At 50.6% G+C, this 57,671-nt stretch carries 44 protein-coding genes and 1 pseudogene (2 of these 45 cut by a window edge); 21 read left to right on the plus strand and 24 right to left on the minus strand.

Annotation, left to right across the window (positions count from 1 at the left end; genetic code table 11):
* A protein-coding gene (gene rlmG, locus OGX89_RS01940; protein WP_003828544.1) for a 23S rRNA (guanine(1835)-N(2))-methyltransferase RlmG crosses the window boundary here: on the plus strand, positions 1 to 187 show its final stretch. The gene continues 950 nt to the left of window position 1, outside the view; 187 of the gene's 1,137 nt are visible here — the last part of the coding sequence; its start codon lies off the left edge, out of view; its stop codon occupies positions 185 to 187.
* A gap of 152 nt (positions 188 to 339) precedes the next feature.
* Here the strand turns inward: rlmG and OGX89_RS01945 are convergent, their stop codons facing one another.
* The 7 genes from OGX89_RS01945 to ebgR form a co-directional block, all read right to left on the minus strand.
* Positions 340 to 2,358, minus strand: a complete 2,019-nt coding sequence (locus OGX89_RS01945; RefSeq protein ID WP_126957002.1) for an oxidoreductase — start codon at positions 2,356 to 2,358, stop codon at positions 340 to 342.
* Between the two features lie 229 nt (positions 2,359 to 2,587).
* A complete protein-coding gene (ygjK, locus tag OGX89_RS01950) occupies positions 2,588 to 4,939 on the minus strand; it encodes an alpha-glucosidase (RefSeq protein WP_126957004.1) in 2,352 nt (783 codons plus the stop codon).
* A gap of 16 nt (positions 4,940 to 4,955) precedes the next feature.
* Positions 4,956 to 6,017 carry a protein YgjJ gene (gene ygjJ / locus OGX89_RS01955; protein WP_043017729.1) on the minus strand — a complete coding sequence of 354 codons (1,062 nt, stop codon included), beginning with the start codon at positions 6,015 to 6,017 and terminating at the stop codon, positions 4,956 to 4,958.
* A gap of 208 nt (positions 6,018 to 6,225) precedes the next feature.
* On the minus strand, positions 6,226 to 7,659 hold the full coding sequence (locus OGX89_RS01960) for an amino acid permease (RefSeq protein WP_286559818.1): 1,434 nt from the start codon (positions 7,657 to 7,659) through the stop codon (positions 6,226 to 6,228).
* Between the two features lie 65 nt (positions 7,660 to 7,724).
* The gene (locus OGX89_RS01965) at positions 7,725 to 8,174 is read right to left on the minus strand and encodes a beta-galactosidase subunit beta (RefSeq protein ID WP_003828536.1); all 450 of its coding nucleotides are present in this window, start codon (positions 8,172 to 8,174) and stop codon (positions 7,725 to 7,727) included.
* Entirely contained in the window at positions 8,171 to 11,263 is a 3,093-nt protein-coding gene (gene ebgA / locus OGX89_RS01970; protein WP_126957008.1) for a beta-galactosidase subunit alpha, read from the minus strand. The genes OGX89_RS01965 and ebgA overlap by 4 nt, the downstream gene beginning before the upstream one ends.
* A 207-nt stretch (positions 11,264 to 11,470) precedes the next feature.
* Positions 11,471 to 12,454: a transcriptional regulator EbgR gene (gene ebgR / locus OGX89_RS01975; protein WP_032945068.1), complete on the minus strand. Its 984-nt coding sequence runs from the start codon at positions 12,452 to 12,454 to the stop codon at positions 11,471 to 11,473.
* Between the two features lie 209 nt (positions 12,455 to 12,663).
* On the opposite strand from ebgR, the gene OGX89_RS01980 reads away from it, so the two are divergent.
* Entirely contained in the window at positions 12,664 to 12,996 is a 333-nt protein-coding gene (locus tag OGX89_RS01980; RefSeq protein WP_003828529.1) for a tRNA-binding protein, read from the plus strand.
* A 77-nt stretch (positions 12,997 to 13,073) separates the two neighbouring features.
* Here OGX89_RS01980 and ygjG read toward each other — a convergent pair whose 3' ends face one another.
* On the minus strand, positions 13,074 to 14,453 hold the full coding sequence (ygjG, locus tag OGX89_RS01985) for a putrescine aminotransferase (protein WP_057067552.1): 1,380 nt from the start codon (positions 14,451 to 14,453) through the stop codon (positions 13,074 to 13,076).
* A gap of 430 nt (positions 14,454 to 14,883) precedes the next feature.
* On the opposite strand from ygjG, the gene OGX89_RS01990 reads away from it, so the two are divergent.
* Positions 14,884 to 16,404, plus strand: a complete 1,521-nt coding sequence (locus OGX89_RS01990; protein WP_063941807.1) for a methyl-accepting chemotaxis protein — start codon at positions 14,884 to 14,886, stop codon at positions 16,402 to 16,404.
* A 53-nt stretch (positions 16,405 to 16,457) separates the two neighbouring features.
* Here the strand turns inward: OGX89_RS01990 and OGX89_RS01995 are convergent, their stop codons facing one another.
* A complete protein-coding gene (locus tag OGX89_RS01995) occupies positions 16,458 to 17,132 on the minus strand; it encodes a PadR family transcriptional regulator (protein ID WP_164562466.1) in 675 nt (224 codons plus the stop codon).
* Positions 17,133 to 17,367: 235 nt separating this feature from the next.
* On the opposite strand from OGX89_RS01995, the gene OGX89_RS02000 reads away from it, so the two are divergent.
* The gene (locus OGX89_RS02000) at positions 17,368 to 18,141 is read left to right on the plus strand and encodes a siderophore-interacting protein (RefSeq protein ID WP_126957010.1); all 774 of its coding nucleotides are present in this window, start codon (positions 17,368 to 17,370) and stop codon (positions 18,139 to 18,141) included.
* Here the strand turns inward: OGX89_RS02000 and OGX89_RS02005 are convergent, their stop codons facing one another.
* The gene (locus OGX89_RS02005; protein WP_003828520.1) at positions 18,142 to 18,990 is read right to left on the minus strand and encodes a helix-turn-helix domain-containing protein; all 849 of its coding nucleotides are present in this window, start codon (positions 18,988 to 18,990) and stop codon (positions 18,142 to 18,144) included.
* 67 nt (positions 18,991 to 19,057) lie between these two features.
* Between OGX89_RS02005 and cfa the strand changes: the two genes are divergently transcribed.
* Positions 19,058 to 20,212, plus strand: a complete 1,155-nt coding sequence (cfa, locus tag OGX89_RS02010) for a cyclopropane fatty acyl phospholipid synthase (protein ID WP_032934180.1) — start codon at positions 19,058 to 19,060, stop codon at positions 20,210 to 20,212.
* 90 nt (positions 20,213 to 20,302) lie between these two features.
* Here cfa and OGX89_RS02015 read toward each other — a convergent pair whose 3' ends face one another.
* On the minus strand, positions 20,303 to 21,961 hold the full coding sequence (locus OGX89_RS02015) for a glycerone kinase (RefSeq protein WP_126957012.1): 1,659 nt from the start codon (positions 21,959 to 21,961) through the stop codon (positions 20,303 to 20,305).
* A gap of 561 nt (positions 21,962 to 22,522) precedes the next feature.
* Between OGX89_RS02015 and OGX89_RS02020 the strand changes: the two genes are divergently transcribed.
* Together OGX89_RS02020 and dhaR are read left to right on the plus strand one after the other, a co-directional pair.
* Positions 22,523 to 23,620 carry a glycerol dehydrogenase gene (locus tag OGX89_RS02020; protein WP_003024745.1) on the plus strand — a complete coding sequence of 366 codons (1,098 nt, stop codon included), beginning with the start codon at positions 22,523 to 22,525 and terminating at the stop codon, positions 23,618 to 23,620.
* 91 nt (positions 23,621 to 23,711) lie between these two features.
* The gene (gene dhaR, locus OGX89_RS02025; RefSeq protein ID WP_003828512.1) at positions 23,712 to 25,637 is read left to right on the plus strand and encodes a dihydroxyacetone kinase operon transcriptional regulator DhaR; all 1,926 of its coding nucleotides are present in this window, start codon (positions 23,712 to 23,714) and stop codon (positions 25,635 to 25,637) included.
* Here dhaR and OGX89_RS02030 read toward each other — a convergent pair.
* From OGX89_RS02030 to OGX89_RS02045, 4 genes are read right to left on the minus strand one after another with little or no spacing between them, the layout of a single operon-like run.
* Positions 25,615 to 26,145 (minus strand): cob(I)yrinic acid a,c-diamide adenosyltransferase, encoded by a 531-nt coding sequence (locus OGX89_RS02030; protein WP_003828509.1) that lies wholly within the window; start codon positions 26,143 to 26,145, stop codon positions 25,615 to 25,617. The genes dhaR and OGX89_RS02030 overlap by 23 nt on opposite strands.
* Positions 26,146 to 26,499: a glycerol dehydratase reactivase beta/small subunit family protein gene (locus OGX89_RS02035; protein WP_003828507.1), complete on the minus strand. Its 354-nt coding sequence runs from the start codon at positions 26,497 to 26,499 to the stop codon at positions 26,146 to 26,148. It abuts the gene before it with no gap.
* Positions 26,500 to 26,515: 16 nt separating this feature from the next.
* Entirely contained in the window at positions 26,516 to 27,679 is a 1,164-nt protein-coding gene (gene dhaT / locus OGX89_RS02040) for a 1,3-propanediol dehydrogenase (RefSeq protein WP_003024734.1), read from the minus strand.
* Between the two features lie 22 nt (positions 27,680 to 27,701).
* Positions 27,702 to 28,130: a GlcG/HbpS family heme-binding protein gene (locus tag OGX89_RS02045; RefSeq protein ID WP_003828504.1), complete on the minus strand. Its 429-nt coding sequence runs from the start codon at positions 28,128 to 28,130 to the stop codon at positions 27,702 to 27,704.
* 392 nt (positions 28,131 to 28,522) lie between these two features.
* Here OGX89_RS02045 and OGX89_RS02050 point away from each other — a divergent pair, with 392 nt between their 5' ends.
* From OGX89_RS02050 to OGX89_RS23740, 7 genes and pseudogenes are all read left to right on the plus strand, one after another.
* Positions 28,523 to 30,190: a propanediol/glycerol family dehydratase large subunit gene (locus OGX89_RS02050; protein ID WP_003828502.1), complete on the plus strand. Its 1,668-nt coding sequence runs from the start codon at positions 28,523 to 28,525 to the stop codon at positions 30,188 to 30,190.
* Between the two features lie 11 nt (positions 30,191 to 30,201).
* On the plus strand, positions 30,202 to 30,786 hold the full coding sequence (locus tag OGX89_RS02055; protein WP_003828500.1) for a propanediol/glycerol family dehydratase medium subunit: 585 nt from the start codon (positions 30,202 to 30,204) through the stop codon (positions 30,784 to 30,786).
* A gap of 2 nt (positions 30,787 to 30,788) precedes the next feature.
* Positions 30,789 to 31,217, plus strand: a complete 429-nt coding sequence (locus tag OGX89_RS02060; protein ID WP_003828498.1) for a diol dehydratase small subunit — start codon at positions 30,789 to 30,791, stop codon at positions 31,215 to 31,217.
* Between the two features lie 10 nt (positions 31,218 to 31,227).
* A complete protein-coding gene (locus OGX89_RS02065; RefSeq protein WP_003828496.1) occupies positions 31,228 to 33,042 on the plus strand; it encodes a diol dehydratase reactivase subunit alpha in 1,815 nt (604 codons plus the stop codon).
* A gap of 109 nt (positions 33,043 to 33,151) precedes the next feature.
* The gene (locus OGX89_RS02070; protein ID WP_001573898.1) at positions 33,152 to 33,475 is read left to right on the plus strand and encodes a DUF1889 family protein; all 324 of its coding nucleotides are present in this window, start codon (positions 33,152 to 33,154) and stop codon (positions 33,473 to 33,475) included.
* Between the two features lie 514 nt (positions 33,476 to 33,989).
* Positions 33,990 to 35,306, plus strand: coding sequence for a tyrosine-type recombinase/integrase (locus OGX89_RS02075; protein WP_286559829.1), 1,317 nt, complete (start codon positions 33,990 to 33,992; stop codon positions 35,304 to 35,306).
* A gap of 4 nt (positions 35,307 to 35,310) precedes the next feature.
* Positions 35,311 to 35,923, plus strand: a pseudogene (locus OGX89_RS23740) (Fic/DOC family protein).
* Here OGX89_RS23740 and OGX89_RS02090 read toward each other — a convergent pair.
* Positions 35,920 to 36,078 (minus strand): hypothetical protein, encoded by a 159-nt coding sequence (locus OGX89_RS02090; protein WP_006812029.1) that lies wholly within the window; start codon positions 36,076 to 36,078, stop codon positions 35,920 to 35,922. The pseudogene OGX89_RS23740 and the gene OGX89_RS02090 overlap by 4 nt on opposite strands.
* Positions 36,079 to 36,216: 138 nt before the next feature.
* Between OGX89_RS02090 and OGX89_RS02095 the strand changes: the two genes are divergently transcribed.
* The 4 genes from OGX89_RS02095 to OGX89_RS02110 all read left to right on the plus strand — a co-directional run bounded on the left by OGX89_RS02095 (position 36,217) and on the right by OGX89_RS02110 (position 39,814).
* Positions 36,217 to 37,080 (plus strand): hypothetical protein, encoded by an 864-nt coding sequence (locus OGX89_RS02095; RefSeq protein WP_019077733.1) that lies wholly within the window; start codon positions 36,217 to 36,219, stop codon positions 37,078 to 37,080.
* A gap of 191 nt (positions 37,081 to 37,271) precedes the next feature.
* Positions 37,272 to 37,508 (plus strand): helix-turn-helix transcriptional regulator, encoded by a 237-nt coding sequence (locus OGX89_RS02100; protein ID WP_006812027.1) that lies wholly within the window; start codon positions 37,272 to 37,274, stop codon positions 37,506 to 37,508.
* 132 nt (positions 37,509 to 37,640) lie between these two features.
* Positions 37,641 to 39,050, plus strand: coding sequence for a YfjI family protein (locus tag OGX89_RS02105; protein WP_019077732.1), 1,410 nt, complete (start codon positions 37,641 to 37,643; stop codon positions 39,048 to 39,050).
* A 137-nt stretch (positions 39,051 to 39,187) separates the two neighbouring features.
* A complete protein-coding gene (locus OGX89_RS02110; protein ID WP_006812025.1) occupies positions 39,188 to 39,814 on the plus strand; it encodes an inovirus Gp2 family protein in 627 nt (208 codons plus the stop codon).
* A 114-nt stretch (positions 39,815 to 39,928) separates the two neighbouring features.
* Here the strand turns inward: OGX89_RS02110 and brxL are convergent, their stop codons facing one another.
* Genes brxL through OGX89_RS02150 form a run of 8 tightly spaced genes read right to left on the minus strand, consistent with a single transcriptional unit; the run spans position 39,929 to position 55,105 of the window.
* Positions 39,929 to 41,998, minus strand: a complete 2,070-nt coding sequence (brxL, locus tag OGX89_RS02115) for a protease Lon-related BREX system protein BrxL (RefSeq protein WP_100126886.1) — start codon at positions 41,996 to 41,998, stop codon at positions 39,929 to 39,931.
* A gap of 10 nt (positions 41,999 to 42,008) precedes the next feature.
* Complete coding sequence (pglZ, locus tag OGX89_RS02120) at positions 42,009 to 44,606, minus strand: BREX-1 system phosphatase PglZ type A (protein ID WP_100126887.1); 2,598 nt, start codon at positions 44,604 to 44,606, stop codon at positions 42,009 to 42,011.
* 2 nt (positions 44,607 to 44,608) lie between these two features.
* Positions 44,609 to 45,442 carry a DUF4435 domain-containing protein gene (locus tag OGX89_RS02125; protein ID WP_100126888.1) on the minus strand — a complete coding sequence of 278 codons (834 nt, stop codon included), beginning with the start codon at positions 45,440 to 45,442 and terminating at the stop codon, positions 44,609 to 44,611.
* The gene (locus OGX89_RS02130) at positions 45,439 to 46,530 is read right to left on the minus strand and encodes an ATP-binding protein (RefSeq protein ID WP_023157615.1); all 1,092 of its coding nucleotides are present in this window, start codon (positions 46,528 to 46,530) and stop codon (positions 45,439 to 45,441) included. The genes OGX89_RS02125 and OGX89_RS02130 overlap by 4 nt, the downstream gene beginning before the upstream one ends.
* On the minus strand, positions 46,530 to 50,213 hold the full coding sequence (pglX, locus tag OGX89_RS02135) for a BREX-1 system adenine-specific DNA-methyltransferase PglX (protein ID WP_100126889.1): 3,684 nt from the start codon (positions 50,211 to 50,213) through the stop codon (positions 46,530 to 46,532). The genes OGX89_RS02130 and pglX overlap by 1 nt, the downstream gene beginning before the upstream one ends.
* Before the next feature lie 48 nt (positions 50,214 to 50,261).
* Positions 50,262 to 53,876 carry a BREX system P-loop protein BrxC gene (gene brxC, locus OGX89_RS02140; RefSeq protein WP_100126890.1) on the minus strand — a complete coding sequence of 1,205 codons (3,615 nt, stop codon included), beginning with the start codon at positions 53,874 to 53,876 and terminating at the stop codon, positions 50,262 to 50,264.
* Positions 53,877 to 53,888: 12 nt separating this feature from the next.
* Entirely contained in the window at positions 53,889 to 54,491 is a 603-nt protein-coding gene (locus OGX89_RS02145; protein WP_032634494.1) for a DUF1788 domain-containing protein, read from the minus strand.
* A complete protein-coding gene (locus tag OGX89_RS02150; protein ID WP_100126891.1) occupies positions 54,488 to 55,105 on the minus strand; it encodes a DUF1819 family protein in 618 nt (205 codons plus the stop codon). Before OGX89_RS02150 ends, OGX89_RS02145 begins: the two co-directional genes overlap by 4 nt.
* A 424-nt stretch (positions 55,106 to 55,529) precedes the next feature.
* On the opposite strand from OGX89_RS02150, the gene OGX89_RS02155 reads away from it, so the two are divergent.
* The 3 genes from OGX89_RS02155 to OGX89_RS02165 all read left to right on the plus strand — a co-directional run.
* The gene (locus tag OGX89_RS02155) at positions 55,530 to 56,393 is read left to right on the plus strand and encodes a GTPase family protein (protein WP_100126892.1); all 864 of its coding nucleotides are present in this window, start codon (positions 55,530 to 55,532) and stop codon (positions 56,391 to 56,393) included.
* Positions 56,394 to 56,484: 91 nt separating this feature from the next.
* On the plus strand, positions 56,485 to 57,306 hold the full coding sequence (locus OGX89_RS02160; RefSeq protein ID WP_000197389.1) for a DUF932 domain-containing protein: 822 nt from the start codon (positions 56,485 to 56,487) through the stop codon (positions 57,304 to 57,306).
* A gap of 216 nt (positions 57,307 to 57,522) precedes the next feature.
* A protein-coding gene (locus OGX89_RS02165) for a DeoR family transcriptional regulator (RefSeq protein WP_006812588.1) crosses the window boundary here: on the plus strand, positions 57,523 to 57,671 show its start. It continues 553 nt past the right edge of the window; only the first 149 of its 702 coding nucleotides appear in the window; the start codon lies at positions 57,523 to 57,525; the stop codon falls past the right edge of the window.

Raw genomic sequence — 57,671 nt, forward strand, 5'->3', positions numbered from 1 at the left:
CATCGCCTGGGAGATGTTCCACCACGCCCGCCGCTGCCTGAAAATCAACGGTGAGCTGTACATTGTGGCTAACCGTCACCTCGACTACTTCCACAAGCTGAAGAAGATTTTCGGCAACTGCGAAACCATCGCCACCAATAATAAATTCGTGGTGCTGAAGGCGGTTAAAACCGGTCGTCGTCGGTAATAGCGGGTGCCGGATGCGGCTAACGCCTTATCCGGCCTACAGTATAAATCTGCCTGATTCTGTAGGCCTGATAAGCAGAGCGCCATCAGGCAAATCGGTGCAGAGTGCCGGATGGCGGCTAACACTTTATCCGGCCTACGAAAGACATGACGTTAAATTTCCAGCGCCAGTCGGGTGCCCTGCGCAATCGCGCGTCGGGCATCCAGTTCCATCGCCACATCGCAGCCGCCGATCAGATGCACCGTTTTACCTGCCGCGTGCAGCGGATCGACCAGCTCACGGCGCGGCTCTTGTCCGGCACAAATCACCACGTTATCCACGTTAAAGATCACCTGTTCACCGTTCAACACAACGTGTAACCCATCATCATCAATCTTCTGATAGCTGACTGCCGGGATCATTTTTACGCCGCGTGAGAGCAGGGTGGCGCGATGGATCCAGCCCGTCGTTTTACCTAAACCTTGTCCCGGTTTGCTGGCTTTTCGCTGCAGCATCACTATCTGGCGCGGGCTGCGGGATAAGTGCGGACCTTCCGGGCGTAAGCCGCCTGGCTGTTGCAGGCTGGTGTCGATCCCCCATTCCACGCAGAACTCCGCTATGTTCTGGCTGGTGGGTTCGCCGGGCTGACTCAGATACATTGCGGTATCAAAACCGATCCCGCCGCAGCCCACGATCGCCACGCGTTTACCCACTGGCGTTTTATCGCGCAGAACGTCGAGATAGCTCAGTACTTTTGGATGATCGATCCCCTCGATCGGCGGCATACGAGGCTCGATCCCACTGGCGAGGATCACTTCGTCGAAGGTGTGCAGATCGTGTGCGCTGACAAAGTGATTCAGCTTCAGGGTCACGCCAGTCACGTCGATCATCCGACGGTAGTAGCGCAGGGTTTCATAGAATTCTTCTTTTCCGGGGATCTGTTTGGCGATATTAAACTGCCCGCCAATCTCGCCATGTGCGTCAAACAGCGTCACGTGATGCCCGCGCGCTGCGGCATTAATGGCGAAGGCGAGGCCCGCAGGACCCGCACCGACAACCGCCAGGTTCTTTGGCACAGCTGCCGCAACAATCGGCATTTTGGTTTCATGGCAGGCGCGCGGATTGACCAGGCAAGAGGTGACTTTGCCGACGAAGATCTGATCCAGACAGGCCTGGTTACAGCCGATACAGGTGTTGATCTCATCCGTTCGTCCGTTTTGCGCTTTTGACAGCAGTTCGGCATCAGCGAGGAACGGACGGGCCATCGACACCATATCTGCATCCCCACGGGCCAGAATGTCGTCGGCAACCTGAGGATCGTTAATCCGGTTGGTGGTGACCAGTGGGATTGTCACATGCCCTTTCAGCTTACGCGTCACCCAACTAAACGCACCGCGCGGTACTGGGGTAGCGATAGTGGGAATACGCGCCTCATGCCAGCCAATACCGGTGTTAATAATGGTGGCTCCCGCGGCTTCTATAGCCTGCGCCAGCTGGACGGTTTCGTCGAAGGTTCCACCGTTTTCCACCAGATCGAGCATCGACAGGCGGAAGATAATAATAAAGTCATTCCCGGCACGCTGGCGTACCGCTCGCACCACCTCAACGGCAAAACGCATGCGGTTGGCATACTCACCGCCCCATTGGTCATCGCGCTGGTTGGTACGCAGCGTCAGGAATTCGTTGATCAGATACCCTTCCGACCCCATCACTTCCACGCCATCGTAGCCCGCTTCCCGCGCCAGCTGTGCGCAGTGGGCAAAATCTTCAATCAACTGCAGCACTTCATCGTGCGTTAATTCATGTGGCGTAAAGCGGTTAATGGGTGCTTGAATGGCAGAAGGCGCCACCAGATGCGGCTGGTAGCTGTAACGCCCGGTGTGCAGGATTTGCAGGGCGATTTTGCCGCCTTCATCATGCACAGCATCGGTAATGACGCGATGGTGAGCAAGCTGGCTGGTGTCGTTCAGCATCGCACCGCCTTCCATTCCCACGCCGGAAAGCGCAGGCGCAATACCTCCGCTCACAATTAACGCTACGCCGTGACGGGCGCGCTCGGCGTAGAACGCGGCCAGCCGTTCTGCACCATCGGGATATTCCTCCAGTCCGGTATGCATTGAACCCATCAGCACGCGGTTTTTAAGCGTGGTGAAGCCTAAATCGAGCGGAGCGAATAGCGACGGATAGCTCATAAAGGTGTCCAGTATGTAAAATTATTGTTATGTGGTCGGATGAGTTAATAATTTAGCCGTCGCCGCGTAAAAGGGAAAAGAGGAATGCCGTGATTGTGATGGGATTCAAAAAAGGAGTGGAGCCAGAGGACGAATATGCCGGATGGCAGTGCAAGCACCTAATCCGGCCGGTGAAAATGTGTCTTTGTAGGCCGGATAAGCGAAGCGCCATCCGGCGTTATGTCACAGATTACTGTTTTTTAAGAAAATCGTTATACAGCATATAGAGATGCGCCGCGCTCCAGGAGAAATTCGGTGCGCCCTGCTGTGCGCCGGTCAGCGGGTTATAGTTTTCCTGAATCGGACCGTCGGCGGTGAGGCCTTTGGCGTGGCTGAAGAAGGTATCCGCTAGTTTTAACGCGTCATCGCGATAGCCGTAACGCTCCATCCCTTTTAGCCCGAACCAGAACTGATCCACCCAGACGCGCCCGCGCCAGTAGATATCCGCGCCGAAAGCCGGGTTGGTCAGCGCCGCCGTGCCAAGCGGGACAAAGGTGTTGAACTCTTTGGGGTCGAGCATCACCTTAACCACCGCGTCCGCATGGGGCTGCGTTGCTGCACCGTTAAACAGCGGCGACCAGCCTTCCGGCCCTTTGCCACGTTCGACGATCGGTTTACCCGCGCAGCCGTTTGCCAGCGGTTGCTCCTCAATACGAACGTCGTAAAAGAATTTTGTTTCCGGGTCGAACATGCAGGTGTTGATGTAATCTGCGAGGTTTTGCGCCAGTTGGCGATAGCGCTGCGCCTCTTCGTGTTTGCCGAGCAGGGTCGCCATCTGCGCCAGATAATGGTTGTCGCTGTACATGTAGCTGGCCTGATCGACTGACTCCTGCAACAGCGAGTAACCCAGCAAATTACCGTCTTTACTGCGATTTTCGGCAAATTTCACCACCCAGTCGCTGCGTTTTCCACCGCCCGCGACGTATTTATCCAGTTGATCTTTATCGATAAAACCGAATACAGCCGCATCGTCACGACCGGACTCCCACGAGGCGGCAACCTGCGCTGGGATCTCCAGGCTGTCATACTGGCCCTTATCGATCACGGTGGCGTAGTTGTTAAGCCCGGAGAGCGTTTCTTCCTTGTCGCCTTTTTTCACCGTAAACAACATTTCGCCGCGGTCGGTATTGTGGGCTTTATCGCGCGTAGCGCCGTATTCCGGCACGCCGTTGCCGTTGTGATCGCGGTTACGCAGCCACCAGTCGTGATACGCCACCAGCTTTGGATACATCTCTTCGAGCCAGGCCTTGTCTTTGGTGACGTTGTAAACCTCCATCACCGACCAGGCCGCCAGGCTGGGTTTGGTGTTGCGCTCGTTCCAGTTACCGCCGTCGCCGCCGCGTTCCGGGCTGAGATTCCAGGCAATCAGGTCGGGAAGGAATCCGGCATCCTGCGCACGAACCGGATCGCCAGGTTTAACCTGCCATGAAAAGACGGCGCGAATGTTCTCTTTGGCGATATCCGGGTTAAAGTGCGCCATGGCGAAGGCCTGCTTCCAGGTGTCCCACGGCCAGGTTTGGTTGCCGGAGAACCAGCGGCCGGTGACCGAAGGCGTCACGGTATTGTGTTTTACCGCCCCGCCTGGCGAGCGCCAGTTGCCGTTCAGCGTTTCAATAGCTTTAACCGCAACCCGGGTTTGTTCCGTTGTGGCATCCGGGTTGGTTAAGCCTTTTTGCAGATAATCTGCCCAGCGCTTTTGCGATGCCGCAAGATACCAGGCCGGGCGCGCCAGAATATCGCGGATCTGCGGCTGCTCTTTCGCCACATCCTCGGCGGTAAGCAGATGAGAATAGGTGGTGTAGAAAGTGGTTGAACCTTTGATATGGGCCTTCCCCATGAAGCGATGACCGTTAACCGTCGTTTTCATGGCGACAGATTTATGCACCTGATACTCCGACTCACCGGAGGTGAGCAGATCCCAGGTTGAGCGCACTTTACCGAAGGTGACTTTCAGGCCATCGTGTGTGGCGGTGATTTTGCGCTGATAGCCAGGGAATTCGCCATCAATGGTTTTATCTGACAGCGCTTTTCCCTCTTTGGCTTCCAGCTTCGATAGCAGCTCGCCGTCCCACACCAGATCCAGCGGCGTGTCGCTGGTGATTTTGGTTTCCAGCAGCGAGGTGCGGGGACTGGCAAAACGCAGCGTCATCTCTATTTGCACATGCTTAGATGACAGCTTTTGCACCAGCGCGCCCGGAATGCTGTAGGCCTCAAGTGCGAAATCGACCTTTTTACCGTGCTGGTACACCGTCAGACGGTCAAAATTATTGGCCATAAAATTGATGTATTCTTCGGTCAGCAATGCCACGCCCGGAAAGCCGCCCATCGTGGCGGGACCGTCCGGCAGCAAATGACCGTGCCAGGCGCCAAGATCGAAAAAGGGATTAAAGCGCTGGTGGTCGTCGTGATCGTAGTCATGCATGTAGCCCGGCGCACCGGTGCGATTAATGATGTTTTTAAAGTCGTCAGCACTGGCGGCATGCGCGGAGACGTTCATCAGCAGGATGCAGGCCAGCGGCGTAAGAAGAGGTTTCATGTTCATGGTGTTCCGGTCCTTGTTACCAATAGAAATATTGCATCAGGAAGATTTGGTCGCTCGGGTCGCCAGATGCATTCTGCATATAGAACCGGCTGTCGAAGGCGGTAGCGAAACGCCCGCCGCCGTATTCATACCAGATACCGAACTGCATAAAGGAAGTGGTTTCGTCCTCATAGCTATCCGGTCGGTGTTTGGCGTAACTATAAGCGGTGGAGAGGTAAACGCCTTTTAGTGCTTCATACATCGCGCTGACCATATAGCCGGTCTCGGTGCCGGGCACATCCAGCCCGTCGGCGCGGCCCGTGTGGTGCCAGGCGCGGGCGGCGAAGTTGGGCGAGAGGATACCGGTCAGGAACAACTGTCCGGTACCATCCGTTATCTCCAGGCCGTTCATCCAGGTTACGCCTTCGATCAGATCGTACTGGATGTAGCCGTTCATCATGGCCGGATAGGTATATTTATCGTCGTAGCGATCGTATTTACCAAAGTGCAGCCAGGCTTTGCTCTCGTCGTGGTGTCCGGCGGGCGTCGCGGTCACGCTGTAGCGCAAAGGACCGGTCAGGTTTTGCACTTTAATGGCGGTCATGATGTCGCGGGTATTAGGAATGACGTAGCCCAGGTCTGGAGTGAAATCCCCCCACCATTGCAGGTCATCCAGCGAAGAGTCCTGGCGCAGGCTGAGCATCAGCTCCGTGCCATCATCGGTGCGGTAACCACCGTAAAAGCGGTTGATCCCGCCCTCGAATCCGCCCCAGCTATGGTCAGGAACCCAGGCATTGCCCTGATGGTCCGCTTGTACGGTCCAGCCCTCGCCGTAGATCAGACCAAACCACGAGCCGTGTTTTATCTCCAGGCCACCTTCTATATAGGTACCATCGCTGTATTTATGTTTGTCTTTTCCTTCTAAATCCATATATCCACCCATGCCCAATTCGCCATAAAAACGAAATGACGGGGAAGATATTTCGGGCGTTTTCGTGTCGTCGTGTTCTGCAGGGCGAACTTCTTCTGCACCCAGAGAGGAGACGCAGAAAAAGGGCAGGGCAAGAATTGCCCTGCAACAGAGGCTAATGTTTTTCATGCTTCGATCCTAAGCCAAATAAAAGATAATTTTTATTGTTATATACCCGTCATACTTCAAGCTGCATGTGTGTTAGCTACGTTCGTTCACCCCAGTCACATAGTTATCTATGCTCCTGGGAATTCACTCACTTGCCGCCTTCATGCAACTCGAATTATTTTGGTTATAGCCTTGGAGAATATTGTTTATTGTTATTCTGTTTTAGTCATTAATTGATATCTGAAGCAGGGGCCGCCTCAATAGCTTTTTCTTCTTTGGTCAGCTCTTTGATGTATTTACTGTATTTCCACCAGGCGAAGCCGAGGAAAATAACAATGCCACCAACGTTATAGAAAATAATGGTTATGATGTTACCGCCGGTCGGGAAGGTAGAGGCGATAAATCCGATGGTGAAAAGGACAATCAGCATCGAGACCACAATAATGCCGGTTTTTTGCGAACCCATACGGAAGTCACGCGGTAAGTGATCCAGTTTTGCGCGCAGATTCAGGTAAGCCAGCATAATAAACAGCGGCGGCAGCATCGAGGCGGCGGCGGTCATGTTGATGATGGTGTTCATTAAATCCTGCACGGTATTGGAGCCGAGCGTCGGGATAATCATCAGCGGGATAACGATCAGGAACTGGATCCATGCTGCACGGGCCGGGACGCCGTTTTCATTCAGTTCGACGGTTTTTTTACCGAAAATACCCGCCGGAATTTCAGAGAAGAAGATCTTCACCGGCGTTGCGGTCCACATCAGCAGGGAGCCGAACATCGCGGTAAAGGAGACCAGGCCGACAAAGCGGTTAACGACCAGCTCCGGCAGGCCGAAATATGCCGCCAGGCCGTGGAATACCTGCACCGAACCACCGGTAAACTTCAGCTCTTTGCTGCTGACGAATACGTTAATCAACACCGAGGAGATGGAATAGAGCACGCCGATAAAAATTCCGGCAATGATAATGACCTTCACGAACGATTTGGAGCCGCCCTTGACGTCGTTGACGTACACCGCCACCGACTCCGCGCCGCCTGCCGCCATAAAAATCCAGGTGGTGATACCGAGGAAGGCCCAGTTAAAATTCGGGATCATTGCGTCTACGGTGATAGGGTCAGCAGGCTGTACGCCGCCAACCAGCGCCGTACCTGCCAGTAAAATATAGGACAGCGTCAGCAGCAGCATCAACGTGGAGGTGACCGAGGTAATCGGCCCTAACATTTTTGCACCATTGGTCGAAACCCAGGTGGAGAAGGCAAACAGCACCATACTTAACACGGTGGTTGCGAACGGCGTCAGAATGTATTCGTAGCCTAAAAAAGCATATGAGGCGTAGGCAATAACGCGGGGCAAAAGCGAGGTAAAAAAGAACAGGTTAACGAACCAGTAGGTGTAGGCAGTAATAAATGCCCAACGCCCACCCAGCGAACTTTTTACCCATGCGTAGACACCGGCTTCGGAGTTTTTATTCAGCGAAACAAATTCAGCGATGATTAAGCAAAACGGAATAAAGTAGAAAATCGTCGCGAGGAAAAACATCGGTGCGGATGCCAGACCAAGCTCAATATTATTGTTGATTACGTTATTAAAACTATAAACCGCGGCAAAGGTGAGTGAAAGTAAGCCGAACTTGCCGATGGTATTACGTTTGGTATCAGACATAGCACATCTCCGATTCCTGATTATTATAGGGTACTGGCGGCGCAACATCGGCGCCGCCTGTGTTTTTATTTATTATGAAAATAACCATCTTCGATGGTGACTTTGAGTACGACTTTTTTCACTGCGTTATTACAAATAAAACGATAGGCTTCATGATTGTCACAAATAACCATTTGTCCTTCGTGCACTTCGACGGTTTTTCCACAACCTTTCAGATATTCGCGATCGGTTTCATCGCGATAATATTCAACCACCTGGAGATCCTCTTTGGCGGCATACTCTATTTTTTGCTGCCCTTGCAGGTAGTAATGGATCTCAAAATAACGACGATGACCGGTAAACAGCGCATCGGTCGCGGAGTCTGTCTCCACGCGGTAGCTCAGGGAATCACCGATAGAGTGGGCGACGCCTGGCTGAATATTGTCAATATTTTCAATAGCCTCGACGCAGCGTTGCCATTTCCGACCTGAAGCATAGCGTTGCTGGAACTGCTCTAAGTTGTCGATGATCCTCATTTTGTATTCTCGCTGTGCATATTCGTGGAAAAGAACCCGGTGCCAAAGGCGCGGTTGGCGGTGGTTTGAGCGCCAGATTCGCTGCCGGAAACCGGCAACAACGTGAAGCCGTAGCTGAATGACGTAAACCAGACGCGCCAGGAATCGAGTACTTCACTTCCCCACGAGTTGGAACCTAAGCCCAGCAACTGGTGGTCCAGATTCAGGGTGATGTCATCGCTACGTTGCAGCGCGTTGCAGTGCTGTGCGGCAAAGATATTTTCCTGCGTATAGCGCCAGGCGCTCAGGTTGACAGGGCGCTGCGGGACCACCAGCAGGCCGTTGCCGTGGCGGTTGGTTAGCATTGCCCAACGCACGTCCTGACGATTGCCGTTGTTTTGCGGGAACGGATAATTTTCGAACATCTCATCCACGCTGCTGCGCCAGATGTCGATGATGTTGGCCTGCTGGCTATCGGCATAGTTTTCACCGGGACCACGTCCGTAATACGCCACCTGGCCCAAATCACCGTTGATGCCCATCGTGAAACCGATGCACGGAATAATGTCCCGGTACTCGCCGTAAGGCTGGCCAGAAAGTTCCACATTCAGCTGACCGTCCGCGGCAATGCGCCAGCGATAAGTGCAGCGCATACCGAAATCGAATACCGGCGGGGCGATAATGGTCTGGCTGGTTATCAGCAGCGCATCATCGGTTTGCTCAAGGGTAAACTCGCGCAGATGCTCCTGCATAATCTGTAAATGATTCGGCTGCCAGAGGCCTTCGAACTCTTGTTTGTGGTTATCAATGGTCGGTTTGAAGAAATTAATCTTCGGCTCGCGGGTAATCAGCTCTTCGCCATTGACGTTCCAGGCGATCGGTTTACCTGTCAGCTTTGAGAAGGTCAGATGGAAGTTATAACCGCGAACGGTGCAGCTCTGGCGGCTGTCTTCCAGCGTCAGAGGGTTGGCGTTTTGCAGGCTAAACGGTACGGCAGCCGCCGTTCTGGCCTTCAGCGGGAACTGATAAGTCGCGATGTGATGCCCGGCTTCGCTGTATGACGTTCGGGAATCTTTCGTCACGGTGACGTTAAGGAACGCTTCGCGCGCATCCAGCTCCGGCAGTGCGCATTGCAGCAGCGCGTCGCTGTTGGGAGGAACGTCGCGCAGTTTTATCTGCTGAACAAAGAGCGTATCTCCTTCGGCGCGAACCTCAATATGCAAGGTGTAGTCGTCAAGCGTGGTGAACCAGAGTTTGTTTTCTACCCGTAGCTCGCCGCGGGCCAGATCCTGTGCGCGCACTTTCACCGGCGCAATTACCTGCTTGTACTCTTTCAGTCCCGGTCCTGGGGTTTGATCGGAATAAATCAGGCCATCAAGGCAGAAGTTGTAGTTGTTCGGATAGTCGCCGTAGTCGCCGCCATATTTGTACCAGACGTTGCCGTCGTCATCTTTAGCCTGAATCCCGTGATCGCACCACTCCCATACATAGTGCCCCTGGATGCAATCATGCTGATAGAAGACGTTCTGATATTCCGTTAGCCCGCCGGGACCGTTGCCCATGGCGTGCGCATACTCGCAGATGATGCGCGGCTTAGGATGCGGATATTCACCAAACTCATTCATCAGCGGCACGCGGGTGTACATGGTGGAGATGATATCCACCACTTCGGCGTCACGATCTTCTTCGTAATGGATCAGACGCGTGTCATCCAGCGCTTTCGCAGCGTGATACATGGCGCGGATGTTACAGCCGTATCCGGATTCGTTACCGAGCGACCAGATGATGATCGAAGGGTGGTTTTTCTGCGCATGGACGTGGCGCACGATGCGCTCAACGTAGACATTTTCCCACAGTGGATCGTCGGTGATCCGACTGATATCGCCGATATTGGCGAAGCCGTGAGATTCAACGTCTGTTTCGGCCATCACGAACAGACCGTAGATATCGCACAATTCATAGAAGCGCGGATCGTTCGGGTAATGGGCGGTGCGTACGGAGTTGATATTGTGCTGCTTCATTAACAGCAGATCTTTTTCAACGCGATCCATACCGACCGCGCGGCCCTTAAGATGATCGTTATCGTGGCGGTTAACGCCATGCAGCATCACGTAGCGGTTATTGATGTAAAACAGACCGTCGCGAACTTTAATATCGCGGAATCCAACGCGCTGTGGCACGACCTCAAGGATGTTGCCGCTGGCATCTTTCAGCGTCATCACCAGGTGGTAGAGATACGGCGATTCCGCCGACCACTGCTGCGGCGCGCTAACCTTGAAATGAAAAGCGGTCTGCGTTTGTTTATCCACCTTCAGAGTGTTAATCACACCGCTATGCAGCGCCTTCTCACCGTCAAACAAGGTGTATTCGAGCGACGCTATCGCTGGCGTGGAGGCCAGGTTTTCCAGCGCAATGTCGCAGGAGAGGGTGGCGTCGCGATAGTCATCATCGAACTCGGTGCGGACGGTAAAATCCTGAATGTGGGTCGCCTGTTTGCCGACCAGATAGACGTCGCGGAAAATTCCCGCCGACCACCACATATCCTGGTCTTCAACGTAGGTGGAATCAGCCCATTGCATTACGCGAACGCACAGCAGGTTATCACCGGTCTTCACCACCGCGCTGATATCAAATTCGGCCGTCAGGCGACTGCCTTTGCTGAAGCCAACGTACTGACCATTCACGTAAACTTCGAAGTAGGTTTCTACGCCATCAAACTTAATCAGCGTCTGTTTGCCCTGCCAGCCTTCGCTGAGGGTGAAAATACGCTGATAGGCCCCGGTGGGGTTATTGGTCGGAACGTAGGGGACATCAATCGGGAAAGGAAAACCTTCGTCGGTATACTGCAGCTTGCCGTGTCCTTCCATCTGCCACATGCCGGGGACGGTGATGCTGCCCCAGTCACTCATAAACTGCGACGTAAAGGCTTCCGGCACCTGCAGCGGATGCTCAAAGAACTGAAAATTCCACTGACCGCTTAGCAGCTGAAAGAGGCTGCTGGTTTCGCGGGCAAACGAGCGAGCCTGCGCAACGGAGTCGTAAGAGAAAAAATATGCGCGTGGCGCCAGTCGATTTTCGTGGGTGAGCTGAATGTTTTCCCAGCGATTCATAAGGCCTCCCGGTGGAGAAAAATCGGAACCATTCATTGTAATGGTGGGTAAGTGTAATTGATGGTGATTTTAGTAAAACTTTTACTAAAATATAGCAAGTGAAGTGATTTACTTTAACTGGATCACGAAAATAATTCGGACGCGGAAAAGAATGCATGACAATGCGCGCCCGGCATCAGAAGAAACCGGGCGGGTTAACGGGGGATTTCAGCGGGTGGTGCCGCGCAGTTTCAGCTTGCTGGGAACAAAAACCAGCAGGGGGAGCGCACGCCCGTCACGGGCTTTTTCGAACAGCAGGTTGACGCCCTGACTGCCCATCATTTCCGAATGGATGCGAACGGTGGAAAGCGGAGGAAAGGTGAAACGCGCCGTTGGGATATCATTAACGCTAATCAGCGAAATATCCTGCGGAATATTCAGACCGCGCTCGTGGATGGCGCGCAGAACGCCAATGGCAATCGAGTCTGAAGCCACAAACAGGGCGCTGGGATAGTCGGGTTTCGCCAGCATTTCTTTAGCCAGTTCATAGCCTGATGAACTGGAGAAACCGCCGCGATAGATGTCCTGTTCAGAAACGACCTGCTGCAGACGACCGTATTCGACAAACGCGGCTTCGCGGATATCGGCCTTGCCTGGCTGGTCTTCGCCACCGATGAAGCCAATGCGGGTGACGCCCTGGGCAATGAAGAAGTCGATGCTCTCTTTGCTGATGCGGGCCAGATCGATATCGACGGCGTCATATTCGCTGCCGGATTCATGGAAATCGATAAAGCAGATATTGTCGGTAAGTGCTGTTGCCGCCTCGCGCAGAGCGGGAGAAGGCTTACCTACAATAAGAATGCCGGTAATGTGTTTGCTCTCCGGCAGACCACTGTGCTCATAGCAGTTGGTCAGTTCGATCCCGAGTTTCTCACACTGGGTTTCAATCCCATGGCGGATCGCGAGGTAGTAAGGATCGTTGATTTCCAAATCTTGCTGATAGCTGTAGAGCGCCAGAATATGCTGGGGGCCGAGCGCGCTGGTCTGGTTCTTTCGGGCGCTGCTGGTTTTGTACTCCAGCTTTTCCGCGATCTCCAGAATGCGATGCTTAGTCTCTTCTTTTACATTCAGCGTGGGGTCATCGTTTAAAACCCGGGACACTGTCGCCAGGGACACGCCAGCTTCGATTGCGATGTCTTTAAGTGTTGCCATGTTTGCCTTTTCCCTGAGTTACCTGCGCATTGTAAATGAAGTGCTTATCTATTCATCTGTTTTCAGTAAAAAAAGCATGATTAATTGACATGCTCGGGGTAAAACTGGGCTTTCAGAGTGTGATGAGTACGTCATTTTCCCGCTTTTGAGAACAATGCTCGGAAAATATTTTGCTAATATTTAGTAAAATTTTACCAAAGGAGAAAATAATGGATACCGTCGCATTTGCTGATTTTGCCCGAATGGAAATACGTGTTGGAAAAATCGCACAGGTAAAGCGCCATGACAATGCCGATAAGCTGTATATCGTACAGGTAGATGTGGGAGAGCGTACGCTGCAAACCGTAACCAGCCTGGTGCCTTACTACAGAGAAGAGGAGCTGATGGGCAAAACGGTGGTGGTGCTGTGTAATCTGCAAAAGGCCAAAATGCGCGGTGAGACATCAGAGTGCATGCTGCTGTGCGCGGAAACCGACGATGGCAGTGAAAGCGTACTGTTGACGCCAGAACGCCTTATGCCTGCTGGTGTGCGGATTGTTTAAGTCAGGCTAATTGCCGGATGGCGGCTACGCCTTATCCGGCCTACAAAAGATTGTCTTTTATAGGCCGGGTAAGGTTGTTACATTTGCTCCACGCTCACCCGTAATGCTGCCAGGGCTTTGCGCGTCGATCGCAATACCAGATCGCATTGCTCGATCGTTAACGTCAACGGCGGTTCGATGCGGATCGTCTTTGCATTGTTAAGCGTGCCGGCAACCAGCACCCGCTGGCGGAACATCTCACTGGCAAAGTTGTAGCCGATTTCATTATCGACAAACTCAATCGCCATCAGCATGCCCTTACCGCGTACATCATGCACCAGGTCCGGGTACTCCCGCGCAAGCTGGCGGAAACCATCAAGTAACATATCGCCTTTCTGCTCCGCCTGAGCCGGTAAATTTTGCTCCAGCAGGACGTTAATGGTGGCCAGCGCAGCTGCACAAGCGAGCGGGTTGCCGCCAAAGGTGGTGGTATGCAGGAAAGGATTGTCGAACAGGACGGAGAACACCTCTTCGGTGGCAATGGTCGCGCCAATAGGCATCACACCGCCGCCCAACGCTTTGGCCAGACACATAATGTCGGGCTGCACGTTTTCGTGTTCGCAGGCGAACATTTTGCCGGTACGCCCCATGCCGGTTTGCACTTCGTCAAGGATCATCAGCGCGCCAAACTCATCGCAAAGTTTACGAACGGCAGTCAAATAGCCTTGTGGAGGCAAGATCACCCCACCTTCACCCTGGATGGGTTCGAGGATCACGGCTGCGACATCGTCACCGGTCTTTTTACACTCGCTGAGCATGGTGCGCATCGCGTTAATATCGCCAAACGGCACATGACGGAAGCCCGGCAGCAGCGGCATAAAGGGTTTACGGAAGGTGGATTTAGCTGTGGCGGACAGCGCGCCCAGTGATTTACCGTGGAATGCGCCGCTGGTGGCAATAAACGTAAATTTACCGCGCGGCGATTGATACGCTTTCGCCAGCTTCAGGGCGGCTTCAACCGACTCGGTCCCGCTGTTACAGAAAAAACTGTATTTCAGTTTACCGGGCGCCAGTGCGGCGAGAGTTTTTGCCAGCATGGCCCGCAGAGGGTCAAGTAACTCCTGGCTGTGCAGAGGTTGTTTCGCGAGTTGATTCTGTACGGCGGAAACCACGACTGGATTACGGTGCCCCACGTTGAAAATTCCAAAACCACCCAGGCAATCGACGAACTCTTGCCCCTGGGTGTCGACAAGCGTATTCAGGCTTCCCGCTTGCCACTCTACGGCTCCGTAATCCCCGCCTGCAGTTACAGATTTTCGATACTCTAAGAACCCCGGATTGACATGCTCCTTGAAGTACTCAATCACCTCTTTGTTCAATGATTTCATTTCCTCATGATCAAGCGTGCGCTTTTCGATGAGATTCAGTGCGTGTGCGCTGCAGGCCAGGGCCGATGCGCTGGAAGGTAACCTGTTCAAAATATGCTCCCGGAGCTCGCGTATCACATGATACTGATTTAAGTATTGCAGGGATTGCGCCATTCCGGCGCGCTTAGCAAAAATCGGGATAAACACCAGGAAACATCTCATTTGCGCAACATTTAATGCCGTGATTTAACATTTGCTGGCATTTTGCCCAAGTAAGGAGCCTGAAAACAGATCGAATAAACGTAAATTTGCGCTAAAAATGGGCAAGATTTGCACTGTGACGGTGCGCTGGTAGAAGTGACGTTGAATAGTTACTAGATGAAAGTATTTTAAATCAATGGATTAGAATGCGTACAGATTTTGAGGTTTAATCGCAAATTGCGATCTAAATCAAATTTAACAACTAAAGATAAAAAAATTATCGCCGAAATAACATAAGCCGAAAGAGTTAACAACCAGATAACCTGCACAGGACGCAATCATGTCTTCTCATCCCTACGTTAGTCAGCAAAATACACCGCTGGATGATGATATCACCCTCATGTCTACCACCGATTTACAAAGCTATATCACCCATGCGAACGATACATTTGTCCAGGTCAGTGGCTATCAGCTGAATGAATTGCTCGATAAGCCGCACAATCAGGTTCGTCATCCGGACATGCCAAAAGCGGCGTTTGCGGATATGTGGTACACCCTGAAGCAGGGCGAGCCATGGAGCGGGATTGTGAAAAACCGGCGTAAGAATGGCGATCACTACTGGGTGAGGGCCAATGCGGTGCCGATGGTGCGGGAAGGACGCGTGACCGGGTATATGTCGATTCGTACCCGGGCAACTGACGAGGAAATTGCGGCAGTAGAGCCTTTATATAAAGCGCTGAACGAAGGGCGTTGCAACCGGCGTATTCATAAAGGGCTGGTGGTACGCAAAGGCTGGCTGGGTAAACTGCCGGCGATGCCGATTCGCTGGCGGGTACGCAGCGTGATGGCATTCATGTTTGTCCTGCTAGCGGCCACATTGCAGCAGATGGGCGCCGAATGGCCGTTACTGCTGATGAGCGCGTTGGTGATGGTGCTGGGAACGGCTATTTTCGAATGGCAAATTGTGCGTCCTATTGAGAATGTCACCCGTCAGGCTCTGAAAGTGGCGACCGGTGAGCGGAACAGCGTGTCGCATCTTAACCGTAGTGATGAACTGGGCCTGATGCTACGAGCAGTGGGCCAACTTGGATTAATGTGTCGCTGGCTCATTCACGACGTCTCCAGCCAGGTGAGTTGCGTGCGCAGCGACAGCGAAACGCTGGCGAAAGGCAGCGACGATTTAAACAAGCATACGCAGCAGACTGTCGAGAACGTGCAGGAAACGGTGACCACCATGAATCAGATGGCGGCATCGGTGAAACAAAACTCAGAGACCGCCGCCGCGGCCGATAAGCTCTCTATTGCCGCCAGTAGCGCGGCAACGCACGGCGGTGAGGCAATGGATACCGTCATCAAAACCATGGACGATATCGCCAACAGCACCCAGCGGATCGGCACTATTACGACGCTGATTAACGATATTGCCTTCCAGACTAACATTCTGGCTTTGAACGCCGCTGTTGAAGCCGCGCGGGCGGGCGAGCAGGGGAAAGGGTTCGCCGTGGTGGCGGGAGAAGTGCGTCATCTTGCTAGCCGCAGCGCCAGTGCGGCCAATGATATCCGCAAGCTGATTGATGCCAGCGCTGACAAGGTGCAGTCCGGATCTGACCAGGTTCACGCCGCAGGGCGCACGATGGACGATATTGTGGCGCAGGTGCAAAACGTCACTCAGCTGATCGCCCAAATCAGCCACTCCACGCTGGAACAATCGGATGGTCTTTCCAGCCTGACCCGCGCGGTGAATGAGCTGAGCAACATTACGCAGAAAAACGCCGAACTGGTTGAAGAGAGTGCGCAGATTTCCGCGATGGTGAAACATCGCGCGGGCCGTCTGGAAGATGCGGTTACGGTGCTGCATTAATACTAAAAATACAGGCGGAACGTCGGGCATACGGGTTCCGCCTGCTGTGCAGATTAATCCAGCTGAGTAATATCCAGCGCAGCGCGATCGATAATACCGATGATTTTTTTGATCTGCGCATCGCTGGTATCACCATGATTGACGCGTAGATCCAGCACGGCTTTGAAGTTTTCCAGCGCGCGTTTCATCTGTGGATTTTTGCGTAATTCAAAACCCACGCAGCGGGCTTTAATCCGTTCGTGGATATGTTCCAGATGTTCACGGTTTTCATCCAGCCACTGCTGGCCCTGGGTCGTGATCGCAATCTGTTTACGCCCACCTTCCTCGTCGCTGACGGTGATCAGTGCCTGATCCTGCAAGAAATCCAGTGTTGGATAGATAACGCCCGGGCTTGGGGTGTAATTACCCTGGGTCAGGGTTTCAATCGCTTTAATCAGCTCATAGCCGTGGCTGGCGTCGCGGGTCAAGATATCCAGAATCACCAGGCGTAATTCGCCGTGGCCGAAGAACCGCTGACGACGACCACCGCCGCCGCCACGACGATGCCCGCAGCCGTGCTCGTGGTGATGATCTTTGTTACAGCCTTCATGGCGATGTTCTTCACCTTTGCAGCAACCTGCATGGTGTTCGTTGTGGCGGCCTTCGTGGTGATGTCCTTCACCCTTGCAGCAGCCTTCGTGTTGGTGCTCTGTGTGCTTGCAGCAACCTTCATGATGGTTTTGCATCATCGTCTCCTGATGTTATTTAGATGTATCTAATTTATATCTAAAAATTATCAGCTTGCAAGTCTATAAATTAATTTTTGTTTAATATGATGATTATTAAGTGTTTTTATGTGGTTGTGATAGCGGGATAATCATAACTCAACTATATCAAAAAGTGCTTGCAATCTTTTTGATTAGCAATCATTATCATTTGAAAATGAGTTTAGATATATCTTATTATTTTCACGAAGGCGAAAAAATGACAACAAACACCTCACGCTACCCGCAGCGCGTTCGCAATGAACTGCGTTTTCGAGAACTTACTGTCCTGCGGGTAGAGCGTATTAGCGCGGGCTTTCAGCGCATTGTACTGGGCGGTGACGCTCTGGACGGTTTTAGCTCACGCGGCTTTGACGATCATACCAAGGTCTTTTTCCCTGAACCGGGCAGCCATTTTGTACCGCCGGTTGTCACCGATGAAGGCATTGCCTGGGCTGACGGCGTACGTCCGTTATCCCGTGACTACACGCCGTTGTATGACGAAACGCGCCATGAGCTGGCACTGGATTTCTATATTCATGACGGCGGCGTGGCAAGTACATGGGCGATGAATGCCCGTGAGGGTGACAAGCTTACGATCGGCGGGCCGCGCGGTTCTTTGGTGGTACCAGAGGACTATGCGTATCAGGTTTACGTGTGTGATGAGTCGGGAATGCCCGCGTTGCGCCGACGCCTGGAGTCGCTCTGCCGTTTGGCGGTACGTCCGCACGTTACGGCGTTGGTTAGCGTGCAGGATGCGGCGTACCAGGACTATTTTGCCCATCTCGACGGATTTACTCTTCAGTGGTTTATCGGCCATGACGAGCAGGCGGTGAATGAACACTTATCGCGGCTAAGCGTGCCCGCAGACGATTATTTCATCTGGATCACCGGCGAAGGCAAGGTGGTCAAAAACCTGAGTGCTCGTTTTGAAACCGAGGCGTTCGATCAGCAACGGGTTCGCGCAGCGGCTTACTGGCATCAACGCCGTTAATCAGTAATTAGAGGGCGGAACGCCAAACGCCTGGCGGAATGCGTAGCTAAATGCCGCGGTGCTTGAATACCCAACGTCGAGTGCCACGGCGGTTACGCTTTTATTTTTCTTCAGCATTAATACCGATTCAAGTATTCGCATTTTTTGCTTCCAGACGCTGAAAGGCAATCCGGTTTCTTTTTTGAAATGGCGTGAAAAGGTACGGGCAGACATACCCAGATGCTGCGCCCAGTATTCAACAGAATGCTCCAGTGCGGGGGATTCTTGTATTGTTCGGCAGACTTTGGTTAATTCGCGATCCTGCGGCCAGGGTAATACAAAAGCGACTTCCGGGAGTTGCAGAATAATATCGACCAGCACACTAACCAGCTTGCCCTCTTTTGACTGACTATCATAATGGCCTGAAATTGAATTCGTGGCGTAATGAATAAACTCTCTGGCGAAATCACTGATAGCCACTACTTTGCATTCATTGATGCTCTCTTCAAGAAAGCCCGGTTTAATATCCAGATTTTCTAAATACACATCATCTAATGCCCAAACCGCATGCTCCGTATTATTTGGGATCCAAATGCCATAATGCGCCGGGATTATCCAGCACTTACCGGCAACATCAATGCGCATGCTGCCTTTGCGGGCGAAATGAAACTGCATAAAAGAGTGTGAATGCTGCGGTACATGGTGGTTGGCTTCCAGGACATATGAGCGAAAGAATACGTCCTGCGGCAGTTCGGTCATGGAGTTATCCGGGAAGGAGTTCCACTGTTTTTGCGCGAGAGTTTCCATAAATGAATCGTCAATGCTCCCGATGGTGTGTCCGCTACTCGATAGATCTTGTCCGCGGATCATAATACATACACTCTTTTTTCCATAATAATCTTGCGTAATAATTTTTAGCCCACTTTTGGTAAATACCATGAACTCGCTTTGTTCAGATGCTGTCATCGTCAATGAAACAAATGATAACTGGACCCGAATGGGAAAAGAGCTGCTTTCGCAAGCGGATATCAGAATTAATGGCTCGCGCGCCTGGGACATTCAACTTCATCATACCGGTTTCTTTAAACGGGTATTGCAACAAGGCTCGTTAGGGCTTGGCGAAAGCTATATGGAAGGCTGGTGGGACTGCGAACGGCTCGATATTCTGTTCTGTAAAATCCTGAGAGCAAAACTCGACCAGCAGATGCCTGGTAATCTGAAAGATATTTTACGCATTGCCAGCGCGCGCCTGTTTAATTTGCAGTCACGTAGTCGTGCATGGATCGTCGGTAAAGAACATTATGATATTGGTAACGATCTCTTTGCATTGATGCTTGATCCGCATATGCAATATTCCTGCGGTTACTGGAAAGACGCGACCACATTAGACGATGCGCAAAATGCCAAATTAAAAATGATCTGCGAGAAGCTGCAGCTTAAACCGGGTATGCGTTTACTCGATATCGGTTGTGGCTGGGGCGGGCTGGCGGAATATGCGGCGCGTCATTATGGCGTGGCGGTAGAAGGCGTTACCATTTCCAAAGAGCAGCAGAAAATGGCGCAGCAGCGCTGTGAAGGGCTGGACGTTAACATTCTGCTGCAGGATTATCGCGATCTTGATAAACACTACGATCGCATTGTGTCCGTGGGGATGTTTGAACACGTCGGGCCGAAAAACTACGACACCTATTTCAGCATCGCCGACCGTTGTTTAAAACCGGACGGACTGTTCCTGCTGCATACCATTGGTAGCAATAAAAAAGGGATGAGCGTCGATCCGTGGATCAATAAATACATTTTCCCGAACGGCTGCTTACCGGCAATTTCCCATATTGCCGAGGCCAGCGAATCACGGTTTGTGATGGAGGACTGGCATAACTTCGGCAGCGATTATGATAAAACGCTGATGGCCTGGCATGAGCGCTTTAATCAGGCCTGGCCGGAGCTGTCATCACGTTATTCCGCCACCTTCAGAAGAATGTTTAATTATTATTTATGTGCCTGCGCAGGGGCTTTCCGCGCCAGAGATATTGAGCTTTGGCAGGTGCTGTTTAGCCGCGGCGTAGAGGGCGGGATCCGCGTTTATCGTTAACGTTCTGCCGGATGGCGGCGTTGCCTTATCCGGCCTACAAAGGTTTGCACTCGTAGGCCTGATAAGCGAAGCGCATCAGGCACTTATGGCTTAGCCCAATTCACTTTCTGCCAGCGCTTTAAATACCATCGCGACGGCGTGCGCGCCGGGGTCCATATTTCCGAGCAGACTTTCGCTGCTGAGATACGATGCGCGACCCGCATTGGCTTTACTCGACAAACAGGTTCGTTCGGCTCCCGCTTGAGCGGCGTCGAATGCGGCCTGCAAATTTTTCGGTTGTGCGAGCAGCGAAGTCAGGGCCGGTTGCAGTGCATCAATCATGGTGCGATCGCCTTCGTCTGCGCCGCCGTAGAACTTCATCTGCGCCAGTCCCGTATTCAGGGCTTCGGCAACGTTAGCTCCCTGTTCCAGTTTCTGCCCCGCAGCGGTAAAGAAAATAGACATCAGCACACCGCTGGAACCGCCCATCACCACGGTCAGACGTTCGCCAATCAGCGCAAACAGCGTGGCAAGGTTATCCAGCGGCAACTGCTGGCGATGCAGCTGGCTGGCAATTTCGCGTGCGCCTGCGGCAAAGGTTGAACCGGTATCGCCATCGCCGACTTTGGCATCAAGCGCATTAAGATGGGTCTCCAGATCGGAAAGGGTTGTGGTGACAAGCTCCACAATCCCGGCCACCAGGGCGTTCGCCGAAGGCTGGAATTCCACGCGTGCGCTACGCTGAGATGACGGTACACAGCTGATTTCACGCGGTGGGACCGGCGTCGGCCAGTTACTGGTTTCCACCTCGGTGAGCAGCGCTTTTTCGATGCTCTCTTCCAGCACGATGGCCGTCAGTGAAAAGCCTTTCATATCCAGCGCGGTAACCAGCGAGGCCGGGCCAATCAGCCAGTCGATACGCGGATGCAGCGGGCTGCTGGCCAGTTCGCGGGTAATGATGGCCATTTCGGCAACAGAAACGCCGCCAAGATTGTTAATCATCACCGCCAGACGGCCGGTTTCAGGCAGGGCAGCCTGCAGTTTATCCACCATCAGGCTCACCACCTGCGCACTGTTCTGGGTGTCGATAACCGAGGCGCCTGGTTCTCCGTGAATGCCCATACCCAGCTCCGCGTGGCCCAGATGATGACGCGGGGCGGCGTCGGTTTCTTGCGGCAGATGACAGCTGGAAAGCGCAACGCCCAGACTGAAGGTGTTATTGGCCGCGTATTGCGCTTCACGCAGGACGGTGGCGAGGTTGTAGCCGCGTTCGGCAAAATAGCCCGCGATTTTATGCACCAGGATGGTTCCCGCAATGCCGCGCGGGTGTTTGTTATCCGGCAGGGAGATGTCGTCGCCGACAATCAGCATTTCAACGTTGTAACCAAGGCGACGGGCTTTCTCGGCGGCAAGACCGAAATTAAGACGGTCACCGGTGTAATTTTTCACGATCAACAAACAGCCCGCCTCACCGGTTACCGCCTGAATGGCGGTCAGTACCGCATCTACGCTCGGGGAAGCGAACACGTCGCCACAGACTGCGGCGGTTAGCATACCTTTACCGATAAACCCAACGTGCGCGGGTTCGTGCCCTGAACCGCCGCCGGAAATGACCGCCACGTTATTTTTGTTGAGGTCACGACGGACCACGATGCGAATGGCTGGATCGCTTTCCAGACGCGCCAGGTTATTCCACGGGCTGGCGATAATCGTACCGTCGATGACGTCGCTTACGAGATGGGTGCGTTGATTAAAAAAGAATTGAGACATAACGGCTCCTTGAGGTTGAGTGTAAGACAAACCCCCGGAAGTATGGTCATGGTGCGGAGGCGATAGAGAGATTCTGGCGAAGTCAGCGTGGAAAAAAACAACGTTAAAATGAGTTTCATTACGGAACGTTGTTATTGTTTTTTGTTCCGAAATGAAACCGAAAAGAACGGGGAACGACCACAATGCGAGCTCGCTCGACTTTTTCCTCTCGCGATGAATGCAGGTCACACGGTACTGTCAGCTTTTTTTTACCGGTATTTTGGCAAGTGAGTGGGTATAAGAGAAAGTGAGATTCGTCTGTGCCGGAGATTTGATGGCAAATGAAAGGATCGGGATCGCAAACCTTATATTTTTTATGGTTAAGCGTTCCAATATGAAACATGTGTCGTTTTTATCTGTTTCATATCAGAACAAAAAGACGAAAGATTTTTTTGTGCACGCCTCGCCATACAGTTATTGCATCGCTCCGGTACCTCCCGTTTTCGCCGTCAGCATCAGGCCAAACAGGTTAACGCCAGGGCTCACCATGTAAAAACATGTACTTATTTGAGGATGAAAGGAATGCTAAAAGTTATTCAATCTCCAGCCAAATATCTCCAGGGTCCTGACGCTTCCACCTTGTTTGGTCAATACGCTAAAAATCTGGCGGACAGCTTTTTCGTGATTGCGGATGACTTCGTGATGAAGTTGGCGGGAGAGAAAGTACTCAACGGCCTGCACAGCCACGACATTAGCTGCCATGCGGAACGCTTTAACGGTGAATGTAGCCATGTTGAAATTAATCGCCTGATTGCCATTCTGAAACAGCACGGTTGCCGCGGTGTGGTTGGGATTGGCGGTGGGAAAACGCTGGATACCGCCAAAGCGATTGGCTACTACCAGAAGTTGCCGGTGGTGGTGATCCCGACTATCGCGTCTACCGATGCGCCAACCAGCGCGCTGTCTGTTATCTATACCGAAGCCGGTGAGTTTGAAGAGTATCTTATCTACCCGAAAAACCCGGATATGGTGGTGATGGACACTGCAATCATTGCCAAAGCGCCGGTACGTCTGCTGGTGGCCGGGATGGGCGATGCGCTCTCGACCTGGTTTGAAGCGAAAGCCTGTTATGACGCCAGAGCGACCAGCATGGCGGGCGGACAGTCCACCGTGGCGGCGCTGAGCCTGGCGCGCTTGTGCTATGATACCCTGCTGGCGGAAGGCGAGAAGGCACGCTTTGCCGCGCAGGCCGGCGTGGTGACCGATGCGCTGGAGCGTATTGTCGAAGCTAACACTTACCTCAGCGGCATCGGTTTTGAAAGCAGCGGTCTGGCAGGGGCGCATGCGATCCACAACGGCTTTACGATTCTGGAAGAGTGCCACCATTTGTACCACGGTGAAAAAGTCGCCTTTGGTACGCTGGCGCAACTGGTGCTGCAAAACAGCCCGATGGAAGAGATCGAAACCGTGCTGAATTTCTGTCAGAAAGTAGGCCTGCCGGTAACGTTAGCGGAAATGGGCGTGAAAGAAGACGTTGACGGCAAGATCATGGCGGTGGCAAAAGCGACCTGTGCAGAAGGTGAAACCATCCACAATATGCCGTTCCCGGTAACGCCTGAAAGCGTACATGCCGCTATTCTGACGGCAGACCTGCTGGGACAGCAGTGGCTGGCGCGTTAATCAGTCGTCGGTAGGTTTTTATCCGGCATCTTCTCCCCCTCTGACAGTCTCTGCCGGAGGGGTTGTCTATGGTTAAACAGCGGAAAGGGATATGACGGCGCACACGCATAGCATCGGGAAGGAAGTCTCTTCAGTCATTGCCCAGTCATGGCATCGTTGCAGCAAGTTTATGCAGCGGGAAACCTGGCAGGCGCCGCATCAGGCACAGGGGCTGACCTTTGAGTCGATTTGTCGTCGCAAGACGGCGCTGCTGACGATTGCTCAGGCTGCGCTGGAAGATGCCTGGGAGTTTATGGACGGCCGACCGTGCGCGCTGCTGATTCTGGATGAATCAGCCTGTATTCTCAGCCGTTGCGGTGATCCGCAGACGGTGGAACAGCTGGCGGAGCTTGGGTTTCGCGACGGCAGCTACTGTGCGGAAAGCATCATTGGCAGTTGTGCCCTGTCACTGGCGACGATGCCGGGACAGCCGACAAAAACCTCTGGCGATCAGCATTTTAAACAGGCGCTGCATCCGTGGTCGTTCTGCTCGACGCCGGTCTTCGATAACCATGGTCGACTGTTCGGCTCCATCTCGCTGTGTTGTCTGGTAGAGCATGAGTGCGTTTCTGATTTATCCCTGACGCTGGCGATTGCCAGAGAAGTCGGCAACTCTTTGCTGACCGACAGCCTGCTGGCTGAATCCAACCGCCATCTGAACCAGATGTACGGGCTGCTGGAAAGTATGGATGATGGTGTGATGGCCTGGAACGAACAGGGCGTATTGCAGTTCCTCAATGCGCGTGCGGCGCTGCTTTTGCATCTCGACGCGCAGGCCAGTCAGGGGAAAAATATTCACGACTTGCTCAATCTCCCCATGCTGCTGCGCCGGGCGATCAAACATGCCCGCGGCCTGAATCACGTCGAAGTTACCTTTGAAAGCCAGCATCAGTTTGTTGATGCCGTCATCACCCTGAAACCGATTGTTGAGGAGCAGGGCAACAGCTTTATCCTGCTGCTGCATCCGGTGGAGCAAATGCGCCAGCTGATGACCAGCCAGCTCGGCAAGGTGAGCCACACCTTTGAGCAGATGTCGACTGACGATCCAGAAACCCGCCGCTTGATCCACTTTGGTCGCCAGGCCGCGAGGGGGAGTTTTCCGATCCTGCTGTGCGGAGAAGAGGGCGTTGGTAAGGAGCTGCTGAGTCAGGCCATTCACAATGAAAGCGAGCGCGCCAGCGGGCCGTATATCGCCGTGAACTGTCAGCTGTATGCCAACAGCGTGCTGGGGCAGGATTTTATGGGCAGTGCGCCCACCGACGATGAAAATGGCCGGTTGAGCCGTCTTGAACTGGCGAACGGCGGCACGCTGTTTCTGGAAAAAATTGAATATCTGGCGCCGGAGCTGCAATCCGCGCTGTTACAGGTGATCAAGCAGGGGGTATTAACCCGCCTGGATGCCCGTCGGCTGATTCCGGTGGATGTCAAAGTGATCGCCACCACCACGGTTGATCTCGCCAATCTGGTGGAGCAAAACCGCTTTAGCCGTCAGCTGTATTACGCTCTGCACTCTTTTGAGATAGTGATCCCCCCGCTGCGGGCGCGGCGTAACAGTATTCCCTCGCTGATTTATACGAGGCTGAATAGCCTGAAAAAACGTTTTTCATCCAGTCTGAAGATCGACGACGATGCGCTGGCGCAGCTGGTGGCCTATTCGTGGCCGGGCAATGACTTTGAGCTGAACAGCATTATCGAAAACATCGCCATCAGCAGTGATAACGGCCATATTCGGCTGAGCAATCTACCGGATTATCTGTTTGCCGAACGTCCTGGTCTGGAGACGGCGTCTTCACTGCTACCAGCCAGTCTGACCTTTACCGCTATCGAAAAAGAGGCGATTATCCATGCTGCTCGCGTCACCAGCGGACGCGTACAGGAGATGTCGCAACTGCTGAACATTGGTCGCACTACCTTGTGGCGCAAGATGAAGCAGTACGACATTGATGCCAGCCAGTTTAAGCGCAAGCATCTGGACTAGTTTCTTCAATTCTCGCCATCGAGAACAGCGCGTCTGACAGTCGGTTGATATAGCGTCTGGGTTCATCGCGTAACGTCAGCGTTCTGCTCATCGCGATAAGGACCCGCTCCAGTCGGCGCGCCAGGGTTCGCGCGACGTGCAGCTGTGCCGATGGCAGATTTTTCCCCGGAATAACAAACTCTTTGAGCGGGCCGCTTTGCGCCATATTGCGGTCAATAAGCTGCTCCAGCGCCTGAATATCCTCATCGCCAATACGCTGTTGTAAGCGAGCGAGTCCTTTCTCATCGCTGGCGAGTTCCGCACCCAGTACAAACAGCATCTTCTGCATGTCGTGCAGATCCTGGCGTAGTTCAGCCTGGTGCGTGCTGGCATAGCAGACGCCAAGCTGGGAAATCAGTTCATCCACTGTGCCATAGGCCTCAACGCGGATGTCGTCTTTGTCGATACGGCTGCCGCCAAACAGCGCGGTCGTGCCTTTATCGCCGGTTCGGGTATAGATGCGGTACATTTAATTTATCTCGCTGAAGGGAAGTACTTTAACCAGTTGACCGGCATTAGCACCGAGGACGCGGAGCTGGGCTGCTCCGGCGCGGATATGCCCACGGATCAGCGCCCGATCTTCGGGCAACTGGGCGTGGGTTAACGCAATATCACCCGTGGCGTTAAGACCCAGACCGACACGTAGCGTTGAGCTTTTGGCCGCAAGTTTGCTCAATGCCAGCGCGCAGTCATGCTCGTCGCAACAGATTGCCCGGCAAGGGACGCCTTGCTCTTCCAGTCCCCAGCACAGCTCATCAAGCACGCGAGTATCCTGCCAGCGTGAGTGATAAAACAGATGTACGCCCGGTGATGAAAGTGACATTGCGCCCCCTGCGTTATCAGAATGCCTGACGGAAGATCTCGGCAATTTCTTTCTCGTTCCCTTTGCGCGGGTTAGAGAAGGCGTTGCCGTCCTTCAGCGCCATTTCCGCCATGTACGGGAAATCGGCTTCTTTGACGCCCAGATCGCGCAAATGCTGCGGAATGCCGATGTCAGCGGAGAGACGGGCAATGGCGTGAATGGCCAGTTCGGCGGCATCCATGGTGGAAAGTCCGTCAGTGTTTTCGCCCATAAATTCTGCGATATCGGCAAATTTCTCCGGGTTAGCGATCAGGTTATAGCGCGCCACGTGCGGGAGCAGTACGGCATTCGCCACGCCGTGTGGCATGTCGTACAGACCGCCAAGCTGATGCGCCATTGCGTGAACGTAGCCGAGGTTGGCGTTGTTGAAAGCCATACCCGCCAGCAGAGAAGCGTAGGCCATGTTCTCGCGAGCTTTCAGGTTGCTGCCCAGCGCTACGGCCTGACGCAAGTTGCGTGCGATCAGGCGAATAGCCTGAATAGCGGCGGCGTCAGTGACTGGGTTGGCATCTTTGGAAATATAAGCTTCCACGGCGTGGGTCAGGGCATCCATCCCGGTTGCGGCGGTCAGCGGGGCGGGTTTGCCGAGCATCAGCAGCGGATCGTTAATGGAGACCGATGGCAGGTTGCGCCAGCTGACAATCACAAACTTCACTTTAGTTTTGGTATTGGTCAGCACGCAGTGGCGGGTGACTTCGCTGGCGGTACCGGCAGTGGTATTCACCGCAACGATAGGCGGCAGCGGGTTGGTCAGGGTTTCAATCCCGGCATAGCTGTAGAGATCACCTTCGTGAGTCGCCGCGATACCGATGCCTTTACCGCAGTCATGCGGGCTACCGCCGCCAACGGTAACGATGATATCGCAATGCTCTTTGCGAAAAACTTCCAGGCCGTCACGCACGTTGGTGTCTTTTGGGTTGGGTTCAACGCCGTCAAAAACCACCACGTCAATGCCCGCTTCACGTAGATGGGCGAGGGTTTTATCTACAGCACCGTCTTTAATGGCCCGCAGACCTTTATCAGTAACCAGCAGCGCTTTTTTACCGCCTAACAGTTTGCAGCGTTCGCCGACAACGGAAATAGCATTGGGGCCAAAGAAGTTCACATTTGGCACCAGGTAATCAAACATACGATAGCTCATAATATACCTTCTTAGATTTAAATTATAATTCAGAGAAACAATTCAGTGCGGTTTCTGCTAATAATCTGTCTTGTTCGACGGTGCCGCCGCTAACGCCAACGGCACCAATTAATTTACCGTTTAATATGACAGGTAAGCCACCGCCGAAAATAACAATGCGCTGTTGGTTGGTAAGCTGCAAACCATATAGCGAAGCACCCGGTTGTACCGCGTCGGTAATTTCATGGGTGCCCTGGCGCAGGCAGCAGGCGGTATACGCTTTATTAAGAGAGATATCACAGCTGGTGACAAACGCATCGTCCATGCGTTGCATTAGCAGCGTATTCCCGCCGTGATCCACCACGGAAAAGACCACCGGAACGTTGATCTCAAGCGCTTTAGCCTCAACGGCCTGCGCCATTTTTTTTGCAGCCGCCAGCGTAATGGTGGCAATTTGTTGGCTCTTATTCACAATCTCTCCTGAAAATGTTGTAGGGCTGAGGTCACGAAACATATCGCGCAACAGCTATTTTTATCATTGGCTTTACCTTATTTTCTCGCCGTACGTTATTAAGTCAATAGGACGGAAATTTCAGGAATATCAAATTTACCTTCCCGGTTTTGCGTTTATTGATAATGATCATTTAACCTCGTCACAATTAACGATGGATATTCCTGAATTGCGTTTCAATATGGAACGATGTGTTTTTATTAGGTGCCAAATTGGAACGAAATTAATTTTATTTTTTTATTGCTTGGCTCATTTAGAGTTCGGCCATTGCTGATGAAAGGCGAATGTCGGGTGTTGTGTCCCCGGCAATATGGCCCGGCATCCCTATTTTTTACCTTTTGAGTCAATAAATCATGAGAAGATCAAAACGATTCGAAGTGCTTGCGAAGCGGCCTGTAAATCAGGATGGGCTGATTGGCGAATGGCCTGAAGAGGGGCTGATCGCCATGGAAAGCCCCTACGATCCGGCGTCGTCGGTGAAGGTGGAAAATGGTCGTATTATTGAGCTGGACGGTAAGAGCCGCGCCGAGTTCGACATGATCGACCGTTTCATTGCCGACTATGCGATTAACGTGGCCGAGGCGGAGCGCGCCATGCAGCTCGATGCGCTGGAGATCGCCAGAATGCTGGTGGATATCCATGTCAGTCGGGAAGAAATTATTGCCATTACCACCGCCATCACCCCGGCGAAAGCGGTGGAAGTGATGGCGCAAATGAACGTGGTGGAGATGATGATGGCGCTACAAAAAATGCGCGCCAGACGCACTCCCTCCAACCAGTGCCACGTGACTAACCTGAAAGATAACCCGGTACAGATTGCCGCCGATGCTGCTGAAGCGGGGATCCGCGGCTTTTCCGAGCAGGAAACGACGGTCGGGATTGCCCGCTACGCGCCGTTTAACGCCCTGGCGCTGCTGGTGGGTTCCCAGTGCGGTCGCCCCGGTGTGCTGACGCAATGTTCCGTTGAAGAGGCCACGGAGCTGGAGCTGGGCATGCGTGGGCTTACCAGCTACGCCGAAACGGTGTCGGTATATGGCACAGAATCGGTGTTTACCGACGGTGATGACACGCCGTGGTCCAAAGCATTTCTCGCCTCGGCTTATGCGTCGCGTGGCCTGAAGATGCGCTACACCTCCGGCACCGGCTCGGAGGCGCTGATGGGCTATTCCGAAAGTAAATCGATGCTTTATCTGGAGTCACGCTGCATTTTTATCACTAAAGGCGCGGGCGTACAGGGGCTGCAAAACGGCGCGGTCAGCTGTATCGGCATGACCGGCGCTGTGCCGTCAGGGATCCGCGCGGTACTGGCGGAAAACCTGATTGCCTCAATGCTCGACCTTGAAGTGGCCTCCGCCAATGACCAAACCTTTTCCCACTCCGATATTCGCCGTACTGCCCGTACCCTGATGCAGATGCTGCCGGGTACCGACTTTATTTTCTCCGGTTACAGCGCGGTACCCAACTACGACAACATGTTTGCCGGATCGAACTTCGACGCTGAAGATTTCGATGATTACAACATTCTGCAACGCGATCTGATGGTTGACGGCGGCCTGCGGCCGGTCACGGAAGAGGAAACCATCGCCATTCGCAATAAGGCCGCACGCGCCATTCAGGCGGTGTTCCGCGAACTGGGCCTGCCGCTGATTAGCGATGAAGAAGTCGAAGCCGCTACTTATGCTCACGGCAGCAAAGATATGCCTGCGCGTAATGTGGTTGAGGATTTGGCTGCCGTGGAAGAGATGATGAAGCGCAATATCACCGGGCTGGATATCGTCGGCGCGTTGAGTTGCAGCGGCTTCGAAGACATCGCCAGCAATATCCTCAACATGCTGAGACAGCGTGTTACCGGTGATTACCTGCAAACGTCGGCCATTCTGGATCGCCAGTTCGACGTCGTCAGCGCCGTCAACGACATCAATGATTATCAGGGACCAGGTACCGGCTATCGCATCAGTGCCGAACGCTGGGCGGAAATTAAAAATATTGCGGGCGTGGTTCAGCCCGGCTCGATCGAATAAGGCGGTACACAGTGGAATGCACAACTGAACGTAAGCCGGTTTTCACCTTACAGGTGAGCGAAGGCGAGGCGGCTAACGCGGATGAACGCGTGGATGAGGTGGTGATTGGCGTCGGCCCGGCCTTTGCTAAGTATCAGCATAAAACCTTGATTGATATGCCGCACAACGCGATTTTGAAAGAGCTGGTTGCAGGCATCGAAGAAGAGGGGTTACATGCGCGGGTAGTGAGGATCCTGCGCACCTCGGATGTTTCTTTTATGGCATGGGATGCGGCAAATCTCAGCGGCTCAGGCATTGGGATTGGTATCCAGTCGAAAGGAACCACGGTGATTCATCAGCGCGATCTGCTGCCGCTAAGTAACCTGGAACTGTTTTCTCAGGCTCCGCTGCTGACGCTGGAAACCTATCGTCAGATTGGTAAAAACGCCGCGCGATATGCACGTAAAGAGTCGCCTTCTCCGGTGCCAGTGGTCAATGACCAGATGGTGCGCCCTAAATTTATGGCCAAGGCCGCGCTGTTTCATATAAAAGAAACCAAACACGTGGTGCAGGATGCTGCGCCTGTCACGTTGCATATTGCACTGGTAAGGGAATGACCATGAACGACAACATCATGACCGCGCAGGATTACCCATTAGCCACCCGCTGCCCGGAGAAAATCCAGACGCCTACCGGTAAGCCGCTAACCGACATTACCCTTGAGAATGTGCTGGCGGGCCGCGTAGGACCACAGGATGTGCGTATTTCTCAGCAAACGCTGGAGTACCAGGCGCAGATTGCCGAACAGATGCAACGTCATGCCGTGGCGCGCAATTTTCGTCGTGCGGCAGAGCTGATTGCGATCCCGGATGCCCGCATTCTGGAGATCTACAACGCGCTGCGACCGTTTCGTTCTTCGTTCGCCGAGTTGCAGGCCATTGCCGATGAGCTGGAACACACCTGGCATGCCAGGGTGAACGCCGGGTTTGTCCGCGAATCGGCAGAGGTATACCAGCAGAGAAATAAGCTGCGTAAAGGCAGCCAGTGACGGAGGCAGCATGCCGTTAATTGCGGGGATTGATATCGGCAACGCCACCACCGAAGTGGCGTTGGCGCAGGATGGCCGGTTTATCGCCAGCGGGATTGTCGCCACGACCGGGATGAAAGGCACGCGGGATAATATCGCCGGGGTAGTCGCGTCCCTGCAGCAGGCGCTGGATAAAACGCCGTGGTCGCTGCAGGACGTGGCAAAAATCTGCATCAACGAGGCTGCACCAGTGATTGGCGATGTGGCGATGGAAACCATCACTGAAACCATCATTACCGAATCAACGATGATTGGCCATAACCCGCAAACGCCCGGCGGCGCTGGCGTGGGTATGGGAACCACCATCGCTGTGGAGAAGTTGGCAGCGTTGAGCGAGGATCGATTTGCCCAGGGCTGGATACCGTTGGTGGGTGAGGAGATGGATTTCCTTGAGGCGGTTTGGTTTATCAATGAAGCGCTGGATCGCGGTGTCAACGTGGTGGCGGCCATCCTGAAAAAGGATGATGGCGTGCTGGTGAATAATCGCCTGCGTCGGCCAATGCCGGTGGTTGATGAAGTCACTCTGCTGGAGAAGGTACCGGAAGGCGTGCTGGCGGCGGTGGAAGTGGCGGCCCCGGGACAGGTGGTGCGGGTACTGTCGAATCCTTACGGTATCGCGACCTTCTTTGCCCTGACCCCTGAGGAAACGCAAACTATCGTCCCCATCGCCAGAGCGCTGATTGGCAACCGTTCCGCCGTGGTGCTGAAAACCCCGCAGGGCGATGTGCGATCAAGAGTGATCCCGGCGGGTAAGATCTTTATCCGTGGTGAAAAGCGTGGCGGTGAAGCCGACGTAGCGCAAGGCGCGCAGGCTATTATGCAGGCGATGAGCGCCTGCGCGCCCGTGTGTGATATTCGTGGTGAAGCAGGCACGCATGCAGGCGGCATGCTGGAGCGGGTGCGTAAGGTGATGGCCTCGCTGACCGGTCATGACATGAACACGGTGCATATTCAGGATCTGTTGGCGGTCGATACATTTATTCCGCGCAAGGTGCAGGGCGGCATCGCCGGAGAGTGTTCAATGGAGAACGCCGTGGGCATTGCGGCGATGGTGAAAGCCGATCGTTTACAGATGCAGGCCATCGCCAGTGAGCTGAGCGTCCGGTTAAACACTCTGGTTGAGGTGGGTGGCGTGGAGGCCAACATGGCCGTGGCGGGGGCGTTAACTACGCCCGGATGCGCTGCACCGCTGGCGATCCTCGACTTAGGCGCAGGATCTACCGATGCCGCCGTCATCAATAGCGACGGCGTAGTGAAAGCGGTACATCTGGCCGGCGCGGGGAATATGGTCAGCCTGTTGATTCAAACTGAGCTGGGCTTAAGCGATGCATTTCTGGCGGAGGAAATTAAAAAATACCCGCTGGCAAAAGTGGAGAGCCTGTTCAGCATTCGCCATGAGAACGGTGCGGTGGAGTTTTTCCGCGAACCGCTCAGTCCGTCAGTATTCGCCAAAGTGGTGTACTTGAAAGAGGGCGAGCTGATCCCGGTAGATAACCAGACTTCGCTGGAAAAAATCCGTCTGGTGCGCCGACAGGCTAAAGAGAAGGTTTTTGTGACCAACTGCCTGCGCGCGTTACGCCAGGTGTCACCCGGAGGCTCTATTCGCGATATGACGTTTGTGGTGTTGGTAGGCGGTTCTTCGCTGGATTTCGAAATCCCGCAGATGATCACCGATGCGCTGGCGCATTACGGCGTTGTCGCCGGGCAGGGCAATATTCGAGGTACCGAAGGGCCGCGTAATGCGGTGGCAACAGGACTGGTTTTAGCCGGAGAAGCAAAAAAATAGCGCAGAAAACAGCCGCGCAAGCGTTTAGCTGCGGGGTAAGTCAAATAAAGGCGATGTTCTCTTTGATATCCCGGCGGAGTTGGGTACATAGTATAAATGTGTCTCTCACGTGGTTAATTTTAAGGATAAGAGCATGCCAACAGCAATTGAGAAAGCATTGGATTTTATTGGTGGTATGAACACTTCGGCGTCAGTACCCCATTCAATGGATGAAAGTACCGCTAAGGGAATCTTAAAGTATTTGCATGACTTAGGTGTGCCAGCGAGTCCGGAAGTTGTGATGGCACGGGGTGAGCAAGAGGGATGGAATCCCGAGTTCACGAAAAAAGTGGCCGGATGGGCAGAAAAAGTCGCCTCCGGTAACCGCATCCTTATCAAGAACCCAGAGTATTTTTCAACCTATATGCAGGAGCAGCTCAAAGAGCTAGTGTGAGCTGACTATCGAATTAAACTCTAACGGACGTTTCCATCTAAGGATGGCGGCGTCCAGATGGGGTTGCCATTAACATGCTGTTTTCTGAACAGGTGTATCGCGTAAATAGCTTTAGTCCCCGCCAGCCATTTTCTTCCGTGTACTCATTCAACATATTGATGCAAGAAAGTATTGATTTTTCCAGGACAAACTCTTTTTTGCTACATACCAATTTCTACGGAATACCCATAAAAAAAGGACCTGCGATTTCTCGCAAGTCCTTGATATATTTGGTGGCCCCTGCTGGACTTGAACCAGCGACCAAGCGATTATGAGTCATAAAATTGGCATGTTTTTAATTGTTCGTCATTGTCTCTATTCGTATTTTTAATTGTCTATAATCAATCAGTTATGAAGTTATTTTTGTTTCTGATTGGTTCTCTCATTTCCCCATTGTACTATCCTTACCTGACCCGTTACCTGACCCGAAATGGGCATCGGGTCAGGTAACGCTTATCCTTAGAAAGGTAAACTCATGGCCGCTAATCTTACCGAGACTGCTATACGTGGATTGAAGACAAAAAGCACGGCGTACTACGTGTGGAGCAACAGCGCTCAACGTGGTACTGGCAGGCTTGGCGTTAAGGTTCAGCCTTCAGGCAGCAAAGTTTTTTATTTCCGTTACTACGTTGAGAAAGGGAAGAAAGAGAAGTTCATCCAGTTGGGCATCTGGCCTGAGATGAAACTGGTGACGGCCAATGAGCTGGCGAAAAAGTATGGTACCTGGCTTGTTGAAGGAAAAGAGCCCCAGCAAGAGCTTGAGCAACAGCGCCTGGCCGAACAGCACATCATGCAGATCCATCGTTCTCAAGGATCGTTTGAAGAACTGGTGCATGGTTACGTTAACAAGATGAAGCTCGACAATAAGCGGACCTGGGCTGATGTTCTGAAGCGTCTTGAAAAAGAGTGCTACACGGTTATCCCTCGAGAAACCAAAGCGAAAGATGTAACACCTCTCCAGATTAAAACCATCCTCTCAGGCATTATCCAGCGTGATGCGGTGGTGCATGCTAATCGGATTCGCTCGTATCTGATGGCGGCATTTAACTACGGCCTGAAAGCTGATAACGATCCGATGAATACCAGCGTGGGTATCACGTTTGGTCTTGAAGTTAACCCGGTCTCGGCCATACCGAAACAGTCTTCGGCGGAAAAAGTGGGTGATACATGGCTAACGCTGGAAGAGTTGCGTGTTGTCATGGAACAGTTCGCCGAGGCCACCAACGTTGGGCCGCTGATGCAGCATCTGATTCGCTTCTGTGTTTATGCTGGTGGGCAGCGTCCGTTTGAAATGATAGCCAGCCAATGGAGCGCGATTGACTGGCAGCAAAAGACGCTACTGGTCATAGCTGATGTATCGAAAAACAAGCGCGAACACCTGATCCCGCTGACTGATTCTGCGCTACAGGAATTAGCCTCGGTGAAAGAACTGGCTAAGGAAAGTGGGAGCCCCTATATCTTCCCACTCTCGACCAATGGAGAGCGACCGGTACGCACTGATAGCTTGGCGCGTTCCATCATGTACTTCCGGGCCTTTAATCCTGAGTTTAAAGTTTTCACGGCACGAGATTTACGTCGCACCTGCAAAACGCTGATGGGGGAGGCGGGGATCAGCAAAGAGATCCGCGACCGTATCCAGAATCACGCTTTAAATGACGTCAGCTCGAAACACTATGATCGTTATGATTACTTGCCTGAAAAGCGTAGGGCGCTTGAGATCTGGGAAGACCGGGTTAACAACTATCAGCGACAACAGGAAAACAACGTTGTGAACTTGTTTGGACGGAGGTAAGAGCTTGGCAAAATATGAGCTTAATTCAGCAGAAGAGCGGTATCAGCCGGACTCTGGAGATTTAGTGCTGGCTAATAAGCTGGGAATCATTGATGAACAGGAAATGGATACGCTGGAGTCTGGCTTGCTGCTGATGCTGAATGAGCAGCTATTTATTGAGAGCCAGCCGCCTGAGGCGCTGGTTTTTGAGCATATCAGTAGATGGCATCGTCAATGGCTGGGGAATGTGTACGACTGGCGGGGAGGTTGCGTAATGCCAACCTGACAAAAGACGGCTTCCAGTTTGCCGCTGCCGACAGGATTCCTCTGCTTCTTGATGGTTTCGAGAGGTAGTTTCTCTCCCGAACTGGTGAACTGAAATCCCTGGCTCGCCCGGAGCTGGTTAGTTATCTGGCTGAATGCCACGTTGAGTTTATTTTGATCCATCCATTCAGAGAAGGTAACGGGCGTCTGTCGCGGCTACTTTGCGATGTGCTGTCGGTTCTGGCAGGGAAGGGCTTACTGGATTACAGCCTGTGTGATGAGCACAAGGCATTTTACTTCAAGGCAATACAGGCGGGGGCTCAGGGAACTATAACCCTATGATGCAGCTGGTAAGCGATATCTTGCCAGACTAGCGGGCGAGGCCAACGGCTTTCGCCTGTGCCTGATTTTTTTTTAGTTGCTGCTCAATCTTTTGTACAGAAACGCCCGTTTCGATAGCTGTTGAGCTGGCAACGGAACGGTAAATCTGGGCTTTTGTAACTTGCGGTGATATTGATTGTTTGCGCATGGAGCGGTTCCTTGATGTATTCAATTGGATTATAGTTGTACTGGATGAATTGGACAATAGATCTCATTGGTTAGTATTTTAAAGCACAATCAAAAGCGTAAAATCGGTGAGAATTTTATTCTGAGGAGGAAAAATATAATGGAAAACAAATCTCAATTTCTTACTGTTGAAACTATCTGTATAAAATATAGTATTAAGTTAGAAAATATAATAGAGCTTTGGTGTGATAATAACATCCCTCTCTATATACATCTTGAAGGAAATCCGTGTCAATTATCATGTTCTATTCGTAAAGACGATGAGTCTCACTTAAAGGAGGTGTTAAACGATATTCCCACCGAGATTGGCTCGCCTAATAGTTCACTAGATAATATCGAACAGCATAAATATTTTATTGAAGACCGCAAGGTTGAAATTATTAACGAAGTTGATTTATATCAAAAAGATAAATCCCCTCTAACTAAGATAAGACAGTTTCGAATGAAAAAAGGGGCGGGTATTTTCTATATTCCCATCGGCGATGATCAGTTTTATTACGATGGTTACGCATATGGATATTGGCGGATTAAGCCTGGACCAACTACACGGTTCATAAAGGGTGATTATAAAATATCTAATTCAAATCCTTTGTTGTCGGACGACGATGTTTCAGCTTTATTGAAAGTCATAGGACATGATGAAGGGGACTTTTTGATATTTAAAGAAGCAATTGAAGTTAATAAACGTGAGCTATGTATGAATGTTGATGACATTGAAAATTTAGAGTTTGCATTGACTGGTTCATCGAAAATTGAAAAGAAAGAAAGTGAAAATCGTTATTCTAAGGTAGAGCATTTGGCTTTATATATTTTGCTAAATGAGTATTGTTTGGAAAATGATGGTAGTGTTAACTTCACAACAATGGCAGGTGTTTTAACCAGTCTGAATAAAAATAAATATGGTGGAGAATATGAATTCAAACCTGAGACTATTCGCCGTTGGTTAAAAAACATTCCAAAGTAACTTAATGTATTGAATTGATATAGCTCAGTCCACTTTGTCCGAACTCATCATCCTACATGCTGTGTTAAAAGGATGAGAGTGTTCTTTTCCTGTTGTCCTCGATACCTTATTAAGGCCTTAATAAGGTGTCTGTTCCTTTCACATCCTCGTAAACTGAGACATGCTGCTTTCACTGAAACGAAGGAGGCAACATGAAAACAACATTCAACTATCCAACACCACAAGAACGTTTACAGGTCCTGCGTAACTATGGCGAACCCCATGACCGCCTAGTACGTGAAAAGGAGCGTCAGTACATCACATCGGTATCTCGTTCAACGGCCTGGAAACTGGAGCAAGTCGGTCAGTTTCCGTTGCGTAAGTCTATTGGGTTGAAGTCCTGTGGCTGGCTGTTAAGCGATCTACTTTGCTGGATTAACGAACGTTAGCATCCAGAGATTTTGTGCATTTATTTTTGTTTTTTTTCTGAGTATCCGTGTTCATCCTGCTATTTCTGCAATTAATAGCGGAATAGCAACTTGCGCGGAACTTTTTAACGTGAATTGTATTAGAGGTGTTATATGTTTAACGGTAGTCCTTTCCCTGTAGATGCATTTCCTCAGATTATCAGAAATGCCATTTATGAAGTGGAACAGCATACGCAAGCCCCGCAAGCTTTGATCGCAGCTTCTGCTCTGGGAGTTATTTCTCTTGCCTGTCAAAACCGGATTGATGTTTGCCGGCTGAACAATCTGCGAGGCCCAGTATCACTTTTCTTACTGACACTGGCAGAATCCGGTGAACGGAAAAGTACGGTTGATAAATTGCTGATGGAGCCATTATATCAACTGGAGGAAAATTTATTTGAAAAGTACACCCATGATCTTACCGTCTGGCGAAATGATGAAGCGATTTTTAATATTGAAAAAAAATCTCTGATGTCAAAACTCAAGTCAGAAATTAGACGTAACAAAGATCATTTGGCAACAAATGAAAAACTTAAAGTGCTGCTGGCATCGCATCCTAAATCACCGGTGAGATTCAAGCAGATATTTAACGATGCCACACCCGCGGCCATTAAAGATTACCTCTGTGGCTACTGGCGATCTGTAGGCATTATGTCTGATGAGGCTGGCACTATTTTTAATGGTTACACGCTGAACGAACTGCCTTTCATCAATAAGATGTGGGATGGTGCAATGTTTCCTGTAGAAAGGAAAAGTGAGCCTGAAAAATTAATCAGAGATGCCAGAATGACACTGTCACTGATGGTCCAGCCTAATATTTTTAAGGGTTATATTAAACGGAAAGGTGATATGGCAAAGGGAATAGGTTTCTTCGCACGATGCCTAATCTGCCAGCCTGGTTCAACACAAGGCAATAGACAAATTACTAGCCCGGTTGTTTCAACCGAATATCTACCAATATTTCATCAAAGACTTATGAAGATCGTTAACGAAAGTATTGCTAGAAATAATGAAAATGATCGTCTTTGCCTCCGATTCACTGTAGAAGCAGAAAAACGCTGGATCGCATTTTCTAATAATGTCGAGTATGAAATGGGGATTCTTGGAAGACTGTCAAACTTTAAAGATTACGCATCAAAAATGGCAGAAAATATGGCAAGAATAGCCGCACTATTGCACCATTTTAATGGTGATGAGGGTGATATCTCACTTTTAACAGTTGAGGCCGCAGTAGAGATAAGTACCTGGTATGTTGGCGAGTACGTACGCTTGTTTTCTAAACCCCAGGAATTCACGCTGGCAATCTCGGAGGCGGATGAACTTTATTGGTGGATAAATAATTATTGTATTCGACTCAAGGCATCTTGGATTACTAAAAATACAGTGCTCCAATACGGCCCTAATAAATTCAGGAATCGTAGCAAAGCAAATGAGGTGCTTAATACGCTATATTCTCAAAATAGAATACTCACAGAAAAGAAAGGTAAGACAGTATTTATAGCCATAGCAGGCTCAATATTCTGACATTCTACGGTTGAACAGATATTTAATTCAAGAGTAAAAATACAAACTGAGCCTATTACCAGTAAGGGTTTGTTATCTTGATAGGTAATATATTTGTAGTCCAATCAATACCTCAATATTACTTGGTAGGATACTATATGACATACGACAGTGAGTTTGGTTCACATGTATCCCTATATCGGGATAGAATCAAACAGGTTATTGATGACTCCCTAAACGAACATCTTAACTCAATGATTCTACGTGTTGATCTGCATGACCCAATTGATACAGAAAATATGGATAACCCATTCTTTCAACCCAGGGTTGACTCTGGTGCTATATCTCGCTTTACCAGTGCGTTAAAAGCAAAGCTTAAACACGATAAGCATATTAAAACTCAACGGAAAGACTGGCCTGATAGTCGACATTCCACTTTACGTTACGCATGGGTCAGAGAATATACCAAAAATGGAAAGCGGCATTACCATTTGATACTGTGTTTCAATCAGGATGCTTATTATCATTTAGGTGATTACGACTTAAACCGTAACACGTTACGTACAATGATAACGACAGCTTGGTACAGTGCACTTGGCATCCCTATAGATAGCTCGGGGAAGTTAGTTAATTACCCGCCAAATGGCAAATACCTTCTCAATCGTAAAAGGGAGAACTTTGAGGAAACTTATAACGACTTATTGAATAGGGTAGATTATATGACTAAGGTGCGAACAAAAATCTTCGGTGATGGAGACCGTAATTTCGGTTGTAGTCGAGGTTGATTTATTTTTTACAGCCATAGCCTTTGTTATGGATGGAAAGGCTATGGCTATTGTATGATGTCTCAATTCTATGACGGATATGTTACAAGCATTACTGGCTATTGCATAACCATCTTAGTTGACGCCTAAAGCTTTATAAACAGCGTCCACCGGGTCTGCATAAAAGCTTACCTGAAACTTGGTAAATAATTCCGTCGGTACTGTTGGGATATCCATAGCTGATGCCATCGGCAGCAGTACGCGCTTAGCTCCACTATCGAATGCTACCTGTAGACATGCTGCCAGATCCTGCACTGGTTTAATCACGCCTCCCAGTGTCATGCTACCCAGGACGACCATTTGTTCCTGTACGGGCTTAGCCAGCAGCATAGAGCAAAAGGCAATCAACGATGCAAGGCTGGTGGTTGTACTTGGCCCGGTGTTGTGAAGTTCTACCACATGCAGATGATATTCATGTTCAGAGAATTTTGCTGCTGCACTGATACGGCTCAAGTTGCCTTTGAAATAGTCGAAACCAACTCGAACAGCTTCTTTCGCTGCAGTATTCGATCCCAAGCCTGAAACGGCATGTTTACCATTTCCCGCCATCATTTGGGTTTCAAACCGGTATAGGCCAGTCATCCCTGAGTCTGCCTGAGTAACCAAATGTACTACACCAGGTTTTTGCATTCCTGCCGGAATCAGTTCGCTCCCGCCTTGTTCTGGCACACTGACGAAAAATTCTTCCAGGCTGTCGTTATCGATATAGCTGAAGTTCACATCAAAAAACTCGAGACCGCCGAGTTTCTTAAGCTGTTCTTTCACACGACGACGAACCTCTAATGCATAGGTCAGACACACGCGTACATCTTCTTTATCGTAGGCCCCATCCGGATGCATTAGCTTTAACAGGCCAGATACAGTGCGGCGTACAGCAATCACATCACGCTGGTTGAGGTTGTTTCCCAGCTTGAAGAATTTATCAATCGCGTCTGAGAAGCTACGTTTACGCATTTCACGCATGTACTCGGCGAGATAATCAGTGATTAAACCGTAGCGGTTGGTGAAAAATTCCGGACGCATTTTGGGAATTTCCCAGCCAGGAATATAGGCGTGGAAACGATCAAAAAATGCGGTATCGATCATTGCATCCGGGAATGGCGCGAGCAAATGGCTAGTTTTTACAAGCGTATCCACGCTCTGATTAATGTTGCCGACAAACACCATGGAGGCTTTTCCTTCAATGGAGTCACGTCCGCGAGAGAACGAGCCTGACGCCATGTAATCCTTCATAATTTGCACGCCGTCTTTGTCTTTGAAAGTAATTCCCGCCACTTCATCAAACGCCACCACGTCCCACATGCCGACTAAACCAATCTGGCGGCTGGCCATGTTGTAGAACAGATTAGCCACGGTGGTCTGCCCACCTGAAACCAGCAATGAATTTGGTGAGCATTCCTTATAGACGTGGCTTTTACCGGTACCGCGTGGCCCGAGTTCGCAGACGTTATAATTATTCTCAACAAACGGGATCATGCGGGCAATCAGATGCCATTTGGTGCGCGGCTCAATATTAGCAGGTTCCATCCCTACAGAGCGCAGCAGCACGTCAATCCACTGGTCGCGATCAAATTGTTTACGTGCCTCAAAGACTTCATCCATGTCCATATTCGGCATCTGAATAGGCTTCAGTGTGAACAATGAAAAAGGGGATGTTTTTTGCCCTTCTTCGTAAAAGTAGTTCACCGTAATCATGCACCAGATGCCGCCGGTCAGCAGTTTCTCGTTATCTTTCACCATTTGAGATGGAACCAGGGCATCCTTAATGCCGAGGTTAGATAGCTGAGCTTCGTAAACGTCTTTCTTTTGGTTTAGCTTCACCGTGACTTTATCGATGATTTTGTAGGAGCCGCGTTCACGAATCAGCGATTTTATTTTTTCTGCTTCATCCGGGCGGACGTAGTTATCAGAAAGAATACGTTTAACAGACTGAAGCCCCTGATCGACGACCTCATCATCATCGGATGCACAATACATACCGAGCAAATATTCCAGTACATAGACCGGAACATTCGCCCCTTCTTTAAGTTGTTTAGTCAGGTCTTTACGCACCACGCGGCCACGAAAGTGCTGATTCAACAATGAATCCAGGTCCTGAGCAGAGGCCATTTCCATGTTGGTCGCCGAGTTATCCTGCTGTTGCATAACGCCTCACTTAAAAGAAGTCATCCTGGAAAGCCAGGTCGATTGTAATCGGATAGCGGCCATACTCTGTGGCGCTGTCCGCATTCTCTAGGATCAGCACATATTTGTTTTTACGATTGAATGCTGTGCCCATGAGTTTCATGGTCACATCGCGGGTACGTTTCCCCATATCGTCATTGTCGCTATCGAAGCAAACCGTTTCCATGCCGGAGACAACCTGATTATTTTCATCAACGATAAAGATATTCAGCGTGCGCGGTTCATTGAGGTCGTCCACCGCTGTAGTCTGGATAAAGCCGATTTTATCAATACTGTTAACCAGTTTTATTACGTGGTCCCGTGCAACAACTGACACTGGTTGGCGCTGTGGTTGTTTCTCGGCTGCTTTTTTCTCAAGCGCACGAATCTTCAAAACGGGAACACACACTTCCTGCAACATAGCCCCGCCATGAACGAAACGTGCACCACCTACAAAGTGGAAACGCTGTACGCCTTTTGGCAACAGGAATTCACTTTCATCGCTTGCGCCTGCGGTATCTGCCAATTTGCCGTGCCAGCAAAATTCACTTTCAGGCAGCTGATGCCCAATAATGAATCGCTTATTTGCTTCAATCGCATTTACGGCTTTACTCTCCAGCTTGGTTTTATCTTGCTCGACCAGCGCCTGTTGTTGGAACAGGAACCCATGATCGGCAGTGACAAAAATTCGGCTGGCATTAAATCGGTTACGTAAACGTGAGACCAGATCTTTTAGCTCAGTGATGGCACTTCGGCAGGCCTCAAACGTTTTATCTTCTGTTGCAGCCTTATCACCAATGGCATCAATAGTGTCGTGCCAGATATACACCACGGAGGCGTTGCGGATTTGATCGTTTACTTCCTGGTTGTTGGCGTTCTGCAAGTCCTTCGCTTTAAGTGCAACACCATTTACCTTTGTCAGGATAGCGGCGCGTTTTTCAAACCCTGAGGTAGACATCCCATCGGCATATACTATGCCGGAATTGTCAGGCAGATAACTCAACGACTCATGAGGTAACAATGCCGCCATACCTAGCTGTGTGTAGCTTGGCAACACCCCCGTCTGAGAGCGCAGTTCGGCACTGAAGTGCTTCTCATGATTGATGTGTCGACCCAGTTCTTCTGCTACCTCGTAGCGCAACGCATCTGAAATCACGACAAAAACACGTTTCACCTGCGAAGTGTCAAATTGCCGTTTCACATTCTCTTTATAGAAATTACGCTGCAACGGCACGCCGCTAATTTGCCAGGTCTGCATGCGATTTTCCGCTTCCAGCAGTTTGTTCCATCCACGGCTCAGCTCTGCCAGATACCAATTGCTGTAAAGCTCTTCAATGAATTTATCCAGCTCATGGAGGATCATCGCCCCTTTACTGTGCACCGGCGCGGCATATTCATTGAACAGGCGGTAGGTCTGATCGAAGCGATAAATTTCGTCGCAGTAGGCTTTCCAGAACGCGCCGGTATCGGGGAAATTAAAACCGTCAGTATAATGATTACGAAGATTCAGCAGGCGCTCAGCCTGGCGTAGCGCATTCCAAATGGAGAGATATTCCGGGCGAGTCTGGCTCCAGTATTTCGCACTACGTTCTGACACCAGTGCTTTAAACGCGTCCCTGTCCAAGGTCGTGCTTTCTTCCTGTAGTTGAGTCACCAGGCCACGGATAATCAATTGCTCGATAGCTTCGAAGGTGTCACATTTTGCCAGCGCATACGGCGAGCTGTAGTTGTAATGCTCTTTTGGCTGCAGTATCTGTTGTAAGTCTTCTGCACAATAATCGTATTCTGCTTTATAACGACGATCGTTCCGCCACGCTCCCATAAAGGCCAACGCAGACGCACGACCTGCGGCAGTAGTCAGCACATTTTTACTCAACCACTCACGATGAGTGTCATCACCTTGTGCCCAAAGATCGGTACAGAACAGTTTCAGCAGTAGGTTTTCCAGCGTTGGTGCTTCTGCCTGGTAACCCAGTTCTAGACTAAGGACTTCCCAGAGGACCTTATCCAGCCCCAGCTTTTTCAGCACGGCAAAAGTATTCTCCAGGGTACTATCATCCTGATGACTTGCGGCAACAAATTGCTGGATCAGAGCAAACAGGATTTCTTTGGTTTCAAAGGTGCTGGCTCCGGCAACCACTGCCAGCATCTTCTTATCGAGGGATTTTTCTGTTTCGCGCTCGGTGACCCAGCCTTTAAGTAACTGGGTACGTTTGACGGTAAAGAAGGCTTTGCGAAGTTGAATATGTTCGCGCAACCCTAGTTGTGGGATGCCCAGTGAATTCAGTGTGATCGCTGCATAGTCAGCGTGGAATTCGGTGCTATAAAGGCGGATGTCTAGCAGCCAGTCCTGCTCACGGGCAGGAACTTCACTGGTAAAATAGAGTAAAAATTTCTGTGTTGGCTCGTCGATTTCGATTCTTTTTTTTGTGGCGAGCACAGAAACACCGCGCATATCCAGCAGCGTGACGTTGTCGAGATCCAGCTCATTGAGCGAATCGATGAAGCGTTGTTCCGGGTCGTGCCAGAAGACGATACGGTTGTCGGTAAACTTCTGACGAAGCCCTGATTCCAGTTCTTTAAATTGCATAATTAATTTTCTTCTACAGGCAAATTCATTTCATGCCAAATAAAGTCAAGGTCAGCAGGCACCGGCATTTCTCTGAACCATACATCAACTGAAATCGCTTTCGGCATAGTAAGTAATCGCATGAAAGCTGGGGTCACAACGGCTTTATAAAATTTTTTGCCGTGAACAATTGTGCGTAACTGTTCATCAACTGGCAAATCGCGGATTTCGGCCAGTTTGCTCTGGTATCTTTGTAACAGTACTGCAGGATCCAGATGTGCATGCCAACGCTCGCAATGCGCCAAAAAACCGGGCTCTGTAATCACCTGTTGAGGATCAAGAAGGTCTCGGTTAAATCCGAGCGATCGCAGTTCATCCCAAAGCGGGTTGATAATGGCCCATGCGGTACCAAACTGAATCCAACTTTCAAGATTTGCGGTAATCGATGACGTAATAGCCTCTATCGCCGCTGCGCTCTCACCGGGGAGTTTGGCTCTTTGCTTGGGTGGCAGTCCAGGTAAAAGCTCACTTGGGACAACAAGATAGTTTTCGATACAGAATCTGGGTAAAACTAACAGGTTAGGCAGCTGTTGTTGCCGATGATTCAGTTGGGCATTATCCCACTCATCACGATCAACAATGCCCAGCCATGTGGGCTGCTTTGACAAAATTTCAATAACATTTCGTTTACCGCCAACTTCTGCAAGGACCCATCTCGTTTCCCATTGGGGATCAACTTTTTTTAGGAGCTGAGTAAAAACGAGTTCGTCCGTTTTTCCCTCAACGACTAACGCTCTTTTACCTTCGGTGATTTTTGTCTCAAGGATGGTCTTGATATGCCACTCAAACTCCTTCATTGCTCATCACCTTTTTCAACCGAAAGAGGATAGCGGAGTCCTAAACTTTCGTAGCGCAGCCAGACGTCAGTAGCATGGGAAGTTAAAATAAGCTGACCATGCTTTTTCTGGATAATGTTTTCCAGTGTCGCAAGCAGAGGCGAAACCAGAGAAGGGTGAAGGTGCAGATCCGGTTCGTCGATTAATACGACGCCACCCGGCTGAAGCCAACGTTGAACCATAAAGAGCATGATCAAGACCTGATGCTCACCAGAACTCAGTTCATCCAGCGTATGAGTATCGCCGTTAGCAAGTTTGACCTGCTGACGCTGTCCCGGCAGTATCTCTTCTTCAATGACTTTCCCTGAGAAGAATTGATTCAGCGTTTTCATCATCTCTGGATACAGCTCAGGGAGCGTCGCTTTCATGTTGAACAGCGAGGCTTCCAGCTGATCTTTCCAGTCAGTGGATGGAGAGTAAGTAGCTAACCAATTTTTACTTAGGTCATCAGGCGCTAATGAAGAAAGATTGTTCTTTGGAGTAATCCAGCGGCGTTCTTCTGCATCCAGATAGATGATATTTGGAACGGTCAGAGTCATACCTGAATTGAGCCTTCCAAGTACAACTTGTGCACGAGTAATTGAAAGTGTCTGTAACCACTCATCAAGCACGTAATCTGTGACAAAGCCATTTTGAGTCATCAGGCTGGTTTTCTTTTTCCCCCCACTAACTTCCCCAATCCAGATTGTGTTAGACGGTTGTTTAGTGATGAGTTGATCAACAGCGTCCTCATTTCCGAAGAATAAACCAACACGAATAGGGGACTGGTTAGAACATTTGAGATCGGAGAAAACCACGGCAAAAGTGCCCCAGCGCTCTAACCACTTTCTTGCCGAATGGCTCGCAGGCATTGGCTTTTTATGATCAAGCCAATACCCTAATGCATCCCACAACATAGCTGCGCCACGAAGCAGCGTCGATTTACCGCAGCCGTTCGGGCCGGTGAGCAGGACATTATCCTCCACCTCTCCCGTCCAGTCGTTTCTAAAGCTAATTTCCGCATCGCCCAATGGGCCAACACTCTGCGTATAAATCGCCGCTATTTTCATCAAATCTCCTCAGGTGCGCTACCGGTAATGGCCTTCACATCCGCCAGCAGATCGCCAAATTTGCCGTAGTTAACCTTAACGCCGTCGTCCAGATCAATAGTGATACGTCTATCAGCATAGTGGCGCAAGCGGTCGTCGAAGCTACGCAGCTCGTTGAATTTTTTGGTCAACCCATCCAGCTCTTTTTTCAGGCGTGTGTTGACCGCACCAGATTCAGCATTCTTAAGCTGATCATTAAGCAGATCGATATTACCCTGGTAGCGTGCCAACAGCGGAACCACGTATTCGGTACGCATACGTGAGAGTGTGCCTTCATTATAACGATGCAGATACACCAGGCACTCAAACGCTTTTTCTTTACCAGAGCTGAATAGCCAGTAAATCGGACGCTTTTTATACATTTTCATATGATCTTTCCAGAACTGAGTGGAAAGATAGCGACGAATAGTATCCAGCGAAGATTCGCCTTTTTTCGGCTTGATTGCGTACAAGCAGAGACTTTCGGCTATGAAATCGAGGTTTTCCTGCTGGTGCTCCTCACCCCAGACGATACGGACGAACTCTTTGACACGGGCAGTCACGTCGTCATCGAACCAGTCGGAATCCATTAATGGTAGGATGCCGTCTTCGTCGGCAGGGAAGGTTTGGTAAGCACCTTCGGCAACTAACTCGGCAAAGCCTTTGTTGCCTTCGTGGGCGTAGACCAAGCCTTTGCGATCGAGGGAGTAGCGGCCCATTTGGCAACCAACAACATATGAAAGTAACTCAGAAAAAGTATCGCAACACATCATATTCTTTAAATCTTTTTCATTGTTATTTTCTGCATATCTAAAATATGGATTATAAGTAAGTGTAACATTCTGAATTGGAACATCTTTTATTAATTCATCACTTAAGCCATAAATTTCAATGAAATATTCATTGTTATATTCCTCTAGTTCTTTAACCTTATGCACAACACCTATTATAGTATCATATAGTATGTTATAGATATGCTCTAAATTTGAGCCGTTTTTTTTCATGCTAACTAGTGCATTTGTTTTAAATTCCCACGACGTTTCAGATGCATCCCAATCGAGCTTTGTTAACTCAATTAACTGGCTTATTTTATCGTGATATTCATTGCTAATGAACATTTCTTTTTTAATTGGTAATGATGCTATATTTCCCGGCAAAAAATTTAAAGTGGGGTTCATTGCTTGTAACATTACCACAGGTAGTTTAGAGCAAAGAAAACCAAGAAGATAAAAATTATATTTATCATCGTACGGGAAAGCATTAGCTGACGCATCATTAAAAAGGAAACCTTTTGGTTGATATCGAACTCCAAAATTATCAGAAGAAATCTTTGTCCATGTAATCCCAGACATAAAAATTCGATCGAGATTAAAATTGTGAGCTAGCGTTCTTTTGCCTGAGTCATGCATTTTATTCTGTAGTTCGTAACCATCTGCAAACCAATTTAAAACTGTTGTATTGTTGCCATACCAACGCCTATAGTCACCACCTTTAGACTGAGGAAACCATTTCTTTTGGGATTTTTCTGCTGAAACCCGAGTACAATCGAACCCAATACTCAAGAATGATATCTCTTGCCATTGGCGTATATAATGATCGTTATTCCCTGTAATAAGACCAATTCTGGTGTCTGCATAAGATGATAGCATCTCGCCAGTTAAAAAAATATCTCTTAACTTTTCGCTTATCCAATAAGCGATAGGGGTTCCAGGTATTTTCTTAAATTCATATTGCTTTGAAAGATCGAACCTTTCCTTTTTTTTATTTAATGCATTTTTTTTCTGTTCTTCGCCACCCTCGATTAAACGAAAAAATAGCGGTCGATAATCATCGTTATGATGATTACTTATAACCCAAGCAGTGGTCTGTACTATTTCTCCAGCTATCTGTCCAAATGCACGCGCACCTAAATGTGCCATGGAAATAAAAGTCTTATTATTTAGTAGCCAGTTACGAAGTGCTCCGTAACTCGATAAAAACATCCATGACTGCATATTCACTTGAGCATTGAAACCATTCTCTTTGAGCAAAGAAAATGCATGTTGCATAAACATCGCAAACAAATCTGACTTGCTGTCCGGGAATTGTTTTTTAGCAAACTCTTTCAGATCACCATTCATCCCTTTCCCCCCCATATACGGCGGGTTCGCGACCACAGCATCATAACGTTGCGCCAGTATCCACGCCTGCTGAATATATGGGATCAGCTCTGCCGCAGCCTCTTTCTGCTGAATATCACCTTCAACAGCCAGACGATACAATCCATCCAGAAACGCTTTCAACGCCGCTTCGTCTTCCTGCGGTACCTGAATCAGTGATCCCAGCGTTTTTGCGCTGGTGAACAACGCCAAAGTACGCATCAGCAGCTTATATTCCGCGCTGTCGGTATTGGCCAGTGCCGTCCCCTGAGTAAACATATCTCCCATGCTGCCGCGTTGCACCTGTTGGTGGTAGTTCAGCTTGCTCCAAAGCTCAGCGATATCCAGCTTACTTTCCTGCAGGGAAACAATATTCAGACGTACACCACGGCCCAGAAAACGACGATCGTCCTGACGGGCAAGCATCAACATCGCAAAACCAGACAGCTGTGCGGCGCGGTCGTCGATGTCCAGACCGAAGATATTATTTTCCAGAATCAGCTGCGGAATATCACGAGTACGATAGCCGCGCTCTTCGTAAATCGCCTTCAGCACTTTATAAGCTTCTGTCAGGATATGCCCGGAGCCACAGGCCGGATCCAGCACTTTAATGCTTTCAGGCTCAATGCTGGATGGGGTGATAGCTGCCAGCTGTGCCCGCACTTCCGGCGTTTGCTCTGCTGGCTCAATGTAGTAAGGCATTTTGCCTTTCAGGCTCGAGTCCGGGTAGGTTTGCAGCCACTGGCGACCCACCGAGTTCTGCACCAGGTACTGCACAATCCAGTTCGGGGTAAACAGCTGAGTGGCGGCGGGAATATCTTCGCTCTTCACCACCTTGCCGATCACGGCATCTTTTTTCTCGGAAATATAGAACTGATACAGCCAGCCGATCACTTCGACCTGTTCCCAGTCTTCTTCAGGAATGGTGTCCACCAGCCCGCGCAGAATGGAGTCGGTGCGAGTCAGGTTATCCGGCAGTACCAGTTCGATATCATCATTGACCGCTTCGAACAGGAAAGGCATTGCACCGTGCAATGCATGGCACTGTGCCAGCAGCAGTTCGCGGTACAGCTCTTCGTCACGATCGCCCGCCAGCTTCATCTCCACCAGGCGCGCTTTGTCCAGCTCCAGAGCATCAGCCACCTCCGGCACATGCTCCAGAACCTCAAAACCCCCTGCCAGCGTCGGGTGAGACAGCATACGGAAACCGTGATCAAGATAGCCATGCAGCTCCATATAGCGAATAGCGCAAAAGCGGTTAAACCAGGTATAAGCGATGTGCTCCACCAGCACGTCGTAGCCCTGCTTTTCTGCACGCTTGACCAGACGCTTACGGCGTGACGCCAGTGCTTTATCCAGCGAGAACTGACCATAACGCACCTGGTCGCCAAGATCGGTTGCTTGTACAATTTGCAGGTTGCCTTTTTTATCGGCTTCAATGCCCAGCGTAGTCAGTTTTAGCATGACCGCATCGCGGAACTGTTTACGTGCCACCGGGGCGTATTTTTTGATGTTTGACGTATTCATGTGGAGTCCTGAAAAGGGCAGACAACATCTGCCCTGAAAATGGGGAAATTACTGAAGCTGAACGCGTTCGCCTGCGTTAATAGCTTCCATTAGCGTTTTACGGAGTTGTTCCAGCGCTTTGTCTACCTGTTCGGCGTTATCCAGCGTTGTCACACCCGCAGCTCGTTCCATCGTTTTACGCGTGTTCACGTAGATGGTCTTTTTCAACTTGGGTTCAGGCTTAGCTATTGGAGCGATAATCCCTGGCTGAGGGGCGTTTTTTGGTTCAGGCACTTTCTTACGCTGTTCTTCAACCCAGCCGTTCAGTCGTTCGTTTGCTTTAAATTGTAGCGCCCGAACCTCAGCCTGCTCTTCCATAATCTGTGGGATCAGACCGTTCTGCTCCACTTTCTTACGCGATTGCTGCATCGGGTGTAAAAGCGAGTGCTGCAAGTCAGCAGGGACGTGCATCTCCAGCATGCTTTGCTTCAGCTCATTGATATGACCATCGATCTGTAGCAGCGCATGGCTTCGGTATTCTTCCACCAGACGTTGGTTGATGGTTTCAACGGTTTCAATCAGCGGGATAATCCGGTGCAGCTCTCTGTAAGGTCGTGCCTTGCTGTAGATACCTTCCAGCTCCTGCAACGCCTTTTGGGCCGTTTCGTCTTTATCCAGTGCGTTACGGTTAGCTTTAAAACTGCCATTCAACGCCATACTCAAGCGCTGCCAGGTGGCGTATTGGTTTTTGTAAAAGCTGACCAAATCGTCCCAGTCTTCCGAGAAATCTTTAAGATCGTCAGCCGCTGCGGTGATTTTTTCAATCACCGCGTATTCTTCTTTCTCGTTGAGGATCCCGTTCAGCAATACCAGGCCTTCTTCTATCTCTTTACGGCCAGGGTTTTGTCCATTCTCTGCACGAGTTTTAAAAACGGTCAGTTCGCTCTTCCAGCGGCCAAAGAGTTCGCGAATATGAGAGACCAGAGGCTGTTCTTCACGCTCGTTAAACGGTTCTCCGGCAATCTCAGCCATCAGCTGCGCAGCTTTAGTCAACTGCGCTTCGTCATGGCGACGAACTTTATGCAGACGCAAATCGCTGTAACGACGTGAATTATTAAACGCCTCCCACGCCTGCTTCAATGCGATTTCACTGCCTTGCAGAGTGAAGCTGTATTTACCGCTGCGTGCCAGCCGAGCCACCAGCAATTTGACTTCATCTTCCGGCCAGCCAAATGGACGACGGCCAAAAGTGGTAAGGATATCCCGCAGGTAAACTGGCTTATGAGTCTCAATACTCATACTGATCCAGTTATCCACTTCACGCATCGCCTCTGGGTTGGACTCTTCCATTTCCCCGAGGTCGAGCTGGGTATCATTTTCTATTGTCAACAGCGCGTGAGTTTCACGATTTACGTCTCCGGTACTGAGACGCAGCAATTTTAGTTTGGAGAAACTGTTCTCGATAACGTAACCGCAGGCTGCATCCACGATAGCTAACGGCGAAGAGGATTTCTTATCCAGCCGTTCGCCTAGCGCCCAGACATCAGCCTGAGCCAGCAAGCCTTCAATCTGCGCCTTCAGCGTTTTTTCGCGCATGCCATTTTCACGGCCTTTTTCCGCCAACAGCGTTGCCTGTTCCGGGCGCTGACCGCTTTGCTTGCTAAGGAAGGCTTTGGTCTGCGCGTACATGGTCAGGTCTTGCCAGGTACGAGCCTCATCAGGCAGGCAAATTAAAATGCAGTCTTTACTGTCCGTCATCAGCAGGCTATTGGAATGCGCCCCCTTGTAGCTCTCGTAGTTCGAGTCCAGCGGCGTGAGCACTTTAACTACCAAATCGTTAAGATTTGCGCCATCCAGTGGGTGCCCGTTACAGAAGCGACTGATATCAAAATCCTGCTTATTGGCTGGATAGCGATATCTTTTGTTCTTCAGGATCTCTTCGAAAATGATGGTTGAAAGCTGCTTATTGATGGTGGTGAATTCAACATCAATATTGCGGATTTCGTTTTCAATCTCTTTTTCTTCGTTAGTAAGGAAAACGAATTTGTCATCAATACGCGAGATCAGCATTTCAGCCTGCAGACGATTAAGACTGGCTTCAATCTGTCGACGGAGTTCCACTTTGTCAGTATCAATACGCTCAATGGAGAGCGTGACGAGGTTATCAAGAGTACTTTTCAGCACGTCAACGTAGCGGATCAGGAACAGCGTCTTTAGCAGTTTGCCGTCAAATTCCGTCAGTGACGGAGACTGGCAGGCCTGAATGATAGTGCGGCTAACCGCAGGTTCCAGGAAGCTTTCAATCGCAGAGTAGAAACGCCAGAACGGGACCAGGCTATCCAGTCCATCTGCAGAAATCTGGACTGCTGCCGACTGGAAGGCATCCAGCAAAGAGCGCTCCCCCATTGCCAACTGCTTACCTGCAGCCCCTTTGGTACGGATTGACTCAAAGACCTTTTGCAGGATCTGGTAATGCCACGGCACAAACGGATAGTTATCCACGAACTCGCGACTGTTGGTATAGGCACGCAGCGTAGCCGTGGTTGTCGTGTCGAACGCCAACTGGTTACGCAAAATATCGCCTTTTTCCTGCCAGACAGCTTCCAGCGCCGGTATTGCCGCTTCTGTTTTCACCAGCAGACGTTTCTGGATAACTTCTGAGGTATTCGAGCTGGAGAGTTGTAAGCGCGTTGAGAAACGTCCCTGAATCTTGGAGAAGTCCTGACCATCACGACTGCTCATACCGCCAATAGCGGCATTAATGTCAGCCTGGGAGGTAACAATCACCCATGCCCGCCCACCACAAATAACACCTAAGTTTTCGGTGATGGTTTGCAGCTTCAGCATCATCTGGGCATCTTTACCAATGAACTGACCAACTTCATCGACCATAAACAGGATATTACGGTTACCCTGGCTGTCGAGCCACTCTTTCACCCACGTACAGAAATTTTTGATATCCAGTGGGAAGTTCTTATCAAGTTGCTCGATCCACTGACGAGAAGACTCTTCACTCTGGCCTGTAGCTATGCTCAGCGCCTGAGCCATCTGATCGTTTATCATCAGATAAACATCGCGTTCGTCTTCCCAGCGAGACCCGGTAATGTCCGCGAAGGCGGCCCTAAAGGTATCAAACTGTCCACGCTTATCGAGCTCACGTTCCAGATGTGCAATATGTGGGAAGTCGCCACAATAACCAGCTAGTTCGTTAAAGACTTTCAGAAAGACTTTGAGTATGGCATCAACGCCATCTTCAACATTCGCACGTGAGTCAATATTGAATAATATGACATCGGTCGGATGTTGTACCGATTTCCGAATATCAGCCAATAGCAGTGCATCATCAATTTTCTCTTCAAAGAAGGAAAGTGCATTACGAGTAACACCATTACGGCTTACTTCGCGGTTCGCCAGTAGATAGGATAAGATCTTAATGAAGTGTGATTTACCGGAACCAAAGAAGCCTGAAACCCAGACGCCTATTTTGTCAGCAAGCTGTAATCTGCCTGGACCTGTAGCTGGAGCATATACTTCAAAGAACTGACGCAGGTGACCATCGAGCTCCCGAGTGATGACATACTCATCCAGTTCTATCCAGGCGCTTTCGTCGTCGGTCTGCTCGGCTTTAACCACGCCGTTAATATTACGTTTTAGCGGTTTCTCAAAAATTTGTTCAATATTCATTGCTGTCGTCTTTTAACGTGGAGTCAAAGTTGCCGCAGGTCCGGTTTCAGGTACCAGTCTGAAGGCGCGATAATAGTTACGGGAGTTAATACCAGCGAGTGGTGAAAGATCATATCCGCTGTAGGTGCCTGGATAGAACATCAGCAGTGGTGTAAACCCCATCACGTCCTGAAGTGCGCTCATAAGCTCATGACCACGAACCAACGGCCAGGCGTTACCGAGGCCCGTCAGAATGACAAATTGCTGGGCAGGAAGATCGACCGTGCGTGCAATATATTCCGCAATTTTTTTCTGGCTCAGCGGGGCTGCCAGATGTTTTTTCAGTGTCTCAAGGCCAAGCTCAGGCTCTCGCTGGCAGATACGGTCAAAGAGCTTACGTTCTTCCAGCATATCGATGATGACCTGGAAGATATTTAGCGTTTTATAGGTGTACTTTTTATCCAGTTTTTTGAATAAAAAGTGCAGGTATTCGCGGACCTGAAGCTCTTGCTTTGCCGGATAGTCAAAGATCCAGAAGCCAATCTCATTGCCGGAACCTTGGTTTTTCAAAAAACGGTCGTCGCCGATACGTTCTTCTAACTGCTTTAATCGATATTCAAGGATCGGGTCATTCATGCGTTACCCTCCAGAATAGGGAGCAGTTCGGCTTTGTTTAAACGATGCAAGGCCGTTGCAACATCTGGTAGAAGGAAAACGTTTTGTAAATTGCGGCGGCGTGGGCTATCCAGGTAACCAGCTTCTGCCAGTGCCTTAATCAGATTGTTACCCATCTTTTGGATAGATGAATCAGAGAAAGCCGCCAGCTCCGGGTGCAATCGCAGATTCTCATCCACGAATTCATTCCAGCAATTTCCGCTGAGTTTTTCTTTAAACTGCTGGCGTGCCGGGTTCACCACATCAGCGACAAATTCCGCGACAATGGGAGACTGATTCATCAAGGCGACTAACAGCATTTGCAGACGTTCACTTTCACTACCATTGACAATCAATTGCCAGCATTCGCGGTCCAGTGTCATAAGCCGAAGTTTTACTGTTCTGGCATAGCGATTCGCCGTGCTGGTGGAGGATGCCTGAAGGATATTTTCATCGATTATTTGCTGTTGCCAGGTCGTTTCGTCTGGTTCAGAAAGCAGCAGCTTAGCAATAATCCTGCTCTCACGAACCATCAGCGCGCCGCCCAGCAGATCGCCAATCCAGCGTTTATCATTTTTAATCATGGTAGTTGTCATCAAAAATCCGGAATGCTGCTCGCAAAAAATCAAGTAATGATTGTAATCGGCATGCAGGGTAGATGCCATGACTATGGTCACCCCATTCATGTGATTTATTCATGCTGGTTATTGACTGATCGCGATCATAGATTCGAATCGTGGTTAGACGGTCTTACTCCAGTTATCGACTCTTCACAGGGCGATATCACAGCGAATTATTAACGATCATTCCCGAGTGTTGAAAATGGGTCTTCAAGTTAATCGTGTATAGGCCTTATCTGTGTCGATTTAATGGTACAGCCAGTATGAACAAGGGAATCCAGGAACGTACGTCCTTAATTTAAATAATTTTTCGATATATATCATGCTCTTGAATGCACCAGTATAACGGCGAGTCCATCAAGGATTCGCCGTTTTTGTTTTCTTTGTCTCGGGAGATGTCATGAAAAATAAGGAAGGCCAACAGTCCCTGCAGGACTCGCTTACGGGTTTGCCGGAATGGGCCTCAGAGCGGGTCATGCAGCAGATACGTCAGCTCACAAACTACGAACCAGCGATCGGTATTATGGGAAAAACCGGGGCGGGGAAATCGTCACTCTGTAATGCGTTGTTTGCCGGTGAAGTATCGCCGGTCAGCGATGTGGCGGCCTGCACCCGTGAACCTTTACGCTTTCGTCTGCTGGTTGGCGACCGCCATATGACGCTGGTGGACCTGCCCGGTGTGGGCGAAAGTGGCGCTCGCGATAACGAATATGCTGCGCTGTATCGCGAACAGCTTCCCCGGCTTGACCTGGTGCTGTGGCTGATTAAGGCCGATGACCGGGCGCTGGCAGTGGATGAACACTTTTATCATCAAGTGATTGGGGAGGCATACCGGCATAAGGTGCTGTTTGTTATCAGCCAGTCGGATAAGGTCGAGCCCACCAGCGGTGGGTGGCCATTGTCCAAAGAGCAGAAGCAGAATATCAGCCGTAAAATCTGTCTGCTGCATGAGCTGTTCCAGCCCGTACATCCAGTGTGTGCCGTGTCGGTCCGTCTTCAGTGGGGACTGCGGGTGATGGCCGAGCGAATGATTAAGTGCCTGCCACGTGAGGCCACCAGCCCGGTGGTGTCGCAACTCCAGCCTTCCTTTCGCACGACGGTAGTCCGGGAACAGGCGCGTAGCGATTTTGGTGAAACCGTCGGTGCTGTACTCGATAGCATCAGTGCCTTTCCCCTGATACCCGCCCCGGTGCGGGCCGTCATTCAGGCCGTGCGCACCACCGTGGTGTCAGTGGCCCGTGCCGTCTGGGATTTCTTCTTCTGAGTATTTAACCCATCCCTGTTATTTCCCTAACCCTGTCGCCGATGCGACGGGGATTTCTTTTATTTGTTTTCCCATTATGAGGAGTCTGCTTATGACCCGTCTGGCTTCGCGCTTTGGCGCAGCAAACCTTATCCGTCGCGACCGCCCGTTAACCCGTGAGGAGCTGTTTCGCGTGGTGCCCAGTGTGTTCAGCGAGGACAAACATGAATCCCGCAGTGAGCGTTATACCTATATACCTACCATCTCCCTGCTCGACAGCCTACAGCGAGAAGGCTTCCAGCCATTCTTTGCCTGTCAGACCCGCGTGCGTGACCCCGGTCGTCGTGAACATACAAAGCATATGCTGCGTCTGCGGCGTGAGGGGCAGATTACCGGTAAACAGGTACCAGAAATTATCCTGCTCAACTCCCACGATGGCACTAGTTCGTATCAGATGTTGCCGGGACTATTTCGTGCGGTTTGTCAGAACGGGCTCGTCTGCGGTGAGTCGTTTGGCGAGGTGCGGGTGCCACACAAGGGGGACGTGGTGAGTCAGGTGATTGAAGGCGCGTATGAGGTGCTGGGGATTTTTGACCGGGTGGAGGAGAAACGGGATGCCATGCAGTCGTTGCTGTTGCCACCCCCGGCACAGCAGGCACTGGCAAAAGCCGCCCTCACATACCGCTTTGGTGAAGACCACCAGCCGGTGACTGAATCGCAGATCCTCTCCCCTCGCCGCTGGCAGGATGAGAGCAATGACCTGTGGACCACGTACCAGCGTATTCAGGAGAACCTGATTAAGGGCGGGCTCAGTGGCCGTAATGCCAAAGGAGGACGGTCACATACCCGTGCCGTTCGCGGTATCGACGGGGACGTGAAACTTAACCGGGCACTGTGGGTGATGGCGGAAGCCCTGCTCACGCAACTGCAGTGACCGTTTAATGTTGCTGCTTTGTTAATATCGGACACCACCTGTCCGCATCGCACCGTGCTGACGGTCCTCACTCACCGAGGGAAGGCCTGTAACCCCCGCTGCCTCTGGCTTTTGCAGAAATGAAAAATAGTTTCTGTGGTGTCCATACCCTGTCCGACCCCCTCTTTAAAGTAATCACATCATTTTCAGTCAGTTAACTTTCACGGAGAACGTCTCATGACACAGGCAGAACGCCGCCATGACCGGCTGGCTGTCAGGCTGTCACTGATAATCAGCCGTCTGGTGGCAGGGGAAACGCTGAGTGTGCGTAAGCTTGCCGCTGAGTTTGGTGTGTCGGTGCGCACGCTGCGGCGTGATTTTCGTGA

It is taken from the genome of Citrobacter sp. Cpo103 (assembly GCF_030332605.1).
GTDB lineage: Bacteria > Pseudomonadota > Gammaproteobacteria > Enterobacterales > Enterobacteriaceae > Citrobacter > Citrobacter portucalensis.

What these genes read in the sequence shown, in the direction of transcription:
- OGX89_RS01945 (WP_126957002.1), bottom strand. Translation starts at nt 2,358, where the DNA reads ATGAGCTATCCGTCGCTATTCGCTCCGCTCGATTTAGGCTTCACCACG.
- ygjK (WP_126957004.1), bottom strand. Translation starts at nt 4,939, where the DNA reads ATGAACATGAAACCTCTTCTTACGCCGCTGGCCTGCATCCTGCTGATG.
- ygjJ (WP_043017729.1), bottom strand. Translation starts at nt 6,017, where the DNA reads ATGAAAAACATTAGCCTCTGTTGCAGGGCAATTCTTGCCCTGCCCTTT.
- OGX89_RS01960 (WP_286559818.1), bottom strand. Translation starts at nt 7,659, where the DNA reads ATGTCTGATACCAAACGTAATACCATCGGCAAGTTCGGCTTACTTTCA.
- OGX89_RS01965 (WP_003828536.1), bottom strand. Translation starts at nt 8,174, where the DNA reads ATGAGGATCATCGACAACTTAGAGCAGTTCCAGCAACGCTATGCTTCA.
- ebgA (WP_126957008.1), bottom strand. Translation starts at nt 11,263, where the DNA reads ATGAATCGCTGGGAAAACATTCAGCTCACCCACGAAAATCGACTGGCG.
- ebgR (WP_032945068.1), bottom strand. Translation starts at nt 12,454, where the DNA reads ATGGCAACACTTAAAGACATCGCAATCGAAGCTGGCGTGTCCCTGGCG.
- OGX89_RS01980 (WP_003828529.1), top strand. Translation starts at nt 12,664, where the DNA reads ATGGATACCGTCGCATTTGCTGATTTTGCCCGAATGGAAATACGTGTT.
- OGX89_RS01990 (WP_063941807.1), top strand. Translation starts at nt 14,884, where the DNA reads ATGTCTTCTCATCCCTACGTTAGTCAGCAAAATACACCGCTGGATGAT.
- OGX89_RS01995 (WP_164562466.1), bottom strand. Translation starts at nt 17,132, where the DNA reads ATGATGCAAAACCATCATGAAGGTTGCTGCAAGCACACAGAGCACCAA.
- OGX89_RS02000 (WP_126957010.1), top strand. Translation starts at nt 17,368, where the DNA reads ATGACAACAAACACCTCACGCTACCCGCAGCGCGTTCGCAATGAACTG.
- OGX89_RS02005 (WP_003828520.1), bottom strand. Translation starts at nt 18,990, where the DNA reads ATGATCCGCGGACAAGATCTATCGAGTAGCGGACACACCATCGGGAGC.
- cfa (WP_032934180.1), top strand. Translation starts at nt 19,058, where the DNA reads ATGAACTCGCTTTGTTCAGATGCTGTCATCGTCAATGAAACAAATGAT.
- OGX89_RS02015 (WP_126957012.1), bottom strand. Translation starts at nt 21,961, where the DNA reads ATGTCTCAATTCTTTTTTAATCAACGCACCCATCTCGTAAGCGACGTC.
- OGX89_RS02020 (WP_003024745.1), top strand. Translation starts at nt 22,523, where the DNA reads ATGCTAAAAGTTATTCAATCTCCAGCCAAATATCTCCAGGGTCCTGAC.
- dhaR (WP_003828512.1), top strand. Translation starts at nt 23,712, where the DNA reads ATGACGGCGCACACGCATAGCATCGGGAAGGAAGTCTCTTCAGTCATT.
- OGX89_RS02030 (WP_003828509.1), bottom strand. Translation starts at nt 26,145, where the DNA reads ATGTACCGCATCTATACCCGAACCGGCGATAAAGGCACGACCGCGCTG.
- OGX89_RS02035 (WP_003828507.1), bottom strand. Translation starts at nt 26,499, where the DNA reads ATGTCACTTTCATCACCGGGCGTACATCTGTTTTATCACTCACGCTGG.
- dhaT (WP_003024734.1), bottom strand. Translation starts at nt 27,679, where the DNA reads ATGAGCTATCGTATGTTTGATTACCTGGTGCCAAATGTGAACTTCTTT.
- OGX89_RS02050 (WP_003828502.1), top strand. Translation starts at nt 28,523, where the DNA reads ATGAGAAGATCAAAACGATTCGAAGTGCTTGCGAAGCGGCCTGTAAAT.
- OGX89_RS02060 (WP_003828498.1), top strand. Translation starts at nt 30,789, where the DNA reads ATGAACGACAACATCATGACCGCGCAGGATTACCCATTAGCCACCCGC.
- OGX89_RS02065 (WP_003828496.1), top strand. Translation starts at nt 31,228, where the DNA reads ATGCCGTTAATTGCGGGGATTGATATCGGCAACGCCACCACCGAAGTG.
- OGX89_RS02075 (WP_286559829.1), top strand. Translation starts at nt 33,990, where the DNA reads ATGGCCGCTAATCTTACCGAGACTGCTATACGTGGATTGAAGACAAAA.
- OGX89_RS02090 (WP_006812029.1), bottom strand. Translation starts at nt 36,078, where the DNA reads ATGCGCAAACAATCAATATCACCGCAAGTTACAAAAGCCCAGATTTAC.
- OGX89_RS02095 (WP_019077733.1), top strand. Translation starts at nt 36,217, where the DNA reads ATGGAAAACAAATCTCAATTTCTTACTGTTGAAACTATCTGTATAAAA.
- OGX89_RS02100 (WP_006812027.1), top strand. Translation starts at nt 37,272, where the DNA reads ATGAAAACAACATTCAACTATCCAACACCACAAGAACGTTTACAGGTC.
- OGX89_RS02105 (WP_019077732.1), top strand. Translation starts at nt 37,641, where the DNA reads ATGTTTAACGGTAGTCCTTTCCCTGTAGATGCATTTCCTCAGATTATC.
- OGX89_RS02110 (WP_006812025.1), top strand. Translation starts at nt 39,188, where the DNA reads ATGACATACGACAGTGAGTTTGGTTCACATGTATCCCTATATCGGGAT.
- brxL (WP_100126886.1), bottom strand. Translation starts at nt 41,998, where the DNA reads ATGCAACAGCAGGATAACTCGGCGACCAACATGGAAATGGCCTCTGCT.
- pglZ (WP_100126887.1), bottom strand. Translation starts at nt 44,606, where the DNA reads ATGCAATTTAAAGAACTGGAATCAGGGCTTCGTCAGAAGTTTACCGAC.
- OGX89_RS02125 (WP_100126888.1), bottom strand. Translation starts at nt 45,442, where the DNA reads ATGAAGGAGTTTGAGTGGCATATCAAGACCATCCTTGAGACAAAAATC.
- OGX89_RS02130 (WP_023157615.1), bottom strand. Translation starts at nt 46,530, where the DNA reads ATGAAAATAGCGGCGATTTATACGCAGAGTGTTGGCCCATTGGGCGAT.
- pglX (WP_100126889.1), bottom strand. Translation starts at nt 50,213, where the DNA reads ATGAATACGTCAAACATCAAAAAATACGCCCCGGTGGCACGTAAACAG.
- brxC (WP_100126890.1), bottom strand. Translation starts at nt 53,876, where the DNA reads ATGAATATTGAACAAATTTTTGAGAAACCGCTAAAACGTAATATTAAC.
- OGX89_RS02145 (WP_032634494.1), bottom strand. Translation starts at nt 54,491, where the DNA reads ATGAATGACCCGATCCTTGAATATCGATTAAAGCAGTTAGAAGAACGT.
- OGX89_RS02150 (WP_100126891.1), bottom strand. Translation starts at nt 55,105, where the DNA reads ATGACAACTACCATGATTAAAAATGATAAACGCTGGATTGGCGATCTG.
- OGX89_RS02155 (WP_100126892.1), top strand. Translation starts at nt 55,530, where the DNA reads ATGAAAAATAAGGAAGGCCAACAGTCCCTGCAGGACTCGCTTACGGGT.
- OGX89_RS02160 (WP_000197389.1), top strand. Translation starts at nt 56,485, where the DNA reads ATGACCCGTCTGGCTTCGCGCTTTGGCGCAGCAAACCTTATCCGTCGC.